Annotated in this window: 57 protein-coding genes, 1 tRNA gene and 5 pseudogenes (1 of these 63 cut by a window edge); 31 read left to right on the top strand and 32 right to left on the bottom strand. The window is 60.5% G+C overall.

Features of this window, described 5'->3' with window-relative positions; all coding sequences use genetic code 11:
* Nucleotides 1–14 precede the first annotated feature (14 nt).
* Nucleotides 15–632, top strand: a complete 618-nt coding sequence (locus NKG60_RS16630) for a hypothetical protein (protein WP_352664569.1) — start codon at nt 15–17, stop codon at nt 630–632.
* A 39-nt stretch (nt 633–671) separates the two neighbouring features.
* Here the strand turns inward: NKG60_RS16630 and NKG60_RS16635 are convergent, their stop codons facing one another.
* Nucleotides 672–1,616 (bottom strand): metallophosphoesterase family protein, encoded by a 945-nt coding sequence (locus NKG60_RS16635; RefSeq protein WP_352664768.1) that lies wholly within the window; start codon nt 1,614–1,616, stop codon nt 672–674.
* Between the two features lie 53 nt (nt 1,617–1,669).
* Here NKG60_RS16635 and NKG60_RS16640 point away from each other — a divergent pair, with 53 nt between their 5' ends.
* Nucleotides 1,670–2,170 (top strand): NUDIX domain-containing protein, encoded by a 501-nt coding sequence (locus NKG60_RS16640; RefSeq protein ID WP_352664567.1) that lies wholly within the window; start codon nt 1,670–1,672, stop codon nt 2,168–2,170.
* A 131-nt stretch (nt 2,171–2,301) separates the two neighbouring features.
* Nucleotides 2,302–2,733, top strand: a complete 432-nt coding sequence (locus NKG60_RS16645; protein ID WP_352975192.1) for an ABZJ_00895 family protein — start codon at nt 2,302–2,304, stop codon at nt 2,731–2,733.
* A 10-nt stretch (nt 2,734–2,743) separates the two neighbouring features.
* On the opposite strand, the gene NKG60_RS16650 is transcribed toward NKG60_RS16645, so the two are convergent.
* Nucleotides 2,744–3,733 carry a glutathione S-transferase family protein gene (locus tag NKG60_RS16650; protein WP_352664565.1) on the bottom strand — a complete coding sequence of 330 codons (990 nt, stop codon included), beginning with the start codon at nt 3,731–3,733 and terminating at the stop codon, nt 2,744–2,746.
* Nucleotides 3,734–4,015: 282 nt separating this feature from the next.
* On the opposite strand from NKG60_RS16650, the gene NKG60_RS16655 reads away from it, so the two are divergent.
* The 4 genes from NKG60_RS16655 (at nt 4,016) to NKG60_RS16670 (ending at nt 6,667) form a co-directional block, all read left to right on the top strand.
* Nucleotides 4,016–4,552: a GNAT family N-acetyltransferase gene (locus NKG60_RS16655; protein WP_352664563.1), complete on the top strand. Its 537-nt coding sequence runs from the start codon at nt 4,016–4,018 to the stop codon at nt 4,550–4,552.
* A 63-nt stretch (nt 4,553–4,615) separates the two neighbouring features.
* Nucleotides 4,616–5,377: an SDR family NAD(P)-dependent oxidoreductase gene (locus tag NKG60_RS16660; protein ID WP_352664561.1), complete on the top strand. Its 762-nt coding sequence runs from the start codon at nt 4,616–4,618 to the stop codon at nt 5,375–5,377.
* A 37-nt stretch (nt 5,378–5,414) separates the two neighbouring features.
* Entirely contained in the window at nt 5,415–6,155 is a 741-nt protein-coding gene (locus NKG60_RS16665) for a HugZ family pyridoxamine 5'-phosphate oxidase (protein WP_502912307.1), read from the top strand.
* Nucleotides 6,156–6,328: 173 nt separating this feature from the next.
* Nucleotides 6,329–6,667: an ArsR/SmtB family transcription factor gene (locus NKG60_RS16670; protein WP_292663671.1), complete on the top strand. Its 339-nt coding sequence runs from the start codon at nt 6,329–6,331 to the stop codon at nt 6,665–6,667.
* 54 nt (nt 6,668–6,721) lie between these two features.
* Here NKG60_RS16670 and NKG60_RS16675 read toward each other — a convergent pair whose 3' ends face one another.
* Nucleotides 6,722–7,726, bottom strand: coding sequence for a L,D-transpeptidase (locus NKG60_RS16675; RefSeq protein ID WP_352664557.1), 1,005 nt, complete (start codon nt 7,724–7,726; stop codon nt 6,722–6,724).
* 313 nt (nt 7,727–8,039) lie between these two features.
* On the opposite strand from NKG60_RS16675, the gene NKG60_RS16680 reads away from it, so the two are divergent.
* A complete protein-coding gene (locus tag NKG60_RS16680; protein ID WP_352664555.1) occupies nt 8,040–8,837 on the top strand; it encodes a TrmH family RNA methyltransferase in 798 nt (265 codons plus the stop codon).
* 40 nt (nt 8,838–8,877) lie between these two features.
* Here the strand turns inward: NKG60_RS16680 and NKG60_RS16685 are convergent, their stop codons facing one another.
* Both NKG60_RS16685 and NKG60_RS16690 read right to left on the bottom strand, forming a co-directional pair.
* Complete coding sequence (locus NKG60_RS16685) at nt 8,878–10,041, bottom strand: coiled-coil domain-containing protein (protein WP_352664553.1); 1,164 nt, start codon at nt 10,039–10,041, stop codon at nt 8,878–8,880.
* Between the two features lie 147 nt (nt 10,042–10,188).
* Nucleotides 10,189–10,770: a DUF1134 domain-containing protein gene (locus NKG60_RS16690; protein ID WP_352664551.1), complete on the bottom strand. Its 582-nt coding sequence runs from the start codon at nt 10,768–10,770 to the stop codon at nt 10,189–10,191.
* Nucleotides 10,771–11,110: 340 nt separating this feature from the next.
* Between NKG60_RS16690 and chpT the strand changes: the two genes are divergently transcribed.
* Complete coding sequence (gene chpT, locus NKG60_RS16695; RefSeq protein WP_292659970.1) at nt 11,111–11,740, top strand: histidine phosphotransferase ChpT; 630 nt, start codon at nt 11,111–11,113, stop codon at nt 11,738–11,740.
* A gap of 239 nt (nt 11,741–11,979) precedes the next feature.
* Complete coding sequence (locus NKG60_RS16700) at nt 11,980–12,348, top strand: response regulator (RefSeq protein WP_292659972.1); 369 nt, start codon at nt 11,980–11,982, stop codon at nt 12,346–12,348.
* Nucleotides 12,349–12,454: 106 nt separating this feature from the next.
* On the opposite strand, the gene ctrA is transcribed toward NKG60_RS16700, so the two are convergent.
* A complete protein-coding gene (ctrA, locus tag NKG60_RS16705; protein WP_352975151.1) occupies nt 12,455–13,150 on the bottom strand; it encodes a response regulator transcription factor CtrA in 696 nt (231 codons plus the stop codon).
* A 449-nt stretch (nt 13,151–13,599) separates the two neighbouring features.
* On the opposite strand from ctrA, the gene NKG60_RS16710 reads away from it, so the two are divergent.
* Entirely contained in the window at nt 13,600–13,977 is a 378-nt protein-coding gene (locus NKG60_RS16710) for a flagellar export protein FliJ (RefSeq protein ID WP_023719275.1), read from the top strand.
* 53 nt (nt 13,978–14,030) lie between these two features.
* Here the strand turns inward: NKG60_RS16710 and NKG60_RS16715 are convergent, their stop codons facing one another.
* Nucleotides 14,031–14,444 carry a winged helix-turn-helix transcriptional regulator gene (locus NKG60_RS16715; RefSeq protein ID WP_502912308.1) on the bottom strand — a complete coding sequence of 138 codons (414 nt, stop codon included), beginning with the start codon at nt 14,442–14,444 and terminating at the stop codon, nt 14,031–14,033.
* A 74-nt stretch (nt 14,445–14,518) separates the two neighbouring features.
* Between NKG60_RS16715 and NKG60_RS16720 the strand changes: the two genes are divergently transcribed.
* A complete protein-coding gene (locus NKG60_RS16720) occupies nt 14,519–15,445 on the top strand; it encodes an NADP-dependent oxidoreductase (RefSeq protein WP_352863442.1) in 927 nt (308 codons plus the stop codon).
* A gap of 57 nt (nt 15,446–15,502) precedes the next feature.
* Here NKG60_RS16720 and sciP read toward each other — a convergent pair whose 3' ends face one another.
* Nucleotides 15,503–15,778 (bottom strand): CtrA inhibitor SciP, encoded by a 276-nt coding sequence (gene sciP, locus NKG60_RS16725; RefSeq protein WP_023679563.1) that lies wholly within the window; start codon nt 15,776–15,778, stop codon nt 15,503–15,505.
* Between the two features lie 261 nt (nt 15,779–16,039).
* Here sciP and mnmA point away from each other — a divergent pair, with 261 nt between their 5' ends.
* Entirely contained in the window at nt 16,040–17,230 is a 1,191-nt protein-coding gene (gene mnmA / locus NKG60_RS16730) for a tRNA 2-thiouridine(34) synthase MnmA (protein ID WP_352863440.1), read from the top strand.
* Nucleotides 17,231–17,242: 12 nt separating this feature from the next.
* Here the strand turns inward: mnmA and NKG60_RS16735 are convergent, their stop codons facing one another.
* Nucleotides 17,243–18,202: a Gfo/Idh/MocA family protein gene (locus tag NKG60_RS16735; protein ID WP_352488920.1), complete on the bottom strand. Its 960-nt coding sequence runs from the start codon at nt 18,200–18,202 to the stop codon at nt 17,243–17,245.
* Between the two features lie 236 nt (nt 18,203–18,438).
* Between NKG60_RS16735 and NKG60_RS16740 the strand changes: the two genes are divergently transcribed.
* Together NKG60_RS16740 and NKG60_RS16745 are read left to right on the top strand one after the other, a co-directional pair.
* Nucleotides 18,439–18,515, top strand: a tRNA-Met gene (locus NKG60_RS16740).
* 40 nt (nt 18,516–18,555) lie between these two features.
* The gene (locus tag NKG60_RS16745) at nt 18,556–18,762 is read left to right on the top strand and encodes a hypothetical protein (RefSeq protein WP_352975152.1); all 207 of its coding nucleotides are present in this window, start codon (nt 18,556–18,558) and stop codon (nt 18,760–18,762) included.
* 393 nt (nt 18,763–19,155) lie between these two features.
* Here the strand turns inward: NKG60_RS16745 and NKG60_RS16750 are convergent.
* The 3 genes and pseudogenes from NKG60_RS16750 to NKG60_RS16760 form a co-directional block, all read right to left on the bottom strand.
* Nucleotides 19,156–20,160: pseudogene (locus tag NKG60_RS16750) on the bottom strand (recombinase family protein); the annotation flags it as partial.
* A 546-nt stretch (nt 20,161–20,706) separates the two neighbouring features.
* On the bottom strand, nt 20,707–22,494 hold the full coding sequence (locus tag NKG60_RS16755) for an ATP-binding protein (protein WP_352975153.1): 1,788 nt from the start codon (nt 22,492–22,494) through the stop codon (nt 20,707–20,709).
* Nucleotides 22,392–23,633, bottom strand: a complete 1,242-nt coding sequence (locus tag NKG60_RS16760) for an ATP-binding protein (protein ID WP_352975154.1) — start codon at nt 23,631–23,633, stop codon at nt 22,392–22,394. The genes NKG60_RS16755 and NKG60_RS16760 overlap by 103 nt, the downstream gene beginning before the upstream one ends.
* 252 nt (nt 23,634–23,885) lie before the next feature.
* Here NKG60_RS16760 and NKG60_RS16765 point away from each other — a divergent pair, with 252 nt between their 5' ends.
* The 6 genes and pseudogenes from NKG60_RS16765 to NKG60_RS16790 all read left to right on the top strand — a co-directional run bounded on the left by NKG60_RS16765 (nt 23,886) and on the right by NKG60_RS16790 (nt 28,564).
* Nucleotides 23,886–25,160, top strand: coding sequence for an epoxide hydrolase family protein (locus NKG60_RS16765; protein WP_352975155.1), 1,275 nt, complete (start codon nt 23,886–23,888; stop codon nt 25,158–25,160).
* 34 nt (nt 25,161–25,194) lie between these two features.
* Nucleotides 25,195–25,611, top strand: a complete 417-nt coding sequence (locus NKG60_RS16770; RefSeq protein ID WP_352975156.1) for an organic hydroperoxide resistance protein — start codon at nt 25,195–25,197, stop codon at nt 25,609–25,611.
* A 59-nt stretch (nt 25,612–25,670) separates the two neighbouring features.
* Nucleotides 25,671–26,729, top strand: a complete 1,059-nt coding sequence (locus NKG60_RS16775; RefSeq protein WP_502912309.1) for an alpha/beta fold hydrolase — start codon at nt 25,671–25,673, stop codon at nt 26,727–26,729.
* Nucleotides 26,730–26,748: 19 nt separating this feature from the next.
* Nucleotides 26,749–27,264 (top strand): cytochrome P460 family protein, encoded by a 516-nt coding sequence (locus NKG60_RS16780; RefSeq protein ID WP_352975157.1) that lies wholly within the window; start codon nt 26,749–26,751, stop codon nt 27,262–27,264.
* Between the two features lie 116 nt (nt 27,265–27,380).
* Nucleotides 27,381–28,156, top strand: a pseudogene (locus tag NKG60_RS16785) (alpha/beta fold hydrolase).
* A gap of 204 nt (nt 28,157–28,360) precedes the next feature.
* The gene (locus NKG60_RS16790) at nt 28,361–28,564 is read left to right on the top strand and encodes a CsbD family protein (protein ID WP_352975194.1); all 204 of its coding nucleotides are present in this window, start codon (nt 28,361–28,363) and stop codon (nt 28,562–28,564) included.
* A gap of 61 nt (nt 28,565–28,625) precedes the next feature.
* On the opposite strand, the gene NKG60_RS16795 is transcribed toward NKG60_RS16790, so the two are convergent.
* From NKG60_RS16795 to NKG60_RS16820, 6 genes are all read right to left on the bottom strand, one after another.
* Nucleotides 28,626–29,042, bottom strand: a complete 417-nt coding sequence (locus NKG60_RS16795; RefSeq protein ID WP_352975158.1) for an SDR family NAD(P)-dependent oxidoreductase — start codon at nt 29,040–29,042, stop codon at nt 28,626–28,628.
* An 899-nt stretch (nt 29,043–29,941) separates the two neighbouring features.
* On the bottom strand, nt 29,942–30,886 hold the full coding sequence (locus tag NKG60_RS16800) for an alpha/beta fold hydrolase (protein ID WP_352975160.1): 945 nt from the start codon (nt 30,884–30,886) through the stop codon (nt 29,942–29,944).
* 189 nt (nt 30,887–31,075) lie between these two features.
* Nucleotides 31,076–31,426 (bottom strand): VOC family protein, encoded by a 351-nt coding sequence (locus NKG60_RS16805; RefSeq protein ID WP_352975161.1) that lies wholly within the window; start codon nt 31,424–31,426, stop codon nt 31,076–31,078.
* 145 nt (nt 31,427–31,571) lie between these two features.
* Nucleotides 31,572–32,552 (bottom strand): Dyp-type peroxidase, encoded by a 981-nt coding sequence (locus NKG60_RS16810; RefSeq protein ID WP_502912313.1) that lies wholly within the window; start codon nt 32,550–32,552, stop codon nt 31,572–31,574.
* A 164-nt stretch (nt 32,553–32,716) separates the two neighbouring features.
* Nucleotides 32,717–33,781 carry an alpha/beta fold hydrolase gene (locus NKG60_RS16815; protein WP_352975163.1) on the bottom strand — a complete coding sequence of 355 codons (1,065 nt, stop codon included), beginning with the start codon at nt 33,779–33,781 and terminating at the stop codon, nt 32,717–32,719.
* A 369-nt stretch (nt 33,782–34,150) separates the two neighbouring features.
* Nucleotides 34,151–34,735 (bottom strand): glutathione binding-like protein, encoded by a 585-nt coding sequence (locus NKG60_RS16820; RefSeq protein WP_352975165.1) that lies wholly within the window; start codon nt 34,733–34,735, stop codon nt 34,151–34,153.
* A 476-nt stretch (nt 34,736–35,211) separates the two neighbouring features.
* Between NKG60_RS16820 and NKG60_RS16825 the strand changes: the two genes are divergently transcribed.
* The 5 genes and pseudogenes from NKG60_RS16825 (at nt 35,212) to NKG60_RS16845 (ending at nt 39,209) form a co-directional block, all read left to right on the top strand.
* A complete protein-coding gene (locus tag NKG60_RS16825) occupies nt 35,212–35,418 on the top strand; it encodes a DUF680 domain-containing protein (RefSeq protein WP_352975166.1) in 207 nt (68 codons plus the stop codon).
* Nucleotides 35,419–35,596: 178 nt separating this feature from the next.
* Nucleotides 35,597–36,782 (top strand): annotated as a pseudogene (locus NKG60_RS16830) (ABC transporter ATP-binding protein/permease); the annotation flags it as partial.
* A gap of 343 nt (nt 36,783–37,125) precedes the next feature.
* Entirely contained in the window at nt 37,126–37,482 is a 357-nt protein-coding gene (locus NKG60_RS16835) for an SPW repeat protein (RefSeq protein ID WP_502912310.1), read from the top strand.
* A gap of 258 nt (nt 37,483–37,740) precedes the next feature.
* On the top strand, nt 37,741–37,878 hold the full coding sequence (locus tag NKG60_RS16840; protein ID WP_352975196.1) for a LuxR C-terminal-related transcriptional regulator: 138 nt from the start codon (nt 37,741–37,743) through the stop codon (nt 37,876–37,878).
* Between the two features lie 296 nt (nt 37,879–38,174).
* Complete coding sequence (locus NKG60_RS16845) at nt 38,175–39,209, top strand: PAS domain-containing protein (RefSeq protein WP_352975197.1); 1,035 nt, start codon at nt 38,175–38,177, stop codon at nt 39,207–39,209.
* A 186-nt stretch (nt 39,210–39,395) separates the two neighbouring features.
* Here NKG60_RS16845 and NKG60_RS16850 read toward each other — a convergent pair.
* The 4 genes and pseudogenes from NKG60_RS16850 to NKG60_RS16865 form a co-directional block, all read right to left on the bottom strand.
* Nucleotides 39,396–39,807, bottom strand: a pseudogene (locus tag NKG60_RS16850) (cupin domain-containing protein).
* 516 nt (nt 39,808–40,323) lie between these two features.
* Entirely contained in the window at nt 40,324–41,082 is a 759-nt protein-coding gene (locus NKG60_RS16855) for an SDR family oxidoreductase (protein ID WP_352975168.1), read from the bottom strand.
* Between the two features lie 594 nt (nt 41,083–41,676).
* Nucleotides 41,677–42,594 (bottom strand): NADP-dependent oxidoreductase, encoded by a 918-nt coding sequence (locus NKG60_RS16860; RefSeq protein ID WP_352975169.1) that lies wholly within the window; start codon nt 42,592–42,594, stop codon nt 41,677–41,679.
* Nucleotides 42,595–42,666: 72 nt separating this feature from the next.
* A pseudogene (locus tag NKG60_RS16865) lies at nt 42,667–43,053 on the bottom strand (DUF3788 domain-containing protein); the annotation flags it as partial.
* Between the two features lie 1,161 nt (nt 43,054–44,214).
* Between NKG60_RS16865 and petA the strand changes: the two are divergent.
* Genes petA through NKG60_RS16885 form a run of 4 tightly spaced genes read left to right on the top strand, consistent with a single transcriptional unit; the run spans nt 44,215 to nt 48,495 of the window.
* Nucleotides 44,215–44,691 (top strand): ubiquinol-cytochrome c reductase iron-sulfur subunit, encoded by a 477-nt coding sequence (petA, locus tag NKG60_RS16870; protein WP_352975170.1) that lies wholly within the window; start codon nt 44,215–44,217, stop codon nt 44,689–44,691.
* An 18-nt stretch (nt 44,692–44,709) separates the two neighbouring features.
* The gene (locus NKG60_RS16875; protein WP_352975172.1) at nt 44,710–45,990 is read left to right on the top strand and encodes a cytochrome b; all 1,281 of its coding nucleotides are present in this window, start codon (nt 44,710–44,712) and stop codon (nt 45,988–45,990) included.
* 52 nt (nt 45,991–46,042) lie between these two features.
* Nucleotides 46,043–47,590, top strand: coding sequence for a mechanosensitive ion channel family protein (locus tag NKG60_RS16880; RefSeq protein ID WP_352975173.1), 1,548 nt, complete (start codon nt 46,043–46,045; stop codon nt 47,588–47,590).
* Nucleotides 47,587–48,495, top strand: a complete 909-nt coding sequence (locus NKG60_RS16885) for a pirin family protein (protein WP_352975174.1) — start codon at nt 47,587–47,589, stop codon at nt 48,493–48,495. Before NKG60_RS16880 ends, NKG60_RS16885 begins: the two co-directional genes overlap by 4 nt.
* A 95-nt stretch (nt 48,496–48,590) precedes the next feature.
* Here the strand turns inward: NKG60_RS16885 and NKG60_RS16890 are convergent, their stop codons facing one another.
* From NKG60_RS16890 to NKG60_RS16925, 8 genes are all read right to left on the bottom strand, one after another.
* Entirely contained in the window at nt 48,591–49,022 is a 432-nt protein-coding gene (locus tag NKG60_RS16890; protein ID WP_352975175.1) for a DUF1810 domain-containing protein, read from the bottom strand.
* Nucleotides 49,023–49,056: 34 nt separating this feature from the next.
* Nucleotides 49,057–49,359 (bottom strand): GNAT family N-acetyltransferase, encoded by a 303-nt coding sequence (locus NKG60_RS16895; RefSeq protein WP_352975176.1) that lies wholly within the window; start codon nt 49,357–49,359, stop codon nt 49,057–49,059.
* A 52-nt stretch (nt 49,360–49,411) separates the two neighbouring features.
* Nucleotides 49,412–50,359 (bottom strand): sensor histidine kinase, encoded by a 948-nt coding sequence (locus tag NKG60_RS16900; RefSeq protein ID WP_352975198.1) that lies wholly within the window; start codon nt 50,357–50,359, stop codon nt 49,412–49,414.
* On the bottom strand, nt 50,359–50,796 hold the full coding sequence (locus tag NKG60_RS16905) for a CBS domain-containing protein (RefSeq protein ID WP_352863399.1): 438 nt from the start codon (nt 50,794–50,796) through the stop codon (nt 50,359–50,361). The genes NKG60_RS16900 and NKG60_RS16905 overlap by 1 nt, the downstream gene beginning before the upstream one ends.
* A gap of 59 nt (nt 50,797–50,855) precedes the next feature.
* Nucleotides 50,856–51,503, bottom strand: a complete 648-nt coding sequence (locus NKG60_RS16910; RefSeq protein WP_352975178.1) for an HD domain-containing protein — start codon at nt 51,501–51,503, stop codon at nt 50,856–50,858.
* A 40-nt stretch (nt 51,504–51,543) separates the two neighbouring features.
* Entirely contained in the window at nt 51,544–51,942 is a 399-nt protein-coding gene (locus NKG60_RS16915; protein WP_352975179.1) for a cupin domain-containing protein, read from the bottom strand.
* An 81-nt stretch (nt 51,943–52,023) separates the two neighbouring features.
* Nucleotides 52,024–52,782: an SDR family oxidoreductase gene (locus NKG60_RS16920; RefSeq protein ID WP_352975181.1), complete on the bottom strand. Its 759-nt coding sequence runs from the start codon at nt 52,780–52,782 to the stop codon at nt 52,024–52,026.
* A gap of 64 nt (nt 52,783–52,846) precedes the next feature.
* Nucleotides 52,847–53,638: an alpha/beta fold hydrolase gene (locus NKG60_RS16925; RefSeq protein ID WP_352975182.1), complete on the bottom strand. Its 792-nt coding sequence runs from the start codon at nt 53,636–53,638 to the stop codon at nt 52,847–52,849.
* 367 nt (nt 53,639–54,005) lie between these two features.
* Between NKG60_RS16925 and NKG60_RS16930 the strand changes: the two genes are divergently transcribed.
* The gene (locus NKG60_RS16930) at nt 54,006–54,230 is read left to right on the top strand and encodes a DUF680 domain-containing protein (RefSeq protein WP_352975183.1); all 225 of its coding nucleotides are present in this window, start codon (nt 54,006–54,008) and stop codon (nt 54,228–54,230) included.
* Nucleotides 54,231–54,518: 288 nt separating this feature from the next.
* On the opposite strand, the gene NKG60_RS16935 is transcribed toward NKG60_RS16930, so the two are convergent.
* Nucleotides 54,519–55,268: an SDR family NAD(P)-dependent oxidoreductase gene (locus NKG60_RS16935; RefSeq protein ID WP_352975184.1), complete on the bottom strand. Its 750-nt coding sequence runs from the start codon at nt 55,266–55,268 to the stop codon at nt 54,519–54,521.
* Nucleotides 55,269–55,408: 140 nt separating this feature from the next.
* Nucleotides 55,409–55,565, bottom strand: partial view of an alpha/beta fold hydrolase gene (locus NKG60_RS16940; RefSeq protein ID WP_502912311.1) — the final stretch only. The gene runs 836 nt beyond the window's last position; the window shows 157 of its 993 coding nt (coding positions 837–993); the start codon falls outside the window, past its right edge; the stop codon is at nt 55,409–55,411.

The raw sequence follows: 55,565 nt of genomic DNA on the forward strand, positions 1-55,565 counted from the left end.
GCGAGGCAACGCCGATGAAGGACGCAGGCGAGAACATCACCCAGATCGATCAGTCGCGAAAACTGTCCGATGCCATTCGCGACGTCAAGAACGCCTTCGCCGACCGCGACGACGTCGTCGTCGACATGCGCGAAGCGCATCGCATGCGGCTGGATATGCTTGCCGCCGAACTCGCGCCGGTCTTTAGCGACGTGCCCACCGACATGGACAGTTTCGACTTCGCCGTCTCGTCCGGCCTGCAGCCACGGCTGTGGATCGACGCCGTCAGCCATGTCGCCATGGGACGCGACCGCCGCACCTACCGCTTTCTCAAGGATACGCGCATCGGCCGCGTCGTGCTCGCCGAATCGACCGACATGAAGGTCGTTGCCGACCAGGTGACGCGCTATGTCGCCGAGCGAGTCGTCGAACGCCAGAGAATGATGGAAGGCGGCATCGAGCAGGCCGTCGCCGGCCTGAAACGCGCCCTGGTGGCGGAGGCCGAGCCGCCGCTGCGGATCGCTGCGCACGCCAACGGCTGGTCGGCGTTCTTCTCGGGCCTCGGCCTGATCGCCGCCGGCGCCCTGGTCGGCCTGGCGATTTCGCTCGTGCTGTTCTGGGACCGCATCGTCGCGATGAAAATCAGTTTCTAAAGCTCTTTGTTTTGACGCAATTCCGGACGGAAAACCGTTTCACACTTTTCCTGGAATTGCTCTAGCCATCGACGCCTCGGCCTCGACGCCAAGCTCCAGCGTCTGCAGGTCGCTGGGCGGCAATGCCGGCCCGGTCAGGCCGCGGCGCGTCAGCCTGATCCGCCAATTGTCCTTTTCACCGTCGATGTCGAGCAGATTGTATTGCGCCGGTGCATGCGAACTGCCGGGGGCCTGCCCGGCGGCAGCGACCCCGACCACCGGGATTTTTGTCTTGCGGGCGCCGATGAAGAACAGCGACGGCACATGCGAATGGCCGTGCAGCACAAGCTCGGCGCCGTGCCGGTGAAGAACCTTGTGGAAGCGCGAGATGCCGAACAGGCGTTTGTTCTGCGAAACGGCACCGCGCAACGGCGGGTGGTGGATCATGATCACCCGGAACAGGCCGCGCTTGCCCGTGGCGTCGAGCATGTCGCGCAGCCGTTCCGCCTGGCCTTCGAGAAAGAAGCCGTTGGCCATGAAGGGAGCCGTGGCGCGCGCCGTCGAGACGCCGATCAACGCAACATCGCCGCGTACCCGCAGATAGGGAAAAGTGTTGCGGTCGACCGGCGTACTGACGCCGTCGCCGGTCATCCACGCCGCCCACGACCGGCAGGTCTTGTCGAAGGCGCCCGGCACATAGGCATCATGGTTTCCCGGCACCACCGATACGTCGTTGGGTGAGCCCAGCGTCTCCAGCCAGTGCTTGGCCATCTCGATCTCACCGTCGAGCGCCAGATTGACCAGGTCGCCGGTGATGGCGAGATGGTCCGGCCCGCTGGCCTTCATGTCGGCGACGATGGTGTCGATGACGGCGTCGTGCATGTGGCGACGGCGGTTGCGCTGCCAGTTGACGTAACCGACCACGCGCTTGGAGGCGAGATCGCGATAGGTTACATCGGGAAGCGGCCCCAGATGGACATCGGAAATATGCGCGAGCCTGAACATCTTTTCTTCATAGGCGAGGCGCGCCTCGCTTTCCACTCACGGTTTCGCGGACGATGACGGCGCCGGATCCGGAGCAAGCCCTGCGCCAGACCGGATGGCCAGGCGTCAGAGCACGGCTGTTTCACCTGTACTTCGTGCTGCGGCGGCCGATGACGCTCGGCGTGCGCGGCTTGATCCACGACCGCGCCTCCAATTCCGTCTTCCTCATCCGCCACACTTATGTTCCTGGCTGGCACCTGCCCGGCGGTGGCGTCGAGTTGGGCGAGACGATGATCGAAGCGCTGACACGCGAAGTCTTCGAGGAAGGCAACATCGCGCTGACTGGACCGCCGGTGCTGAAATCGCTGCATTTCAACCGCCGCGCCAGCCGCCGCGACCATGTCGGCCTCTATCTGGTCGAGGAGTTCAACCAGACAGCACCGAAACTGCCCGATCGCGAGATCGCCGAAGCCGGCTTCTTCCCGCTCGACCGCTTGCCGGAAGGCACGACACCAGCGACTTTGCGGCGGATTGCCGAAGTTTTTGAGGGGAATTCGGTATCGCCTTACTGGTAGACCACCTATCCAACAGCCTTGCTGCTTCGATTCAGGATGACAGCATCCATTGCTCTCCAAGACAGGTATAACTAATCGGTTGGGAAAAATGGAACATAAACAAAAACGATAGATTTAGAATTGTACTATATATCTTACTTTTTACTGGAATTTATGTAATAATATTGTTTTCAACAGGATTAGTGTTGACGATGATGCTTGGGGTAGATCCATCCAGGTTAGAAAGAATTGGAAGAGGCATCCAATTCGTAATACAATTTGTCGCGGCCTTCGGGACATATTTCTTTTTTTTAAAGCGACATGCCCGCCTTTTTACTCGCGCTGAATTCTGGAAAATGGTCGGCTTCTCAACCCTGATAGAAATGGCTTTGGGAATGGCTCTGATTCTGCTGTCGGGATCATTACGCGCAATCCCGCTCCAGATGTCAGTCCAGACCGTCATGATCGGCGGCATCGTGGCGTTCCTGGCAACGTCGCTCGGCTACTCCAATCGATTTGGAAATACCATATTGAAAGCTGAACTCGTTAGAAGGGCAAAGATGGACTCCGAAACCTTCCGCTAGGTCGCCGGTCTCACGCAGCCTTCCTGAATCGCGCCCGATCATGCGGCGCGGAATAGTCGAGCTCTGGCCCGACCGGCACGATGCACGTCGGATTGATCGTCTCGTGGCTGCGGTAATAATGCGACTTGATGTGGTGCAAATTCACCGTGCCGGCGACGCCCGGCATCTGGTAGAGATCGCGCAGGTAATTCGACAGGTTCGGATAGTCGGCGATGCGGCGCAGATTGCACTTGAAATGGCCGACATAGACCGGGTCGAAGCGGACCAGTGTCGTGAACAGCCGCCAATCCGCCTCGGTGATGCGGCCGCCGACGAGATAGCGCTGCTTTGACAGACGGTCCTCCAGCATGTCGAGCGCCGAAAACAATTCACCGAATGCCTCCTCGTAGGCTGCCTGCGTGGTGGCGAAGCCGGCACGGTAAACGCCATTGTTGACCGCGGGATAAACCAGCGCATTGATCGCATCGATCTCGCCGCGCAGCGGTTGCGGATAAAAATCGAGCTTGGCATCGCCCCATTCGTCGAAGGCCGAATTGAGCATGCGGATGATCTCGGAGGATTCGTTGGAAACGATGGTTTGCTCGCGTTTGTCCCACAGCACGGGAACGGTGACCCGGCCCGAATAGCCGGGATCGGCCCTGGTGTAGATCTGGTGCAGGAAATCGAGGCCGTAGAGCGTGTCGCCCGTGGCGCCGTCCTCGGCCAAGAACGTCCAGCCGTCGGCGCCCATGAAATGATGGACGACCGAGATGGAAATCAGGTCCTCGAGTTTTTTGAGCACGCGAAAGATCAGCGTCCGATGCGCCCACGGGCAGGCGAGCGAGACATAGAGGTGGTAGCGGCCGGGCTCGGCTTTGAAACCGCGTTTTCGCCCATCAGCCGGCGTGCCATCGCGGGTCACCCAGTCGCGCCACTGCGACTGCGCCCGCACGAACTTGCCGCCGCTCTCCCCGGTATCGTACCAGTGGTCCTGCCATTGGCCTTCGACTAGCAATCCCATGCAATATCCTTTCGCGTTGCTGCTTGATGTAGGGCACCAAGCGGCGCCGTGGAAATCCCCGACGCTGAACAGATCGTCAACGGCTGCGTCGTCGAGTGCGTGCCGGGTGCGCCTGCCGATTGCGGCGGCTGAAAATTGGTGCTAGCGGACAATCCGCATGTTCGACTTTGCCGTGATCCGGTTCGACCGACGACGAAAGAGCGCCCGCGCTTGATGAAGCGCTGACTGGCGAACGCTGCCGCTTGCAGCAAACCTTTCCTCGTATACCGGAACGCAAAGACCATGAGCCTTGCCGACGTGAAATACCTGCCGGAAACTCCGGCGCATGATCCTGAAATCGAAGCCATCAACGACGAGGCCTTCGGGCCGGGCCGTTTCGTGCTTGCCGCCTACAAGATCCGCCAAGGTGGCCCGCACGAACGCGCTTTGTCCTTCGTGGCCGTCGATGGCGCAATCGTCGTCGCCTCGGTACGGATGACGCGCATCGCCGCCGGTGCCGGCCGCGCGCTGATGCTCGGGCCGCTCGCTGTGCGGCCGGCCTTCAAAAATCTCGGCATCGGCCGCCGGCTGGTGGCAATCGCGCTGGAAGCCGCTGCCAAGGCTGGCGCACTGGCCGTGATGCTGGTCGGCGACGAACCCTACTACGGCCCGCTCGGCTTCAGGAGGCTGCCGCGCGGGCAGATCTCCATGCCGCGTCCGGTCGACCCCGACCGGCTTTTGGCGCACGAGATCGTGCCGGGCGCGGTGGCGAGGCTGGCGGGCGAGGTTTGCCATGCCGACCAGGCAAGGATTGCCGCGCACATCGCCGCGATGGCGTGACCATGCCAGTGCTGTCGCACGGTGGCTTGGCGGCATAGTCTGGGTACGGAGGAGGACGTCGAGATGAACCCGAACGGCCAGATTGCGATCGTCACCGGTGGCGGCTCCGGCCTTGGCGAGGCGACGGCGCGCGCTCTTGCCGCCGGCGGCGCCAGGGTTGCCGTCCTCGATCTTGGTATCGAGCGCGCGGCCAAGGTGGCTGCCGACATCGGCGGCATCGCCGTCCGATGTGATGTGAGCGACGCCGAGAGCGGTGCCGCCGCAGTTGCGGAAGTGGCAGAGACGCTCGGCGCACCGCGCATCCTGGTCAATTGCGCCGGCATCGTTATCGGCATGAGGACGATCGGCAAGGACGGATCTCATCCGCTCGATCAATACCGCAAGGTGATCGAGGTCAATCTGATCGGCACCTTCAACATGATCCGCCTGGTCGCCGACCGGACCGCCAGGCTCGAACCGCTGCAGGGCGGCGAGCGCGGCGTCATCGTCAACACGGCATCGGTCGCGGCCTATGACGGCCAGATCGGCCAGGCGGCCTATTCCGCGTCCAAGGCCGGCGTCGTCGGCATGACGCTGCCGGTGGCGCGCGATCTCGCCCGCTCCGGCATTCGCGTCTGCACCATCGCGCCCGGCATCTTCAGGACGCCGATGATGGCCGGCATGCCGCAGGAGGTGCAGGATTCGCTCGGCGCCGCTGTGCCCTTCCCTTCCCGTTTGGGCGAGCCTTCGGAATATGCCGCACTTGCCTTGCACATCATCGAGAACCAGATGCTCAACGGCGAGACCATTCGCCTCGACGGCGCCATCCGCATGGCGCCGAAATGAAAGCGACGGTGATGCCTTGGACGAACCCAGGAAAGACGTGATCCGCGCGACCGACGCCGAGGCGATCAGGCTGGCAAAGACGCTGATCCGCAGCGCCCGTTTCGGCGCGCTGGGGGTGCTCGAGCCAGGAACCGGTTCGCCGCTGGCCAGCCGGGTCGGCGTCGCCACCGACATCGACGGCACGCCATTGATCCTGGTGTCGATGCTGTCCGCCCATACCGGCGCCATCCTTGCCGACCCGCGCTGCTCGTTGCTCGTCGGCGAACCCGGCAGGGGCGATCCGCTGGCGCATCCGCGATTGACGCTCGTCTGCCGCGCCGTGCGGCTCGAACGCGGATCGAACGAACACGCCTGCGCCGAGCGGCGCTACCTCAACCGCAATCCCAAGGCAAAACTCTATGCCGGGCTCGGCGACTTCTCGATCTTCCGGCTCGAACCGGAGCGCGCTAGCCTGAACGGCGGCTTCGGCAAGGCCTATCTGCTCGACCGCACCGATCTGGTCGCGACGGGAGCGATCGTCGACGAGCTTGCCGCCGGCGAGCAATCGGCACTCGACCACATGAACGCCGACCATCTCGATGCGATTGCCCTCTACGCAAGTCATTTCGGCGGGGCCGAGAGTGACGGCTGGATCGTCACCGGGTTCGACGCCGACGGGATGGATCTCGTATCGGGCGACAATGTCTGTCGGGTTTTCTTCCCCGAGCCGCTGAGAACGGAACGCGACCTCAAGCCTGTCCTGGTCGACATGGCAAAGGCTGCCCGATCGGCAAATTAATCACAGCCGCACAGTTAATCGGCTTGCATGGAAAGCAAGCCTTGAGATTTGAGCGAAATGTTCTACCTTTGCGAGTGACGCTGAATCGCTGGCGTGCATCTATAGGGAAAGTCTATGGAATTCGACGCTATTGCCCCCATAGCGGCGGATGAGCAAGAACGTATGGGGGATCTATGGTCTCGAACAAGCTAGTCGCCAACGCCGGAACCGCGGCTGCGTTTCTGACGCTGATGGGCAACGAAAAACGTTTGTTGATCATGAGCTATCTGGCCGAGGGCGAGATGTCGGTCGGCGCCATAGCCGAGAAGGTGTCGCTCAGCCAATCCGCCCTGTCACAGCATCTGGCCAAGCTCAGGGCTTCCGACCTTGTCGAGACCCGCCGCGATCGGCAAATGATCTATTATTCCTGCAAATCCGAAGCGGTGCGCGAATTGCTGCACATGCTGGACGGCATTTTCGGCGAAGGTGAACTGTCGCAGATGGCTCACCGGCTGCGTCGCGCCGGGACCTGAGCGGCCGGGCGGAGAACGCCCTGCCAAATCCGCATTGCTGTCAAGTCAGCCTTGCTACTGGACGCGCTCGTCGGCGGCCTGCGCAATCTCGTCCTTGAACTCGACCTTGGTGCCTGGCCGCACCATGGAGGCAAGGTCTTCGGCATCCCAATTGGTCAAGCGGATGCAGCCATGCGAAAAGGTCGTGCCGATCTTGCCCGGTTCCGGCGTGCCGTGGATGCCGTAGCTTTCTATAGAGAGATCGATCCAGACCGATCCTACGGGATTGTTCGGCCCGGCAGCGATGGTGAAGGGCCGCTTGGTCTTGACCCCCTTGAAAGCGAAGTCCGGATCGTAGTGGTAGGTAGGCTTGTGCACCACGCGCCTGACCTCTGCCGTGCCGCTTGGCGCCGGCTTCTCCTCGCTCCCAATCGAGGCGGGGTAGACCGCCAGCCATTTGCCGGCACGGTCGAGCACACGCACCAGGCGAGCGCCCTTGTCGACCTCGATGGCGGCAACGCCGGCGGGAGGATCGCCCCTACCGACATCAGGCACCACCAAGGTCCTGCCTGGTTTCCTGAGGCTAGTGCCCGGATTGAGCATTCGCAGCAATTGTTCGCTGACGTGGAAGCGCTCGGCCAACCTCTCCACCGCATTGCGGTAGCCGAGCCGCCGCAAGCGGGCCATCCTCTCCAAGCGAGCCGGAATACGCCTGGTGAAAGGTCCGCGCACATCCTTGCGCATCACCTCATAGGTCACCAGCACCGGCTTGGCAGAGGTTGCGATGAGTTTGCTCCAGGTCAGTGGACTGAGCTTGCCGTCGGGCGGAAGTCCGTTTGCCGCCTGAAACGCAGCAACGGCCTTGGCGAAGTTCTGAGAAAGGCGGCCGTCGATCAGGCCCGGCGAGAAGCGGGCGCGATCCAGAAGGATCTGCGCCTTCAGCAGCGTCGGATCGACACCCTTCGGTTCACCGACAGTGTATCGGGCCTGATTGACGGTGGCCGGATCGAGCTTGGCCGTGCGAGCCACGCCGCATGCAAGGGCAAGCGTGGCGGCGAAGACGAGGAGGAGCCTGATCATCGATGTCCTCCCAGGACCGCAGCAGGAGCCCGCTTCTATGACGCGGCATGGCCCTGTGTGGTTCCTTCGCCCGATCGAAAATTCTACATTGAACGGCTTGGCCGAAGAGCCGCGCCGCGGGAATCAAATATCGCCGTGCAGCCAGGAGGCCAGGCAGGGCGTCCGGGCCCAGCGTCCAGTGATTGGATTTGACCGTTAGAACGGCGTGCATCCATTTGGACGCTGAGATACGGTCAGAGCTTCGGATCCGCCATCATGCCTTCCGAAACCGAATCCCGATTCGCGGCCGACGCCAGGGTCCGCCGAGGAAGCCATGAATCCGATCCGCATAGACGATCCGCACGATCCCCGCGTCGCCGCCTATCTCGACATCCGGGAGCGAGATCTTGCCGGCCGGCAAGGCCGTTTCGTCGCCGAAGGCAAGGTGGTGCTCGACATACTGCTTGCCGCCCGGCGCTTCGAGGCAGAATCGGTGCTGGTACTCGAAAACCGGCTGGCTGGCCTCGATGACGTTCTGCGCAAAGCGCCTGCCGGGCTTCCGATCTATGTCGCATCCGGCGAAATCATCGACAGGATCGCCGGATTCCACATGCATCGCGGCATATTGGCGATCGGCCGCAAAGGTCCGGCCATCTCCGCTGAGGCCTTGCTCGGCGCATTGCCCGCCCGCGCGCTGATCGTGGTGCTGGTCGGCATCGCCAATCATGACAATATGGGCTCGATCTTCCGCAATGCCGCCGCCTTTGGCGCGGATGCCGTGCTTCTCGATCCGACCTGCTGCGATCCGCTGTACCGCAAGGCAATCCGCGTCTCGGTGGGCGCGGCCTTGAAAGTCCCCTTCGCCTGCTTTGCCGACGCCGCCGGCTGCATCGCAATGCTCGACCGGCAAGGCTTCAGCCAATTCGCCTTGTCGCCGCGCGGGCAGATCGACATTCGCGATGCCAAGAGAAACGAGCGGCTGGCGCTCTATCTCGGCACCGAGGGCGAAGGCCTGCCGGAAAGCCTGCTTGCCCGCCTGCAGACGCTGCGGATCGGTATGGCGCAAGGCTTCGACAGCCTGAACGTCGCCGCCGCGTCAGCCGTCGCGCTGCATCATTTTTCCGGAGCGTAAATTTAGAGCCGTCGGGGCCTGCTCTTGGATCTGCGGAATCTCAGTCGGTCGAAGCGGCCTTCTGCAGCGCCCGCACCCGATCGGCAAGGCTGCGTCCGCCGCTCCCCGGCCGCGTATCCTCAGGCGCTGCAAGCGCCCGGGCGATCGGCGAATCCGGCCCGTCGAGCTTTGCCGTCAAGGCCACGACTTGCGCCGCCAGATCATTCATCTCTTCGCGCAATGCGGCGCTGGCGCTGCCGGTATCGTCTCCGGCCTGTGATTTCGACGTTTCGACGGCAGCAAGATCCGTCTTCAGCCGCCTGTTCTCGCGTGCCAGCGACGTCAGCCTGGCCTCCAGCCGCTCGCGGTCGGCATCGAGCTTGGCGGTTGTCTTTTCGATGTCGCCGTTGGCGGCCACATTGACCTGACTGCCTGGCACGCCGGCAAGACCCACCGCAGGCGCCCTTTCACCGCCTTTCGGCTTTTCGCGAAGGCGCACCAGTTCCTTCTCGCGGCGCTCCAGCCTGTCCTCGCGATCGGCCAGCGTGGCGAGCAGGCGTTCGACCTTCTTTTCCAGGTCGCCAGTTCTTTTCTTCTCGGCCTTCAGCGCGTCCCGCAAAGCCTTGCTTTCGGCTGCCAATTCCTGGCTGCGCCTGTCCGCCTCCTTGCGCTGGCCGCGCAGCAGCGAAATGTCGCTTGCCAGCTTCTGCAGCTCGGATTCGCGCGCCACCAGCTCGATCTGCCGGCTGCTGGATGAAAAACTGGCGTCGTCATACATGTGCTCCAGTTTCCGCAGTTCGAGCCCGCGCTTTTCGAGCGCACGCTCGGTCTCCGCAAGCCGCTCCGACAGCTGCTGCAGCTGCTCATCGCGCTTGCGAAGCTCCTCGCCCTTGGTTGTAAGATCGGCGACGACCCGGTTCTTGTCCTGCCGCTCGGCCACCAATTCCTTCAGGGCTTCGCGGTCGCGGCCGATCTCGACCAGCTGCTCGGCGGCCTTCTCGCGCAATGATTTGACGGTCATTTCAAGCCGGCGCACCGAAACCGCGAACTCGGCGCGAATGCGATCCTTGTCCGCCTGGATCTCGGCAAGCGTCAACGGCATCGAGCCCTCGACGCGCTTGCGCGTCAGCGCCACCGCCCGCCGCCACACGGCCGGAGCAATCATCAGCGCCAGAAAGCCCGCGCAGAGAAAGCCGAGGACAAAGAACAGGATCGACTGGACCAAGATGACTATCCGTTGTGCATGGCAACCGCCAAAGGTCGACTTTGCCATCTTCGCATGACGGAAATCCGGCGCCACGGCAAGAGTATGCCGCGGCAAAGCTCGGACCGTGGGATCACAGCTCCAATCGCAGTGGCGCGATCATGCAGGTCAGAACGGATTCCAGGTCGCGCGCTGGGTGAGCTTGAGGTAGCCGAGATTGACGCCGAGACGGGCGCCGACGCCGGTACGGATCGGCACGAGCAGCACATTGTTGTTCTTCAGCACATTGAAGCCGACGCCGGCGATGACATAGGCGGAGCCGGCGACGCCGCCAAAACGATTATAGAGGCTGCTCACATCGTCGAGATTGTAGACCAGCATCATGACGCGCGAACCCTCGCCGCCGAAATCCCAGCCGAGCGACGGGCCTTGCCAGAACACTTTGTGGTCGCCGGCATTCTTGGTGTAGAGCGTGCCTTCGCCATAGGTCAGGCCACCGATCAGCGCCCCGGACCCCTCTTCGCCGAGCAGATAGCCGTTCGGCAGGCCATAGGTGGCGAAAATCTTCTCGACGACGGTGGCGAGCCCGCCCGATGTCGCGCCGAAGAATTTATGACCGGAATCAACGATCTCCTGGGCGGTGTATTCCTGCGCCCGCGCGGCCGATGCCGAAAAGGCGACAAGGCCGATGAGCGCGATCGTCATTGAGATGACACGGAAAAAAGTCCGGTCGTAGAATCGGGAAACCATGCTTCCAATCTCCGTCAGGGAGCACTTTCGCCGACGCCTCGCACCCGTACGGCTCTTTGGCGGCCGTTAAGGATGACTGTTAGGGGCAAACTATGCCGTAATCCTTTTTCAACCATTAAACTCCCACATGAAGATGGCGGTTCGAAGGCTGTTTTCGCATCGCCCGCGCAGCACCCGGCTGCGTGAACACGCCATTTTCGACAACCATGATTTTGGATTTGTTGCTGCACGCACAAGCGCTGTGTATTCAGAATGCTTGGGAGAGAGCGTGATTCGTGTGGACAGGCGTGATCATGATCGCCCGGTCATTGTGTTGTGAAATTTGCAGGGATTTTTGCCGATGGCCGAGCTTTTCACCCTTTCCGCACCCGACCTGGCAGCGCTGCTGTGCAGCCGGGTCTGCCACGACATCATTTCGCCGGTCGGCGCCATAAACAACGGGCTTGAGCTGCTCGACGAAGGCGGCGCCGACGAAGACGCCATGAAGCTGATCCGCCAAAGCGCCAAGAACGCTTCCGCCCGCCTGCAATTCGCCCGCATCGCCTTCGGCGCCGCCGGTTCCGCCGGCATGCTGATCGACACCGGGGACGCCGAGGCCGTGGCCTTCGCCTTCCTGAAGAACGAGAAGCCGGAACTGATCTGGAACGGGACCCGCGCGCTGTTGCCCAAGAACAAGGTCAAGCTGCTGCTCAATCTCATCCTCGTCGCCAACGCCGCCATTCCGCGCGGCGGCAGGCTGGTGGTCACGCTGGAGAACCTCGAGACCGAGCCGCGCTTTGCGCTCGCGGCGAGCGGCCCGATGCTGCGCGTGCCGCCCAAATTCCTGGAATTGCATTCCGGCCACAGGCCGGAAGAGCCGATCGACGCGCATTCGGTGCAGCCCTATTACACCCTGCTCCTGGCCCGCGAAGCCAACATGACGATATCGATCCATGCAACCGCCGACGAGATCGTCCTTTCTGCAGCCTGAAGTTCTCCGGAAGAGCGGGGAAAGTATTTTATCCAAGTCATATTTGCGGCGCTGTCTCAATACCTGTGAGATGGGTTTGCAGTTTTGATCGCATGAAGCATTGCGAAAGAAGATCCCGCTAAAAAAACTTCAGGAAAATTTTACCTAACGGCTTTTCGGCTTCTTTACCAGATCGGCCTATGGTCCCCGGCAGATGCCACGACGCTGCCGGTTCGCCGCATGGCAAAGAGGGTCCGGGAATGAAACGCTGCATGTTCGTCGACAATTCGAGCGTCATCAGGAAGGTTGCAAGGCGTATCCTGGGCGGTTCCGGCATGATGGTAATCGAAGCCGCCAGCGGCCATGAGGCGATCGAGATGTGCGCGGTCGACATGCCTGATATCATCGTCGTCGACGGCGCCTTGCCGGACATGCAGGCGCAGGACCTCATCCGCCGCGTGCGCGCCATGGAAAGCCCGGTGTTGCCGCAAGTCTTGATTTCGCTGGTCGAGGTCGACGTCGGGGCGATCATGCGGGCAAAGCGCGCCGGCGCCCAGGGCTACCTGCTGAAGCCGTTCAACCGGCCGCAATTGCTCGAGTGCTTCCGCGCCTTGAAGATTGCCGCCTGATCAGAGCCTGTTCCATTCCGATGAAAATCGGATGAGCTCTATCTTGTTGTTTTGCCAGGATCTTTCCGAAAACCGGGCGCCCACTTTTTGAGATCACACCCCTGGTTCAGGCGCTGATCCGGATATCTTCAGGCTCACGCAGCACATAGCCGCGGCCCCAGACGGTCTCGATGTAATTCTGCCCGCCCGACGCTGCGTCGAGCTTCTTGCGCAGCTTGCAGATGAAGACGTCGATGATCTTCAGCTCCGGCTCATCCATGCCGCCATAGAGATGGTTGAGGAACATTTCCTTGGTCAGCGTGGTGCCTTTGCGCAGCGAGAGCAGTTCCAGCATCTGATATTCCTTGCCGGTCAGATGCACGCGCTGGCCACCGACTTCAACGGTCTTGGCATCGAGATTGACCACCAGGTCGCCGGTGGTGATGACCGACTGGGCATGGCCCTTGGAACGCCGCACGATGGCATGGATGCGGGCGACCAGTTCGTCCTTGTGGAAGGGCTTGGTCATGTAGTCGTCGGCGCCGAAGCCGAGGCCGCGCACCTTGTCCTCGATACCGGCCATGCCGGAGAGGATGAGGATCGGCGTCTTCACCTTGGAAAGGCGAAGTGTTCTCAAAACTTCATAGCCCGACATGTCGGGGAGATTGAGGTCGAGGAGAATGATGTCGTAATCGTAAAGCTTGCCTAGATCGACACCCTCTTCACCAAGGTCGGTCGTATAGACATTGAAACTTTCCGATTTCAGCATCAGCTCGATGCTTTGTGCGGTTGCACTGTCGTCTTCTATCAGCAGAACGCGCATTTCATTCCCCTTTTCTGCTGCCGGACCATTTCACGACCCGTCCAGGACCGGAGCAGTGATTGCCTGAGCAGAGGCTGCCATCGAATGGTTAATAAAACCTAATTCCCGTCCGTGACGGTATCAGATTTTTTAACCCCTTTCTACACCTTGCTGAATCCAATAACGAATCACAGACCCAAACCGTTAATGCGGCACATTAATAAGCCAGACTAAGTGACTCTTCGGACTCGTTGGCCGGGTTTCGCGACGAGAAGCAGAATTTTTACCCGCCCTTAAGTCCTGAGCCGTATGATTAACAATGCCCGTAAACGAATGGTTACCGCCGGCAAAAAACTTTAGGAGTTTGTTTCCCATAGTTCGGGGAAAGGCGGTGGAAACGGGTCAAGCCTGGGCCTTGCCGGGTGAATTGGACGATATGTGCAGGTGTGCGTTTCCGGGAGTACCGAATCATGAAGTCACGTGAAAACCTCGTTCGGCTGAAGCAATTTCAGGTGAGCGAGAAGCGGCGGCAGCTGCTGCAGCTCGACATGATGATCGCCGAATTCGAGCGCATGGCCGTCGAGCTGGAACTTCAGATCGCTGCCGAAGAGAAGAAGGCCGGCATCACCGACATCAATCACTTTGCCTATCCGACCTTCGCCAAGGCGGCACGCCTGCGCCGCGACAACCTTAGAAATTCGCAAAGCGACCTCGCCCAGCAGCGAAATGTCGCCGAGTCATTGCTGAGCGAAGCCGAAGCCGAACTTTCCAAGGCGGAGATGCTCGAATCGCGCGACACCAAGGCGCGCGACACGGAAGCCGGCGGCCGCAGCGCCATGATCGGCTGAAAACAAGGCTTTAATGCCCGCTGCGCCATTGCTGGGCACCGAACGGTGCCGCCTCAGACACCCAGGTCTTCTTGCTGTTCCGCCGCCCGTGCGCGCGCATTTTTGATGTCGGGCACATGCTGCTCCGACCAGGCTCTGATCTGATTGAGCAGTCCTGCCAGGTTCTGGCCAAGTTCGGTCAGCTCATATTCGACCCGCGGCGGAATGACCGGGAAAACCTCGCGCCGGACCAGGCCGTCGCGTTCCAGGATACGCAGCGTCTGCGTCAGCATTTTCGGCGTGATGCCTTCGAGCTTGCGCGCCAATTCGCCGTTGCGGAGCCGGCCCCGGCGCAGCGCACAGACCACCAGGTAGACCCATTTGCTGGCGAGCGTCTCAAGCACGGCGTGCGACGGGCACGTCCGTCGGAACGCGTCATAGCCAGAAGGGAAACAATCGTCGCTATCCATAAGGTGCGTATATATCATAAAGGTACATACTAGACAAGAGAAAGTAACTATCCAAATGATAGTGGCATATCAAACCAGCAGGAGAGTCTCCCGTGCGTGCCATTATCCAGAATTCCTTCGGCGGACCCGACGTCCTCGTCATCGCCGATCGCCCCGCGCCATCACCCGAGGCCGGCGAAGTGCTTGTCCGCATCGAGGCGGCCGGCATCAACCCGGTCGACGGCGCGGTGCGCGGCGGCCACTATCCGCTGCTTGGCGAGCCGCCTTTTGTCCTTGGCTGGGATGTTTCGGGAATTGTCGATGCGCTGGGCTCCGGCGTCTCCGGCCTCAAGGTCGGCGATGCCGTCTTCGGCATGACGCGCTTTCCCAAACAGGGGGCAGCCTACGCCGAACTCGCCGCAGTCCCGGCTGATGAGCTTGCGCCGAAACCTGAAGGCATAGATCACGCGCAAGCCGCCGCGCTGCCGCTGGCCGGCCTGACGGCCTGGCAAGGCCTTGTCCGCCATGGCCGGCTCGACCCTGGCAAGCGCGTGCTGATCCACGCCGCAGCCGGCGGCGTCGGCCATCTGGCGGTGCAGATCGCCAAGGCGCGCGGCGCTCACGTCGTCGCAACCGCCAGCCCGGAAAAGCTCGATTTCGTCCGCTCGCTCGGCGCCAACGAGGTGATCGACTACACAAGGGATGATTTCACCGGGAAGGCCCGCGACATCGATCTGGTTCTGGACCCGTTCGGCGGCGAGCATGCGGAGCAATCGCTGGAAGTGCTCAAGGCCGGCGGCGTTCTGGTGTCGCTGCTCGATGTCAGCGATGCCACCAAGGCAAAGGCCAGGACGCGAGGCATCCGCGTCGAGCGCATGTCCGTAGTGCCCGACCGTGCCGCTCTGGTGGAACTCGGCAAATTGATCGACGCAAAAAAGCTGGCCGTCCACGTGGCAAAGGCGTTTCCGCTCGAACAGGCCGGTGCCGCCCATGCCTTTCTCGCCACCAGGCCGATCGGCAAGGTGGTGCTGACGGTCTGAAATCGCAGATCGTCGCCCCTCGCAAACGTAAGGGCGCGGATCAGCGCCCTTACCGATCTAATGCCGGTATTGCTGAATGCGCGTGGTGCGCAGGCCGGCAAGGCCATATTCGTCGATCGACGCCTGCCAGGACAGGAATTCCTCGGTGGTGAGCTTGTAGCGCTGGCACGCCTCTTCGAGGCTCAAAAGCCCGCCACGCACCGCCGCCACAACTTCCGCCTTGCGCCGGATAACCCAGCGACGTGTGTTTGTCGGCGGCAGATCGGCGATGGTAAGTGGGCTGCCGTCTGGCCCGATAACATATTTGACTCGCGGTCTAATTAGATCGGTCATCGTACTCTCTACAAAAAACTCAAAGACCCAATCCCCACCACATTACCGCCACAGCTTTAAAATTTGCCTAAGCAGACCCTAATGGTTAGGTAAGGATCATGAACGCGGCGTTAGCCTTTTCATCGGCATTTGAAACATCTGCCGGCAAGCGCGTTGAACCCGGCAGGAAAAATGAGCCGCCCCGGCAAAGCTGGCGCAGCCGAGACGCTTGACCTATATTCCGGCCATTGGCATTGAAGCGCCGCGCAGAACGAAAGAACCATGAACAGCCTCGACCTTCCCCGACGCCCCGAAAACACCCGCGTCGTCGTCGCCATGTCGGGCGGTGTCGATTCGTCGGTCGTTGCCGGTCTCCTGAAGCGCGAGGGCTACGACGTCGTCGGCGTTACGCTGCAGCTTTATGACCACGGCGCGGCAACGCATCGGGCCGGCTCATGCTGCGCCGGCCAGGACATCGACGATGCCCGTCGCGTCTCCGAGACGCTCGGCATCCCGCACTATGTCCTCGATTACGAGGAGCGCTTCCGCAAGGCGGTGATCGACCCGTTCGCCGAGAGCTATGTCGCCGGCGAAACGCCGATCCCTTGCGTTTCCTGCAATCAGACGGTGAAGTTCGCCGACCTGCTTGCGACCGCCAAGGAACTCGGCGCCGACGCGCTGGCCACCGGCCACTACATCCGTTCCGGCGCCAATGGCGCCCACCGCGCGCTTTACCGGCCGGTCGACGCCGACCGCGACCAGAGCTACTTCCTGTTCGCCACCACCCAGGCGCAGATCGACTATCTGCGCTTTCCGCTCGGCGGCCTGTCGAAGCCTGAGGTTCGCGCCATCGCCGAGGAGATGGGACTGACAGTCGCCGCCAAGCAGGACAGCCAGGATATCTGCTTCGTGCCGCAGGGCAAATATTCCGACATCATCGCCAAGCTGAAGCCGGCTGCCGCCAATCCGGGCGACATCGTCCATATAGACGGGCGCGTGCTTGGCCGCCACGAGGGCATTTTGCGCTACACCGTCGGTCAGCGCCGCGGCATCGGCATCGCCTCGGGCGAGCCGCTCTACGTCGTTCATCTCGACGCCGACCGGGCCCGTGTCGTGGTCGGCCCGCGCGAGGCGCTGGAGACCCACAAGATCTTCTTGCGCAACATGAACTGGCTGGGCGATGGCCCGCTGACAGCTATCCCGCCGGCCGGGCTTGAGCTTTTCGCCAAGGTGCGCTCGACGCGGCCGCCGCGCCCAGCCGTGCTGCATCACCGCGCCGGCGTCACTTCGGTGGAGCTGGTCGACGGCGAATCCGGCATCGCGCCCGGTCAGGCTTGCGTGCTCTATTCCGACGATGGCAACGAGGCGCGTGTGTTCGGCGGCGGCTTCATCGAGCGCTCCGAGCGCGGCGCCGAAGCCGAGGCGATGCTGACGCGGCTGGCCGTCCAGCCGGCGCGGGTTCCCGCCGAATAGGCGGCGTTTCGCTTAGGACCTTGTATGGGCGACGGTGCCGGCGGTCAGGATGCGCAGCACGCGGATGGCTTCCTCGCCGCTGGTGCGCGGTTCGGCCCGTGTCTCGATGCAGTGGATGAAATGCTCCAGCTCGCGCGTCAGCGGCATGCCCTCGCCGACCGCGACATAGGACGGCTCGTTGGCGGTGAACGCCCATTGGCCGCTGTCCTGCCAGACCGCGTGGCGGTAGACGGCAAGCTTGCGCTCCCACGGCTCGACGTCGTCAAACACCGCCATCGCCTTGGTGCCGACAACGGTCAGCCGCCGTTCGCGGTAAGGGTTGAGCCGCGAGGCAAACAGATGGCCGCGCAAGCCGTTGGGAAAGCGCATGTGCAGATGCGCAAAATCGCTCAGATTGTCGAGAAGAGCAGCGCCTTCGCCGCGCACCTCGACCGGCTCCGTGCCGGTGATGGCCAGGATCATCGACAGATCATGCGGCGCCAGATCCCACAACGCGTCGTTTTCGGTGTGGAACTTGCCGAGGCCGAGCCGATGCGAGTGGATGTAGCGGACCTCGCCTAGCTCGCCATTGTCGATCAGCGCCTTCAGCGTCTCGAAGGCGGGATGAAAGCGCAGCACGTGGCCGACCATGAAGACACGACCATTGTCGGCGGCCGTCTGCACCGAGCGCTCGGCATCGGCCACCGTCAGCGCGATCGGCTTCTCCACCAGCACGTCCTTGCCGCCGAGCACGGCGCGCACCGCCATGTCGGCATGGAACTGCGGCGGCAGCGCCATGACAATGGCATCGACATCGTCGCGGGCAAACAGCGCCTCTGGCTCGATTGCCAGGCAATCCTGCTCGCTGGCAAAACCCTCCGCACGCGCCGGATTGACGTCCGAAACCGCATGCAGCGCGCCGAGCGCCTTGAGGGTGCGGATGTGGTTGCTGCCCCAGTATCCGCAACCGAGGACTGCAATGCGCGGTTTCATCAATTCATGACCATGGCTTTCGTGGCCGAGACATAGCGACGTGCCTCGCTGAACTCAACCCCGGCCTGTGCGCCCAAATGTCTGCCCGGCAAAGCTTTGGGCGCCAGCAATATGCCGGCGCGGCAGCCACTTCGATGCTTGACAGGCTTGGCCTCGCAACCTTATATCCGCGCGACCTTGGCGAACGCGCCGATATGCCTGCCGATTTAAGCTGGATTTCGGGCCTTCGCCGCCCTGGCGGGGTAGCTCAGTTGGTTAGAGCACGGGAATCATAATCCTGGGGTCGGGGGTTCAAGTCCCTCTCCCGCTACCACCCTAAACCCACTATCGTACGTAATAGTGGGATCTTGCCTGTGGCGCTCCTCGGCCACCGCGCGTTCCCCAGCATAGCGCGCTTGGGGAAATGTGTTGCCGCCGATGAGGGCGGCAAGCTTGCCTTTGACCTCGACCTCGATACCCTGTCGCGCCCCTTTGGGATGAACCGTCACGCTGTGAACGAGCGCTCGGAAGCTCTTCACCAGCGCGCCTTGATCGTCATTCGCATCGGCGTGATGAGCTAAGACCGAAGCGAGCTCATCGACCGTTTCGACATACCTCTCTATCGCCGCTGGATGTACGGCTAGGGTTGATGGCGCCTCTTCAAGATTGGCGAGTTCTGCCTCGGCCTCGATGCGTCGACCTTTCAGTTCGGCAATGCGTTCTCGGGCGTCGTCATCCCCAATGACTCCCTTGACTACTAAGTCAATGTTGCGTTGTCGCTCGGCTTCAATCCGTGCGATCTTTGTCTCAAGGGTGATCCGAGCATTGGTCGCACCGGCCGCCAGCCGTTGACGCTCTTGATTATAATTCCGCACGTAGATCTCAATGAGACGCGGATCCTTCAGCTCATCACGCATTCCATCCAACACAGCATTCTCAACGTTCCGCAGATAGACAATGCGACGATTGGAGCAGCTGCCGCTCTCACGAACTGTCGAGCAGCGGATTCGTGTTTTGCCAGTCTTGTCGCGGTCGTGCACCGACATGCCCGAACCGCAGCCGCCACATCGCAACAGGCCCGAGAGGAGGTGCGGCGGCCGGCGCTTCACACTCGATTTCAGGCGAGATTTTTCTGTCTTCAAGGCCTGCGCGCATCGCCATGTCTCTTCATCAACGATACGCAGCTGCGGGACGTCAATTGTCTGCCACTGGTCGCGGCTATTCGGGCGGGACAGACGCCTGCCGGTATCTGGATCCTTAACCATCCGAACCTTGTTCCAGACGATGCGTCCAAAATAAAGCTCGTTCAAAATCATCCCCGCGCCGCGTTGTGCATTGCCGTTGATGGTCGAGGCGTTCCAGCGACTGCCGCGAGGCGGACAAACGCCTTCGCGATTGAGATCTTGTGCTATTTCGCGTGGTGGCCGGCCGGAGGTATAGGCCGCGAAAATTCGGCGAACAACCTTAGCCTCCTCTTCAACGATCTCCAGTTCACCGGGTCTCCCCGGAACTGCCCTATAGCCGTATGCGCGACCGCCGGCATGGCGACCGTCCCGAACCACTCCGGCCATTCCTCGGCGCACCTTTTTTGCACCGTCCTCGCGCTGCATCTGGCCCACCAGACCTCGAATTCCGATCAAGATTGCGTCAGCCGTACCGTCGTGAACAGCTTGGATCTCGATCCCTTGGAATGACAGTCGTTTGTGAAGCCCAGCGAGATCCTCCATATCGCGCGAAAGGCGATCGAGTGCCTCAACAATGACGACATCAAACTTTCGTTCGCGCGCCGCATCCATCATTCTCATCAGGCCATCGCGGCCAAACATCGAAGCGCCAGAGCGAGCTTTGTCCTCGTAGGCCGCAACCACATCAAGCCGATGCCGCGCAGCATACGCGCGGCAAAGGACTATCTGGTCATCGGTGGATTTCTCGTTCTGCAGCTCGGTCGAGAACCGAGCATAGATGGCTGCGCGTGTCATTCATGAACCTCGCCGTTGCGGCCAATTGCTTCGGCACCCCATTTAGATGTCGAAGCAGATAGCCTCACGGCGAGATGATCGCGCCTAGCATCCGCAATCGCAAGAGCTTCTACGAACCGAATTAGCATAGGATCGAGCGCATGTTGCACCGCCTGACGCGTGCAGGCATTTGGCCCAGCGGCATTCCGCTTGTTCACCGATTGCTTCATCGGAGTGAAGGATGTGGGACCGTGCAGCGTTAAGGAAGCGGGCCAAGCGCATGTTCGTACAGATCGGATACGACGACGTGCGAAAGGGACAGGCGCCAGCGGGATCTTCTCGTGAGTTTGTTGAAACGTCTTTGCGACCTGAATGGGCCAACCCGCTAGTTGTCAATCCGAAGCCCTAGGTCCAAAAATCACTGACTGCATCACCGAACCCGAGATTCGCTGATCGTGCCGATTTGACGATGCTAAGCCGTATCGCTTAGACAATTATGGTAGGCCCGGAGGATGTTTGGAAAACGAGAAAAACAAGCGGTTATCGATCGGTGGGATCGCGCGGCATTTAAATCTGTTCCGATGTTTTCCAATGTTTTTGTCCCACCAAACGCGCCTCGCTCAAAGGCGTCGTAGCGGAACCAAACCAACTCTGCGTTGCGAGCAGACGTGCAGCTGACTTCAGATCAGCAGTATCCAAGCCCTCAACGAAGCGCTCGAACCGCGGCTGGAGATGCGCTCGGGCGGTTTCGTGTTCTCTGCGATCGATCAGAAGGGTAGCCAGGTCGATCGCGGCGCGCAGCTCCCACCCGCACGCGCCCTGACCTTGGCTCATTTCGAGTGACCGCCTGAAGTAGGTTTCAGGCTTGTTGGTGCCAGACCGCAGTGACGCCAAAACAAGGCTGCCCTTCACGCGCAGCAATTCCGGCATATAGCAGAGGTCCCCGTTTGCCTCGACCGACAGGATCGTGTCGTCGAGCAGCGCAAGGGCCTCTGTGAGCCGGCCCGTGGCGGCAAGACCTTGAACGAGCGCGATATTGAGCGGGGTGGTGAGCAGTTCGTAAGGTGCGGCGTGGAGCTCCGCGAGACTGCGTTGCAGGCTCTCGATTCCCTTCTCCGCATCGCCCCGACGAATGGCCAGTTCTCCCTTGAAGCCTCGTCCTAGCGCCAGATACGGTCCGAGCGAGTGGGGTTCCGCACGCAAGAAGAGACGGTCTATATGCTCGTCCGCGCGGTCGAGATCGCCGACCCAAATGAACACCGAAACGGCCCAAACAAGAGCGATCGAAAGCGTCAGCGGATGGTTCAGGATCTCGGCGTCCTTGATCGTCAGCAGCGCGCGTTCCACCGCCCGATCCGGATGGCCTTGCAGCCAAAGCGTTCTTGCCAGGATCGCGCCGGCGAGGATTCTTCCGTCGAAACCGAGATAGTTGGTCGTGGTCCGGCCGGAATTCGGCCCGTATCGCAATGCTGCCGCAAGCGAGGTCTGTGCGCGGCCTAGTTCTCCTTTGAGGTGAAGCGATATTCCCATCAACGAATGCGCCAATGTCGTGGAGACGGAGTCCTCCAGCGCGTCGGCAACGGCGAAACAGCGTTCCGCGTAGGTGAGAGCCGTCCTGAAATCTCCCGTACGCAAATGGAACATCTGCAACGGCCCGAGAACCTGAATCTGATCGAGCGCATCGCCGCGCTCCTCGGCAATGGAGAAGCTTCTGTTCAGCGCCACATGCGCTGCGTCCCTTCCCCCGCGCGTGAACATCAGGGAGACACCGAGGGCCGCCTGAAGGAGCATCTCGTCCCGTCCTCCGCGTGTGGTGTCGTCGAGCGCAAGAACCGCTTGAGCCGTCCACCGATGGCATTCGGTGAGCAAGGACATCGACAGGAAGACTGGAGCGGCGGCGGCGGCAAGGCGAATGCCAAGCCGAGCATCCCCGTTGCGTCCGAAGCACCATTCCAGAGCCGCACGCACATTGGCTAGGCCGGCAAGGTGAAGTGACCGTTGCGCTGCGCTTGACAAGGTTGGCCACTCAGCCCCCGTCTCCTCCAGCCATCGCAGACAATAGGTCGCGTGCCGGGAGGCCAAATCCGTGAGTTCGGCATCCTGGGAATCGAATTGGAGGACATGGGCCCGCGTCGTATCGAGCAGCCGGTAGCGCATTGTAGCCCCGGCCGGCCTTGCTGCGACCATCGACTTCGCCACGAGACTGTCGATGGCGCCAAATACGAGCGCCTCGTCGACGGTGGGGCTCGTTACTATTGCCAACGCCGCCTCAATCGAAAAATGCCCAACGAACACGGCAAGCCGGCGAAGCACCAGGCGCTCGAACTCCGACAGCAGCCCGAAGCTCCAGTCCAAAGTAGCCTGAAGGTTTTCTGACGCGGCGGTGCAGTACGTTGACCCGGCCACATGAGGGCCAGGCGCTCGTCGAGAAGCATCGCAGTCTTCTGCAGGCCATAGCTCGCAACCCGTCCTGCTGCCAGTTCGATGGCAAGCGGTACGCCATCAAGCTTCCGGCAGATGTGCGCCACGACCCCCGCTTCCGAATCGTCGAGGTCAAGACGAGCACCGCTCGCTGCTGCGCGCTCCAAGAACAGCTCGGTCGCAGGGAACGCCTGCGCGACTGCCGCGGTGGGTTCCAGATCGTCCGGCGGGTAAGCAAGCGGCGCGAGCTTATAGACGTGCTCGCCTTCGACCTGGAGAGCCTCCCGGCTCGTCGCCAGGATGTGGGCCTTCTCCGCGGAAGCGAATATGCGGGCGGCCAGGTCTGCCGCCGCGTCTATGACATGCTCGCAGGTGTCCAGGATCAGGAGGATTCTCTTGTCAGCCAGGTATGTGATGAGAGCGGACGTGGCGTCGTCGGACTGAAGTGACAGCCCCAGCATCGAGGCTACAGTCGGCGCAACCAGCTTGGGATCATTCAGCGCCCCAAGATCGACAAAATGCACGGCGCCAGCGAACGCATCGACCACGTGATGCCCGGCCGCCACCGCAACGGTGGTCTTGCCGACCCCACCCGTGCCGACGATCGTGACGAAGCGCGCGGCAGCCAAAGCCGCGGAGAGCGCTGCCGTGTCGTCGGTTCGCCCAACCATGCGGGCCAGTCGGCTCGGGAGGTTGGCCTGCGGGTAGCTGGCGGCGGCCTCGCTTCGCGCGTCGTCGCGACCACCCGATCGCGAGACCGGCGCCACGAAGCAATAGCCCCGGCCCTTCAAGGTAGCGATGTAGCGCGCGCCGTCCTTGCCGTCGCCCAACGCCTTTCTGAGATTAGCCATGTGAAACCGCAGACTGCCCTCCTCGACGGTGACGTCGGGCCAGACGTGCGCCAACAAATCCTTCTTACTGATCACCTCGTTGGCGCGGGCAGCCAACGTCGCCAGGATATCGAAAGCGCGCCCGCCCAGATCGACGGTGGTGCCTTGCCGTAAGAGCAGCCGTTCGCGGACGGCAAGCGTAAAGGGACCAAACGATATCGCGTCGCTTGCAGGCCCTATCATGACACTCCCTTCGCGGCCTTCGGAATTTCGAAACATGCTTGACCGACCACATTGTAGATCTCTGAACAAGCTCTGCTCGTGCAAGCGAACACCACCTGTGAAGGACAAAGCGGGCGCTCCGTTGCAGGACCTGCCTTCGCCGACGAGCGCTAACGTTGCATCATAATGCATAACGGGCGCCTCGGAGGAACTCCTCCTAAGTGTCGAAGGCCACAAAGACCCTCTCTGCCGACAGACCTTAGGAGAACGATCATGCCTGCATCATCGCCACCGCTCACGCGGCGAAGCCTGCTTGCCGCATCAGCGGCCGCGGGCGCCTTGAGCCTGCTTCCCGCGAAGGCGCGCGCGACGGTCGACATTGAAGCCATTCGGCCTTTCCGCGTCGGCATTCCGGAGGAGGCACTCGTCGATCTCCGTCAACGTCTTGCAAAGACGCGCTGGCCCATGCGGGAAACCGTCACGGATCGGTCCCAGGGGGTGCAACTCGCAAAGCTCCAGGATCTCCTTCGCTACTGGATGACTGATTACGACTGGCGGAAGGTCGAGGCGCGCCTGAACGCTCTGCCTATGTTCGTAACCGAAATCGACGGCCTCGCTATCCACTTCATCCACGTCCGTTCGCCTCATGCAAATGCTATGCCGATGATCATGACGCATGGCTGGCCCGGCTCGATCCTGGAATTCATGAAGGTTATCGGTCCGCTGACCGATCCCACAGCTCATGGCAGTGCTGCGGAAGACGCCTTCCATCTCGTCGTGCCATCAATCCCCGGCTTCGGCTTTTCCGGGAAGCCGACTGGGACCGGCTGGGGCTCAGACCATATCGGCCGCGCGTGGGGCGTGCTGATGGGGCGGCTGGGATATGACCGCTACGTCTCGCAAGGCGGCGACTGCGGTTCGGTCATCTCCCATCGCATGGCGCTGCAGAAGGTGCCCGGGCTTATTGGCATACACGTCAACATGCCAGGCACCGTTCCGAAAGAGATCGCGGCGATCCTCACTGCCGGCGGACCAGCGCCAAGTGATCTGACCGAGAAGGAAAGCGCGGCATTCGATGCGCTCGACACCTTCTACAAGGACAGTTCCGGCTATGCCGCCATGATGGTCACACGGCCGCAGACCATCGGCTACTCCCTAGTGGATTCGCCGGTCGGCCTGGCCGCATGGATCTACGAGAAGCTCGCGCAGTGGACCTACAGCGGCGGGGAGCCCGAGCGGGTTCTGAGCAAGGACGAGATGCTCGATGACATCTCGCTCTACTGGTTCACTGAATCCGGAGCGTCGGCGGCGCAGATCTACTGGGAAGACCACTCCAACAATTTCAATGCCGTGGACATTGCCGATCTCCCCGTCGCCGTGACGGTGTTTCCAGGCGAAATCTACTGCGCGCCGCGAAACTGGGCCGAGCGCTGCTACCACAACCTTATCTACTTCCACGAAGCCGACAATGGAGGCCACTTTGCGGCATGGGAGCAGCCCCGGCTCTTCACGGAGGAAGTCCGCGCGGCCTTCAGATCACTGCGCTGATCGAACATCCGATTTCATAACGGGAATGCATGCCATGACCACTCAAGCGAAACGACTCTACACGGGGAAAGTGCGTACTACAGGAGGCCGGGACGGTGCCTCACGCAGCTCCGACGGCCGCTTGGACATCAGGCTCTCGACGCCTGGCGGTGCGGGCAGCGGCACCAATCCCGAGCAGCTTTTTGCTGCAGGTTGGTCGGCATGCTTCGAAGGCGCGATGGCGATCGCCGCGCGCAAGACGAACATCGTGTTGCCTGCGGATCTTGCGATCGATGCGGAGGTCGATCTCAACAGCAACGACGGCGCCTTCTTTCTCAGCGCCCGGCTCAATGTGAGCCTGCCAGGGATGGATCCCAATGACGCCAGAGCGGTCGTCGATGCAGCGCATCAGACATGTCCCTATTCAAAGGCCACGCGTGGCAACATCGAAGTCGAAATCAACCTGATCTAGTCCCTCGGTCGTGGCAATCGCGCTGCCGCGACTGCCCCGCAAGCAAAGGCAATACTCCCATGAACGCAATCAAGATTCCGGAAGTCATAGACCATCACCGCCGGCGCCTGTTCGGCATCGCTGCGGCTACCGTCGCCCTAGCTCAGCTAGGGGCGGTCCGAAGCTCGAATGCTCAGGACGGAGAGCAGACCGCTGTAGTCAGGGCAACGGGATCGCGCACCGCGTTAGCGCCGCTAAAGCAGATCGATGCTGGTCTGCTGAACGTCGGATATGCCGAGGATGGCCCAGCGGATGGGCCTCCCGTCATACTGCTGCATGGCTGGCCATACGACATCTACAGTTATGTCGATGTCGCGCCACTGCTTGCGGGAGCCGGCTATCGGGTAATCATCCCTTATCTGCGCGGCCACGGCACGACGCGGTTCCTGTCAGATGCCACGCTTCGCAACGGGCAGCAGGCCGCGCTGGCGGTCGATATCATCGACCTGATGGATGCCCTGGGCGTCGAAAAGGCGATCGTCGCCGGCTACGACTGGGGCGCACGGACGGCAAATATCCTTGCCGCGCTCTGGCCCGAGCGCTGCACGGCCATGGTGTCGGTCAGCGGCTATCTGATCGGCAGCCAGGCGGCCAACAAGGCGCCGTTGCCGCCGCAGGCCGAACTGCAATGGTGGTATCAATTCTACTTCTCGACAGACCGCGGCCGCGCCGGCTATGCGAAATACACGGATGACTTCGCCAGGCTGATCTGGAAACTCGCCTCGCCGCACTGGAACTTCGATGACGCGACCTTCGCCAGAAGCGCCGCCGCGTTCCGGAATCCCGACCACGTCGATATCGTTGTCCACAACTACCGTTGGCGGCTCGGCCTTGCAGAAGGCGAGCGCCGCTATGACGAGCTAGAGGAAAAGCTCGCCAAGGGCCCGGTGATCGATGTGCCAACGATCACGCTGGAGGGCGACGCGAACGGCGCCCCACATCCCGTTCCCACGGCCTATGCGAAAAAATTCTCCGGCAAATACGAGCATCGGCTGATCACTGGCGGCATCGGGCACGACCTGCCGCAGGAAGCGCCCGAGGCGTTCGCAAAGGCCGTCATCGACGTTGACAAGTTCTGAGTGCGGACGGAGCGAGCGCATGAGACGCAATCTTGTAATTGCAGCCGTCATCACCGTGTCGATCGCTCTCGCTATCGGCTGCGTGGAGATCGACATCGTTCGAGCTCAGAACAACACGGAAGTCTCGCCGATCTATGGCGTGACGATCCCGGACGATTACCGCGGATGGGAGCTCATCGCGCCAGCCCTGGAAGGCGATCCGCTGAACGAGCTTCGCGCTGTCGTGGGAAATACAGTCGCAATGGATGCCTATCGAAATAGCACGCTGCCGTTCCCGGACGGTACCGTCCTGGTCAAGCTCGCTTGGAAGCGCATGCAGTCGGCCGAGTTCGAACCCGCTTCGGTCCCTGGCGCGGCCACAACGGTGCAGGTCATGGTCAAGGATTCGAAGAAATACGCGTCGAGCGGCGGCTGGGGTTTTGGCCGGTTCATTAATGGCAAGCCAGTCGACGAAGCGCAGCACGAAACATGCTTCGCCTGCCACGAGGCGCGTGCCCAGGGACACGACTACGTCTTTACCCGCTACGCGCCGTAACTCGGTTCCCACGCAGAGAAACGCAGGGCGAACACGAGGGCGAGTTTGCGGCATCCCCGCCCCTCACCTGCGCTCGACGCGGTGAAGACCGCACCCCCCAACGAAAGGATGTTCCAATGAAAATCTTGCTCGCAGGCCTCGCAATTATCGCGGCCACGTTCGGTAACGCCCAAGCGCAGCCCGACAAACCCACCATCGTCCTGGTTCACGGCGCCTTCGCCGACTCTTCGAGTTGGAACGGTGTCGTTGAGATTCTTGAAAAGGACGGCTTTTCCGTCGTGGCGGCACCCAATCCGCTGCGAGGCGTCAGAAGCGACGGAGACTATGTCGCCGGCGTGCTTTCCTCGATAAAAAGCCCGGTCGTTCTCGTCGGCCATTCCTATGGCGGGTCGGTGATCAGCGACGCTGCCGATGGTCATGCCAATGTGAAGGCGCTGGTCTATGTCGCCGCATTTGCGCCGGAGGCGGGTGAAACCGCTGCGCAACTTGCAGGAAAGTTTCCAGGCAGCACGCTGGGTCCGACACTCGCTCCTCCTGTCGCGCTGTCAGGCGGTGAAAAGGATCTCTAATTCAGCAGGACAAGTTCCACGATCAGTTTGCCGCCGACGCTCCCGAAGCGCAAGCCAGACTGATGGCCGCAACGCAACGGCCGATCGCGGAAGGCGCCCTCAACGAAGCCCAGGCCAAGGCTGCCTGGAAGAACATCCCAAGCTGGTTCATCTACGGCGACGCGGACAAGAACATCCCGCCGCGAGCATCTGCCTACATGGCTGAACGGGCTCACGCCCGCGAAACGATCGCGATTAAGGGTGCTTCGCATGTTGTGATGGTGTCGAATCCTAGGCCCGTAGCGCGGCTGATCGAGAATGCCGCCAAGGAGATATCGCGATGAAAGCCCTGTTGATCGCAGCAGGACTTCATGGGTGTGGTGAAGCGCGCGGGAGTGTTCGGACCCAGCGGGCCGCTGATGGCGGCTTCGTCGGTCTCGCTGGCTTGCCTGCCTCACGCTCGACGCCGAGCAGGTTCAACTGCTCACTACGGAACCTCGCACCGCAAATGGCGTTTCAATTGCTGTGCAATCAAGGAGGCGAAGGCCATGGACTGGGACCGCGTTGAAGGAAACTGGAAACAGGTGAAGGGTAAGGTCAAGGAACAGTGGGGCAAGCTCACTGACGACGATCTCGATCGCATCGCCGGCAAACGCGATCAGCTCGAAGGCAAGATCCAGGAGCGCTATGGCATCGAGAAGGACCGAGTCCGGAGAGACGTCGACGACTGGTACTCAATGCAAGGTTGGTAGTTTGGTCAATCAGGGGCGCTTCGGCGCCCCTGATTTTGGCGAAACCATCTCGCTATGATTTCTAATCTCGGTCTTCACCACGCCCTTGCCGTAGGGCTGGGAGCACGACCCCAGGCTCTGGTCTGTGCAAGCAGGCCACGCGAACCAGCCCGTCTGCGGTCAGAATATCAAGTCGGCTTCGCCGCTCGCGAAAGGTTGTGGCAAGGGCTTGGGCTGAGACCTGATCGATCAGGTCAACGGGCCAGACCTCTACCCCTTCAATTCCCCTCAAAGCGGCTCGGGCAGGGATTGGGTCAATCGCGGGCACGCAGACGCTGGCGCCGCAGGCCGCAAGCACTCTAACAGTCTCCAAACCCAGCCCGGAAGAACCACCTGTCACCAATGCAACGTGCCCGGTTAGGTCGATGCCACGTGCCACTTCCAACGCCGTCACGGCAGGCCCAAAAGGAGTATGGAGCGGAGTCTGCCGTTCGCGCATTTTGTCCCCTAGCTTAGCCCCATACGAATGCTCGGCACACAAACGCAAATAGCAGTTTTCCTGGATGCTGTCGCCAAGCACGCCTTGGCCAAAGGGAAGGTGGAACAATTCCCTCTGGAAGGTGACGGCTATAATAGGTCTTAGACACCCTCGGGCCCGGTAGCAGACCCGTCCCTGGCGTCATCCGACTCTCACTTCTAGGGCGTGAACGGTGAGGACCCGAGAGAACCAGCCAACGAGATACGTCCGCTTTCAGCAAGTGCTCAAATCTGCTTGAGTGTTCGAGATGCGGCGCAAAGCCGCCTTTCGGTAGAAGATGAATGCGGTCAGCGAGTGGCTGGATCAGCTTCTTGAATCAATTTGGGCGGACCGCTTCGTAACCCATTGACAAATAATGGTTATGTTAGTCTCTGAGGGTCACCGTTTTCTGCAGGAAATCAATACGTTAGCGGATGGTTCGCCAACCCATATCTCTCGTATTCTCTCGTATGGTCTGGCGAACCAAAGGACCAAGAAGGTCAGTCAATACATTTTGACCATAGCGGTATGAGCGCAGCCGCATCTGGCCGGATGCTAATTATCCGCAAACATGAACGAAACCATTGGAAGCCGCCATTCCCCCAGAGCCGCCCCCCGAGGACCTTGCCCATCGAGAAAGGAATGGCGGCCATTGACGTGAGGGTTCTCGCCCCGGAAGCCCCAATCCCTCTCGCTACCGATGTTTTGTGGCCACTGATTGGCCGATTGCGGGCGCGCGCCGCGTCAAGCACCCGTGCGGATCGTGTCGCTCACCGTCCCGGCGCGGCGAGCGTCGCGCTTTCAGGCGCGGAGGCCTGGCGCTGGTCATCGCCATCATCCAGCCTCATCCATGATCTTCGATCCGGGTTGATGAAGGCTGCTCAGGGCTTATTAATGAAGGCCTGGACGAGTTGAACGGTGGCAGTAGGGTTTTCCTGCATGACCCAGTGACCGGAGTTCGGGATCAGCCCGGCGGTTACATCGGAAGCAGCGGCGCGCATGATGTCCGCCATTTGCATGCCGAGACCTTTTTCTGCGCCCAATGCCAGCACGGGCATCGCCAGCTTTCCGTGAGCGACCGCCCATGCCCGGTTATCTTTCGCATCCTGATCGAAGGCACGATATTGCTCGAACACAGAGTGCATTGCACCTGGGAGCGCATAAAGCGCGGCATAATGGCGTCGCGACTGTTCCGTGAAGTGCTCTGGGTCTGCCGAAAATTCGTTCCAGAAGCGATCGAGATAGATGCGCTCCCGCCCCTTCACGAGCCGCTCCATGTCGGGGCCACCAAAACGGAAATGCCAGGTCGCCGGACTCTTTGCGATCTCATCCCATGGGCCAACCCCGGGGATCGGCGCATCAATCACTACAAGCTTGGCTACCCGGTCTGGATATTTCTCCGCAAAGGCAAAAGCAACCATGTTGCCAACATCATGCGCAACGACGTCGGATTGCACGATCTTTAGTGTTTCCATCAACTCCGCGATGTCGGTCGCCTGGCTCATCTTAGAGAAGCCGCCTGCCGGCTTCGACGATCGACCCATGCCCCGAAGATCAGGCACGATGACGGTATGATTTCGGACGAGGCTTGCAGCCAGCGGAGCCCACATATCACCGCTTTCGCCAAAGCCGTGGATCAGGATAGTCGCAGGTCCGCTGCCGCCGATGCGCACGTGGATCGTCACGCCATGCGCCTCGATCTCCTCGGTGCGAAAATCGGCTGGATAGGGCAGCTCCTGTGCCTGAGCGGGTGCGGATACCGCGAGCAAAGCAGCCGCCATGAAGGCGAATGGGAACTTGTTCAAAAGGCGATCGGGCAAGCTCATCTCCTACGGCAAGCCCTTTTATACGGCGCCGGTGCCCTCGAGGCATCTATTCCAAGGCAGTACTTTACCCCCACAATGGTATGTCGCCACCTGGTGAGACGCCCTGGCGACCTGATGCATCGCGTGGCCAAGAGGTGCGGATCCCCGTCTTTTTGCCGGGACGGCTTCACGAGAAAATTACGATCGAGGTCAATTGGCGCTACCGCTGGTGAGGTGGAGGATGTTGCCATCCGGATCCTTGAACCAGATCACGCGAAGCGCGCCCCTTACGTGAACTCCGTCGATTACCCGGTCAAAGCCCTCGGGATATTCGTCGAGCGTCACCCCTTTGGCACGCAGATCCGCGGCGATTGTCTCGACTTCGTCGCCTACCGCCCAGATGACGGCATTTGCTCGATTGGTACTGGCGTAATCGCTGAGATAGACATTGAGCTTCGTTGCACCGGTTCCGTAGACGAAGCCGTTGCCGTGGTCGGCGAGAAGCGGCAAGCCCAGGATACTCTCGTAGAGAAGGCCCTTGCCCGAGCGAGGTTGGCGCACGGCACAATCGCCGACGATGCATGATCCTTGAGCATCTCCGTACCTTTCAAATCAACGGCTATGGGGCACCGGAGGAACGTCGTCTTTCAACAAAACCCAATCGTTTCCTCAAAGGGTCGTTTACCCACCACACCTTCGTATCTTCTCAAATTCGGGCGCCCGACAGCGCCGGACCAGCAGTCGAGGTGACCGTTTCGCTCGTCGCAACGTTTTCGAGGAATGTCGCCGACGGCACGAAGAACAGAGTGCCGGTGACGGCGCGGCTGAAATCCAGCAGTCGGTCGTAGTTGCCTGGCGGCCGGCCAACGAACATGTTCTCCAGCATCTGCTCTATCCTGCGCGGCGAACGGGCGTAGCCGATGAAATACGTGCCGAACTCACCCTTGCCGGCGTCACCGAACGGCATGTTGTCGCGCACAATCTGCAACTGCTCTCCGTCCTCGACGATCGTGGTCAGCGCATTGTGCGCGAAGATCGGTTTCACGGCATCGTCGAGCTCGATGTCAGAGATCTTTTTTCTGCCGACAATTCCCTCCTGCTGCTCGATGGGAAGCGTGTTCCAGGCTTTCAGATCGTGCAGGTATTTCTGCACGATCACGTAGCTTCCCCCCGCAAAGGAGGGGTCCTCCTCGCCGATGATCGCCGCCTTGACGGCGTCCTGATCCACCGGGTTTTCGGTCCCATCAACGAAGCCGATCAGATCGCGGTCATCGAAGTAATTGAAGCCGTGCACCTCATCCGCAACCGAGACCGCGCCATCGAGCCGCGACATGATCTGTGTCGCCAGCTCGAAGCAAAAATCCATCCGGGCGGCACGGATGTGAAACAGGATGTCGCCTGGCGTCGAGACGGCGATATGTTGGCCGTGAATCTCACGAAACGGGTGTAGTTCCGTCGGCCTGGGCGCTCCAAAGAAGCGGTCCCACGCACCGGACCCAAACGCCATGACACATGACAACCGACCCTCGAGGTCACGGAACGCAACGGCGCGTAGAAGCGCGGAAAGATCGCCACACAAGGCGCGCACGGCCGCATCATGTTCAGGCCCGGATTTGACCGTCACGACGAGAAAAATTGCGGACCGCGTCAGTTGCGCGACGACCGGTTGCGAAACAGCAGATGGCACAGTTGAATCCACGATAGATCCTTTCGATACATCACTCGGAACGCCGCTGAGTTGACGGCAAAAGCGCGGAAATGCCGAGTTGCGATTTGCCCAATTCGAGGCAAGCCCCGGATCAGCTCCGCGACCAGCCGATCATCAGCTTGCCTCACCAGTATCTGCCTGCCTCATCGGTATTCGCCGACGTCGATGACCGCTTGGGCGAAGGCCTGCGGGGCTTCCTGCGGCAAGTTATGTCCGATACCGCTAGTGATGATCCGGTGGTCGTATCTGCCTGAAAATTTCTTGGCGTAGGCGCTGCTGTCGGGATGAGGTGCGCCATTGGCATCACCTTCGAGTGTGATGGTGGGCACCGTGATCAGGGGACTTTCGGCCAGCCGTTTTTCCAGGGCGTCAAATTCCGGCTCGCCTTGTGCCAGGCCGAGCCTCCAGCGATAATTGTGGATGACGATGCTGACGTGATCCGGGTTGTCGAGGCACGCTGCACTGCGATCGAACGTGGCGTCATCAAAGTCCCATTTCGGCGAGGCGATCCGCCAGATAAGGTTTGCGAAGTCTCGCCGGTATCGTTCGTAGCCAGCCCGCCCGCGTTCCGTGGCGAAATAGTATTGGTACCACCATTGGAGCTCTGCTTTCGGCGGCAACGGCATTCTGTTTGCCGCGAGACTGCCGATCAAATAGCCGCTGACCGAGACAAGGGCTTTGCAACGCTCAGGCCAGAGCGCAGCGACGATGCAGGCCGTGCGCGCGCCCCAATCATAGCCGGCGATGATCGCATGGCTGATCTTCAGCGCATTCATCAACTCGATGACATCGACAGCCAGCACAGACTGCTGGCCGTTGCGGACTGTCTGACTGGAAAGAAAGTGCGTCGTGCCATGGCCGCGTGCATACGGAATGATCACGCGATAACCCGCCGTCGCCAACAACGGAGCGACTTCGACAAAGCTGTGGATGTCGTACGGCCAGCCATGAAGAAGGATATTAACTGGACCGTCGGGCGGACCCGCCTCAGCGTAACCGACATTCAGGACGCCAGCGTCGGTTTGCCTGAGCACTGCGAAGGAAGCGGCCGTCGGCCGCTCTGTCTTTGTTCCGTCCAGCCCTGAAACAGGTCGTGCCTGAGCTGAGTGAACTGTCGTGAACTGCGTAGCAGCCAGACCCATTGCCGCGGCGCCCACAAAGGCCCTGCGAGATCGATCGATCTCTTTCGGCGATTCTGCATTTTCCATTGTTGCAACCTCTTTCCAGGGCAGGATTGGATGCCGTACTGTTCGACGCAGCTTTGGCATCACCTTCATTCATCGACTTGGCAGTGCCAGACTGCATGCCCTGGCAATCGTTCAAGACGGCCGGGCGTGAGTGACGCCGCCACCTGAAGTGTGACGCCCCTGTCGGGCAACGTAGGAGGCTGCGTCTGTACGTGGGAAGACGATGCGGAGTGGCGCCTCGGCCTCCATCTTTAGAAATTCGGGGCGTAACCCATCGCCGCGCTTGGCAGCGATCGGGTGGAGATTCTGCAGTAACGCAAGCATGAATAGCTCCTCTGTTGTATGCCTTGGCTCAAGGGCGATAGGACGCGCGACCGGCCAGCATCGCAGTTAGACGAGACCCTCACGAACCATCGCGGCGCGAACGGCCGGACGGGCCGCAATTCGGGCGCGGAGCGCATCCAGAGGCGCGGGAACGGGGACTTGGAAGCGGGCGGCCCAGAGCAGCATCACGAAAAGATAGAAATCCGCGACGCTGGGTTTGTCGCCGAACAGATAGTCGGTCTTGAGTTCGTCCGAGAACAGGCCGAGTTGCGTCGTAATCGTCGCGCGCGCCTTGGCCTTTTCAGCATCGCTGCCTTGGTGCCACATGGGCTTGAAGCTTCGGTGTATTTCCGTGGAGACGTAGGTCAGCGCTTCGAGAACGCGCGTACGGCCCATTGGCCCTTCCACTCCCAGTGCCGGGTATTGCGACGCGATCCAATCGAGGACGGCGACGTTTTCTGTCAGCGTTTCCCCGCTATCCAGCACGAGGACTGGAACATACCCCTTGCGCGTCACCGTGGTGAAATCCTCCCCGGAGCCGGTCCGCTTGGTTTTGAGATCGACGGTTTCGCTTTCGAAGGAAGCGCCAGCCTCCTCCAAGGCGATGTGGCCGGCCAGGCTGCAGGCGAGAGGGCTATAGTAGAGTTTCACGGTCTTTTCCTTTTTCTGAACCCGGGCGACGTTCCGAAAAATTGGCCGTCGTCGGGCGGAAGGCTGCTCAGTGCGATGCGCCGGTCGTCCTTGCAGTCGGCATCCACGCCGTCGGCATCCACGACGCTCCAGAGACCTCGCACTTGGCGGCGGGGATGGCTACGACACCGACTGCTAGCTGTGCCTATGCCGAGGTATGGTCGAGCTGAAACAATTGTTCCGTGGTTGCCGCACGCTCAACGGCGAGCGTCTCAGCTCAAATCGGGAATGGGTCAGGAGGAACCAGAGTCCCCGCCCTCCTGGACATGGCGTGCTCGACAGTCCGACCAGTCCTTCGCTCGGGAGACCATAGACGAAGGTATCGGAAGCGCGTGCCCTTGGCACGATGGCTCACATCCTGCCTTGGTTGGCATATTTCAAGCTGACACGCGGCGCGAAGACGGAAGCGTGGATTTGCGTGAAGCGCCGCCGATGCAATGAAGCAGCTTTTTTCCAAAGCCAGGAGTCATCATCATGCCGGAGGTGACCATTATGGGTCCGGCGCCGATCCGCAGTTGCCTGCGACCGACGCCGTGCATACGGCATCGAGCAAAAAAGCAGACAACAATGCCGGCGTACCGCAGACCGTCCGCAGGCCGATCGGTCCCAAGGAAGAATCTGGCCGGGGCAACTGGGGCTATTGAGCCTGAGAGCATTGATTTCAGGACCGGGCGAGGCCTCGGTCCTTCCGCCGTCTCAACCGGCAAACGGCATTCCCAACCCTGGCCAGCACGGTAACCGCGACGAACCCGCTCGCAATCACGAGTTCGCGGCACGGCTCTGGCGCCGATGTGACCCGCCTCGCAAGCATGGACCTCATGTATGGTTGACCAAGCGGACGACAACTCCGGTGTCAAGATCGCCGCCGTCTCGGTCGAGGCCAGCAGCCTCGGCGACCAATTGGCGACGATCCATTTAGGTTTGAAGGCATCGCCGGTCCGCAAGTGGCTGCTCTGGGCGTCGGTTGGAATCGTGGCAGTCATTGGCGCGACATCGATCGGCCAGGTCGTGCTCAACAGCTGGAACCAACCCTTCTACGATGCGCTGGCGCGCCGTGACTTGCCGGTTCTCCTATATCAGCTTGTCATCTTTGCCCTTATTGCCGGCAGCCTTCTGGTGCTCAATATTAGCCAGGCCTGGCTTAACCAGATGATCCGGCTGAAGCTGCGCGAGGCGTTGACGCTCGACCTGATCGACCAATGGATGCACCCGGCGTGGGCGTTGCGATTGACAAACGCCGGTGCTGTCGGCGTCAATCCCGATCAGCGCATGCAGCAGGACGCCGCGCATCTTTCCGATCTGTCGACGGACCTCGGGGTCGGGCTGCTGCAGTCGTTCATCCTGCTGGCATCTTTTGTTGAGGTGCTTTGGCGGGTTTCTTCTGGCTTCGTCTTCCACATTGGCGGTTATCCCTTGGCGATACCAGGTTACATGGTGTGGGCGGCGCTGCTTTATGCCGGCATAGCATCGTGGCTGAGTTGGCTGGTGGGGCGCCCGCTGGTCAACCTCGACGGTGATCGTTACACACGGGAAGCGGAACTGCGCTCCTCCATGGTGCGCATCAACGAAAATGTCGATGCCATCGCGCTCTACCATGGCGAGGCCGACGCTAAGCGACGGCTCGAAATGGACCTCAGTGCGGTGCTGGCAGCGATGCGGCGCATCTACACCGCCCAGATCAACCTGTCATGGGTGGCCAACACTTACGGCTGGATTGGCATCGTGGTCCCAATCCTTATCGCGGCACCTGTGTATTTCTCGGGCCAGATAGGCTTCGGCGGACTGATGATGGCAGTCGGCGCGTTTAACCAGATGAATTCTTCGCTGCGCTGGTTCATCAACAACGTCGGCAGCATCGCCGACTGGCGCGCTACGCTGATGCGTGTTGCGGATTTTCGCATCGCGCTGAATAAAGCCGAGGTGCGGCACGACATGGAAAAGCCCATCGAGGTCGGCGACAATGCCGATGGGCCTGACCCCCGAGAAACTTGAGACCTGCTGTCCCGAATAGAAGAGCAAGCAGCCTCTTCTCGCCGCTGGACACTCCCCTCACGGATTGCTTTGAGAGTAAGGACAGACGTCAACTTACACGGTCTGCTAGATGCTATTGGCCGGGCAACGCCTTTGCTCCTCGGCGCGGAGGAATGCCACTTGGCATGTATGCCGGGGATCGCACATCCCCTGACAAGCTGTGACCGAGCGCCTCGATATCTTCTACAATCATGGCGCCTGGACGCCCTAGACTTTAGCATCGACGAACAGGTGCCTGCGTAGAATTGGCGGGTATCTGGGACTGCCCCATTCTCCGCGTACCGGCCACCTCCGTGGCACGGCTGAAGAAGGAGATGAAAATGAGAAATGATGTGCCAAACAAGGGGTTGGAATGGACCAACCTTATTCTCGGCGCAGGCTTGGCCTGCGCCGCAATCATGTTCGTCGGGCTACCTGCTGCGGCTTGGGACGCTGGGGTCGTGGGCACGCTGATTGTGTGCAGCTCTGCCGTGGCCCTCTACCGCTACGGGGACTGGACGGAATGGTCCAACCTCACCTTGGGGTGCTGGGCGGTGGTCGCTCCATTTCTGCTCGGCTTCGGATCGGCGCAGGGGCCGATGTGGACGCATGTCCTGGTCGGGGGTTGCGTAGCGACAATAGCTGCGGCGCAACTCGTGGCGAGTCGCAGGGCGCAAGCTCATTCGAGTTCCAACTAACTCTGTTGCCCGGAGGGCGCCGCGGCGCGGCAATGGCAGTTTCGGCTTGCCTCCTGCGCCTCGGCGCCTCCAACGCTGCTGCACGGCTGCAGCGCTCAAACCAGATGGAGCCCTATACTCAGGCCTAGCCTGTCCAATCAAACCTCCATGCCTAATCGTGTTGCACTGGCCTCAATGCTTCCGTTGCGTCAGATATTGAGGAGAAGTTGTCGTTTTCCTCAGCCCCCGGATTCGTGGTCTCCGGCGCGATAAAAGGAGATTGCGGTCGATCTTGGTTTTAGCGAAGTGACTGTGAACGTCCATCGGACCAATATGATGAAGAAGAAAAAGGCGCGGTCCGTCTCAGATCCATTCAACGATTGTCAGCCCCCTCCAACCTATTTCAGTGCCAGTTGAAGATGGCTTCGGCTGCCGGGAAAGCAGTCGCATAATCGTTAAAAAACGGGGCGCTTTGCGAACTGAGTAGACGCGGCCACGATGACAGGTCGGCCGGGGGAACCGCATCCAGAAGGTCTCAGATGGAACTAACCTCATCGCGGCAGCGCCGCGCCATGGCCTGCCGCGATTAGCGTTGGATGCGTTTTGGTTACGCTTTTAACCCATGAGCCATCCGACCTGCTGGTCGTGGTCGCAATTGTCTGCGTCTGCATGGGCTGGAAGGCGGGATTGGTGCCGTAGCAGCCGCCAGCTTGGTGTCAGCGGCTATCCTGCCGTCGCCGGAATACGTCACAGAGAACGGGGCGTTTGCACTTTCGCTGGTGGTAAGGATCTTCGGGACCATCAGCTTCTATGGCCGGCTTTACCAGGGCGCCGGGTCGGGCATCGCCGATATTCCGGGCATCGCCTGGTCCGCCTGTCCGGACGGATGCCTTCGGTTTCTCATTCCCGCAGCCTTTGGATACATTGGCGTCACGGTCGAGGAAATGCGCGCGATCATGGATGCCGACGAACTTTTCTTGGTGGCGGAGATCTGTCCATCCCGACGATGTCGAGGTGAGCATGGCGCAATGGCGCCACAGCCTAGACCTATGATCGAAGAAAGGCGTTTGCGCCGGCTCGATGGCACCTATCAGCGGTTTCGCGATACCGGTGTGGCCTCCCGCGATGACCAGGGGCGAATCGTCGGCTGGCATGGCCATACGGAGAACATAGACGACCGGCGCAAAGCGGAGACCGCTACGCAGGAGCGAGAGGAGCTCAGGCTGCTGATCGACACGGTGCCCACGATGATCTGGCTGATGACGCCGGCGGGATTGCGGTACTATTTCAACAAACGGTTCGCAGACTGGGCGGACATCAGTTCAGCCACGGAGGAACCGCGAGGCACGCAGCAGTTCGCCTCGTATGTGGAGTTGTTCCATCCGGATGACCAGGCCGGCGTCAAGGCCGTGCTTCAGAAGTCATTTGCCTGGGGAGAGCCACTCCAGCACAGAGGTCAGCTGTGCCGGAAGGATTGCGAATATCGCTGGGTCGATTCGCGCTTCGAACCGTTGCGCGACGAAGGCGCAACAATCCCTCGTTGGTACGGCGTCAACTTCGACATCGACGACGAGGTCCGCGCGCAGGAATCACTGCGTCTGGGGACGAGCGGCTCGCGGCGCCCTGCGCGCCGCGAGCGAAGATCATCTCCCGGACCGCGACACGACTGGGCTAGTCATGAGGGCGGACGCTGGGGATGCCCGCGATATCGGGCTGGTGAGGTTGCGGATGAGGTCGGATTCGCTTAGCACGCTAGCCGCCGCTCCGTTTTCGCCGCATACAACGACAAGGCCAATGCCAGGCTTCGAAAGCGAAAGCGCCGCGGCTTGCACCGCCGAGTTGGCCTCGATCACCATAAGGCGAGCCTTTGTCAGCGCGTTGAGTTGTTGGATGTGCATCAAAGTCCTCCGAGATCGCCCTACCTTCCGTCGACCTCACTTTTCGAATGTCGTCAGGTTTGTGTCGTTCGTATCGACGACGAACACGGCAAGCAATCGAGCAGGCTCGGTGGTGCTGGCATTTCCGCTGACGCCGTGATGATCACCGGGGAACTCGGACCAACTGTCGCCAGTCCGATAGGTGGTCACTGACCCGTTATTGACCTGACTGCGGATCGCGCCTTCCAGAACCGTTGCGAAGATAAAGGCCGACTTCGCGTGAGTATGTGACGGGGAGCTACCGCCAGGCCCATACTCGACCAGCACGGCACGCATGCTCTTTGCCGGGCACATTCGGGAGTTGGTGGTCGTAGACCATAGTCACCTTTGCGCCTGAAGAATTGTCAGCCTTGGCCCCGGTTGCAAAAACAGCTGCAAGAGCAGCGGTACAGAGGATGGTCTTAATCATAGCTTTGATTCCTTGTTTGCGATGAGGTGAAGAAGGGATCGCCGGCCGATGGGAGGAGCGGCCGGCGATCAGGCTCTTGCCGGGGGGGGAGCGGCGTGAGCCTATGACCTGATGAAGGCGAGCTATGCCGCGCTGGGTCGGCCAAGGCATTGGCTGGAAAGAAGCGGGGGTTGGTCCTCGCGCTGATCGCGCAAAACCAATTTGCCGTTGCTTCTTCGGCCCCGCATTACAGCCGTTCTGTCGGCTTTTGCCATGTAGCGGCCCTCAGTCAATGTTTCGATGAAACGCGACGCCTGCCAGTCTTTTGGCCAGGGGCCGGCGACATATTTCTCGTCTTTGTAGACAAAGAAGACAGAGTAGCCGTTTGCGTCCGCTCCTTTTTTACGCGGTATGTCATTTTACCTGCCTTACACGCTGCTTGAACTTTCGTGGTAAATTGGGAGCAACTTATTTGGTTACTCAACGGAGATCCGATCTTGAGGCAACCGATGCGTCGAGCGGCACGCAAATCACAGATCAGTTCCGCTGGAGCTGAGCGTGGCCGAACCAGTCTTGGAAGTCCGTTGCACCGATGCGCGGATGATCGCCTGGCATGAGGGAGCGATCGTTAAGTTCCGTGCCAAAATAGCGTGCCTGGGGATCCGCTGTTACTTTACGCGGATCGTTCGTTGCCTTCAGAAATCTAGCAACGAGATCGCTCATGCGGATCGGCACTGGGCCTGCAATCTCGATCACGCCATTGACCGGTGGCGAAAGCGCCACATCCGTCATGATGTCCGCGACGTCGTCAGACGCGATTGGTTGAAAATAGGCATTCGGAACTGTCGTGATGTCCCCGATAGTACCCGACTGGGCGATGCCGCTCAGGAATTCGAAAAACTGCGTCGAGTGGACGATCGTGTATGGGATTGCGGAGCCTCGGATCAGTCTTTCCTGGGCCATCTTGGCGCGCATGTAGCCGCTTTCAGGCAGACGCTCGGCGCCCACGATCGAAAGGGCGATGTGGTGCTTCACGCCCGCGGTTTTTTCTGCTGCGAGCAAGTTCCGGCCAGAGGTCTCGAAGAACTCCAGAACGGCCTTGTCCTCGAAAGAGGGCGAATTCGCCAGGTCGATGACGACCTGCGCTCCCGCAAGCGCCTCGGAGAGACCCTCGCCGGTGATCGTGTTGACGCCGCCGTTAGGTGACGCTGCGAGCACGTCATGGCCCTTCCTACGCAGCCTCTCGACTGTCTTCGAGCCGATCAGTCCGGTTCCACCAATAACAACGATCTTCATGACGTACTTCCTCGGTTCGTGATTCAGGTTCGATTTTTCTGATCGGGCGGCCAAGTGGCGGGCGCGTCGCTTGTCTTCGTTCGAGACAGTGCACCGGGGCTGCCGGTCCAGGCTATCGACCGGAAGCATCTGTCATGCGATGCGAAGGTCTAGGACGAATGCATCCGTCGAATGGGGATTCTTGTCAGCAGGGAGACAGCGACTTGAGGTTCTAGCTAAGCCGGCATGCCGCCCGGGAGCGGTCAGGGGCCATCACCATTGAGGTCGGCCGAGAGGCCGCTTCGGCCAGCCGCAAGTTGCTCTTCGACCGCGCTGAGGCGCATTCTGGTCAGGCAGCTTTGGGGCCGTTTGCTGTCCGATCGGTTATTGCCGAGGGACGAGTTAAAGCCGCCGTTCGGCTCACGGCCTTGTTGTCGCCGTTCGGGGCGTTTCGGTGGCCGCCGGAACCCGCCATTGGTTCGGTTTCCGACGGACGGCAGAGCAGGAGCCGAAATCACACTGTCCGCCGTTTGCATCTGGTAACTAAGGAGCGCGCGCGGGAACCTGCCAGTTGCAGGTGCGAGGGCTGCGAATACCTTCATTCTCCTCGAATCCTCACGGACGAACGCGGATAACCGTCTTTCCCGTGCGTCGCTCGGTCGAGTTGAAGGTGGCGACGGCATCGTCCAGGCTCGAGACTTTGCCGATGTTCGTCCGCAGTCGTCCATCCCGGATTCGTTGAACTATCTCAGAAAGCTGGGCTCGATCAGCCTCGACGACAAAGTCAATCGCCAGGCCGTCTGCAGGTCGAATATCCGTTGGTCCGACGGCTGTCACAAGCGTTCCTCCGGCCCGGACCAGCGTTGCGGACCGCTTCTGGATGTCGCCGCCAATGACATCGAACACCAGATCGACACCGCCGACGTCTTCCAGCGTGTCATTTCCGAGGTCGACGAATTCATTTGCACCGAAGTCGAGCGCCTTCTGGCAGTCGGCGGCGCGTCCGGTGCCGATGACATAGGCTCCGGCCTCCCTTGCAAGCTGCGCCACCATCGAACCGACGGCACCGGCAGCGCCATGCGCGAGAACGCTCTGCCCCGCCTGAAGGCGGCCGTGCTGGAACAGCCCCTGCCACGCGGTCAGGCCGGAGATCGGCAGGCTCGCGCCCACCGTGAAGTCAACGTCGCCGGGCAGTGGCGCGAGATTGCGTGCCTCCATGGCGACATACTCGGCGAGCGTGCCGTCGCGATGCCAGTCGGCGAGGCCGAACACTCGCTGACCGATTGAAAGCCCCGTCGTGCCGTAGCCGAGCGCGGTGACCACACCGGCCAGCTCATGGCCGAGGATCGACGGCGTCCGGTCACGGAAGGCTCGATCGGCCCAGGTCGAAGGCCACTCCAGTTCGGTGTTGACGAATCCGGCCGCATAAACCCCTACGACGACATCGTTTATTGCCGCCTGCGGCTGGGGCCGCTCCACCATCTTCATCCCGGCCGTTCCTGCAGCCTCGTCCGTCACTACGATCGCTTTCATGGGAATTGTCTCCTCAGTGATGTGTTGGTCGGGGTAAATTGCAGGCGTGAAGGTCTTAGATCTTTAACGGTTCTACGCCTTCCGCGACGGCCTCGATGTTGAGTTGCCGTGTGATGCCGATGAGACATCTGGCGGGCGCTTCATCGTCAGAAGCTCCGTCACATCATGCAGATCATCTGCCGATGAGATGGCAATCGTCAGCCATTTCCCGTCTAATGTATGTTTTGGCTTCATCGTAGAGCTTGACCAATTGCGCGCGCCAGACATAACGCCGCTCCTCAAACTTCTCTCGTTCTGCTCCCCCTATGACCACGACAGCCGAAAACCGCCGGTATTCCGGCACCAAGGTGCAGAACGCCTGGTCTTCTTGTAGCGCAGGGACCAGCCGCGGTTTTTGCCACCGTAGAGCCAGTCCGGCGCGAAAACTCCAGGGTAGACTTCTTTGATAGCCTTTCGGACGTGCATCTCGGAACGACCGGAACGGGCCGAGAGCTGATCGGCAGCTTGGTCGAAGAGATTGCGCTCGGGAACGCGATTTCCCTGCCGCTATGGAGCGACATCGGCTGCGAGGACTTGCAGCGAAACAAAATACTGCCGATCAGATCATTATGAGCAACTGGGGGCAAATGCCTCTATCCGCTTGGGATTGATACCTACTCGGGTGCACGACTCTAGAAGTGAGCGTTAAGTTTGTTGCGCCATGCGCGTCCCTGGCGCCACAGTTCATGAATCAGCGACCCTAAATACACGAGGCGGCACCTCAGAGGTTGGCCAGCGTAGCCAGCATCGCGATAGTCTGTAATGTAGGTATTGGCACCGCGGGGCGTGGACGCCGCTTCAACCTCGTGGCCCTTGCTTTGTAACTTCTTGACAGTGCTCGCTCTAATGTAATGTGAGCCACCGATGACTACAATCTTCATATCGATTCTCCAAATCTGAGAGCGCTCGCACGACGATGCGCTATCTGCGGACGGCGGCCCCGAAACAACATGAACTTTCACGAGTACACGACCCGATTTGTCTCAACTTCGATAGAATCTGCTACCAAGGTACAGCCAGCGCAGGTGCGCCGAAACTGGCGTCAGCAACTGCCATCGCCGCAGCGCTAACCGTCGTCAATTTCGTCGTGCGTGCAGTTGTTTTCCGAACGCAGATGACATTCCGCTAATTTGTTGTTGTCCGGGCGGAAGCCTGCATGGCCCACGCGCTAGCGATCCTTGCCAGCTACCTCCAAGACGATTGCATCAGGAAACTTGCATCTGCCGGGGAGGGACGGCCACCACACCGACAGCCAGACGTGCCTATGCCGAGGTATGATCGGGCTGAGCGATTGTTCTGTGATTGCGGCGTGAACAATGCCGGATCTGAGGAACGCTAACCGGAGAATTCAGAAACCGGCGACCGTTCATGGCCTCCTCAACGGTCCGGCCAGTCCTTCGCTCAGTAAATCATGACCAAAAGTATTGGACGAACGCGCCCTAGGCACGATGGCTCACGTCCCACCACGGCCGGCATATTTCAACCCGACGCAATGCATTTGAAAAGCCATGCCGTGCCCTGGCTTTGCCCGATGCCGCCGACGCAGTGAAGCAGCTTTTTCCAACACCAGGAGTCCTCGTCATGGCCGACCTTTCCGAACCTCAAGCCGGCGCCGCCGCATTGCCCGCCGAGGCGCCGGCGGCCGTCGAAGTTGACGTCTCCTCGGTTGCGCCGGGAATGTCGCTGGTCGTGCAATGGCGAGGTAAGCCGGTGGTCGTGCGCAACCGCACCGAGCAAGAGATGAAGGACGGCCAGGCGGTCAATCTCACTGCGCTCAAGGATCCAATCGCCCGCAATGCCAATTTGCCCGCCGACGCGCCGGCGAGCGACGCAAACCGCACTGCGCCAGATAAGGAAGCCTGGATAGTGATGGTCCAGGTCTGCACGCATAGCGGCTGCATCCCGGTTGGCCAGCAGGGCGACTTCGGGGGCTGGCTCTGCCCCTGCCACGGTTCCCAGTATGATAGCGCCGGACGCATCCGTAAGGGTCCAGCGCCGGAGAACATGGCGGTGCCGGTTTTCCAGTTCATTTCCGACACCAAGATCCGTATCGGCTGAAGCATGGGGTAGGTTACCGTGAGCGACAAACATTCGACATATGTGCCGAAAACCGGCATCGAACGCTGGTTTGACGCCCGCCTGCCGTTGCCACGGCTGGTGCATGATTCCTTCATCGTCTATCCCGTCCCGCGGAACCTGAATTACGCCGATACGTTCGGCGGCATTCTCACGGTCATGCTGGCTTCGCAGATCATAACAGGTGTCGTGCTGGCGATGCATTACGCTCCCGACACGGGGCTGGCCTTCAATTCGATCGAGAAGATCACGCGCGATGTAAATTCTGGCTGGCTGCTTCGCTCCCTGCATTCGAACGGAGCATCGTTCTTCTTCATCGCCGTCTATCTCCACATCTGCCGCGGGCTCTATTACGGTTCGTACAAGGCCCCGCGCGAGCTTCTCTGGGTGCTCGGCTGCACAAACTTGCTCTTGATGATGGCGACAGCCTTCATCGGTTATGTGCTGCCCTGGGGCCAGATGAGTTTTTGGGGCGCCACCGTCATCACCGGTTTCTTCAGTGCTATTCCGCTGGTCGGCGACTGGATCCAGAAGTTGTTGCTCGGCGGCTTCGCTGTCGGCAATCCGACGCTGAACCGTTTCTATGCACTCCATTATCTGCTGCCATTCATGCTTGCGGGCGTGGTGACCTTGCATATCTGGGCACTTCACGTGGTCGGCCAAAACAATCCGACGGGGATTGAGGTGAAATCCAAAGCCGATGTCGTCGACTTCACGCCCTACGCCACCGTCAAGGATGCGGTCGGCATCATCGTGTTCTTGTTTTTCTTTGCCTATTTCGTCTTTTATCTGCCGAATTTTCTTGGCCATCCGGACAACTACACGGTAGCCAACCCACTGAAGACGCCAGCCCACATCGTGCCGGAATGGTACTTCCTGCCGTTCTACGCGATCCTGCGGGCCATCACCTTCAATGTGGGACCAATCGATTCCAAACTTGGTGGCGTGCTGGCGATGTTCGGCTCAATCGCCGTGTTGTTCCTGGTGCCGTGGCTCGACAGCTCCAAGGTGCGCTCGGCGGTCTATCGGCCCTGGTACAGGCTGTTCTTCTGGATATTCGTGGCCGACGCGCTCTTTCTAGGCTGGCTCGGCTCACAGCCGGCGGAAGGCGCGTACGTGGTCATGTCCCAGCTTGCGACGCTTTATTACTTTGCGTTTTTCATCATCGTCATGCCGCTGCTTGGGCTGATTGAGAAACCACGTCCTTTACCGCATTCGATCACCGAAGCGGTCCTCGAAAAGAACAAGGCCAAGAGGCGGGCGCCCGGTCCGGAGATCTGACATCCGTCGGAAGGGCGCTGAATATTGCGAAAATGCTCGATCTGGATCCGTCATGAACTGGTGGAACTCGCCTCTGGTCTACATCGTGTTGATCGGCCTCGCCGGGATCGTCGTTTGGGCCCTCATCCCCAGACGTTTCGCCAATGCGAGGCTGATCGTCCAGCTTGGCTTTTTCCTTGCCATGTCGATTCTCGTTCTCGACCTGCGCGTTGTCCCGTACGAACCTGCAGGGGCCGAAGAGGCAAGCGGCGGAGCGATCCTGATCGGGTCGGTCAAGCTGCTCTGGTGGGTTCACCTTGCCTGGGCGTTGATCGGATTTGTTCGTATTTATCTTGTCTTCGAGCGAAAGCCGCGCGAGGCACGTCTCCTGCAGGACGTCGTGGTCGGCATCGTCTACACCGGAATGCTGCTGTCGATCCTGGCGTTCGTCTTCTCCGTGCCAGTCGGAACGTTGATCGCCACCTCGGGGGTCTTTGCCGTCATCCTGGGACTGGCGCTCCAGAATACGCTTGGCGACGTATTTTCAGGAATCGCGCTTAACCTCGGTCGCCCTTACGTGCTTGGAAACTGGATCGTCCTGAGTGACGGAACAGAAGGGCGCGTTGTCGAGACCAATTGGCGGTCGACCAACCTGCTTACCCCAGCTCACAATGTCGTCGCGCTGCCCAACAGTTTTCTCGCCAGGATCGGAGTGACGAATGTCAGCGGTCCAGACGAGAGCCATGGACTCGCCGTGACGATCAAAGTGGTACCGACGAAGATGCCGGCGATCATCCTGGATACCATGCGTTCCGTCCTGCTGAGTTGCAATTCGATCATCCAAGATCCTTCGCCTTCGGTTGCCATCAGAAGCCTGGATGCTGCGGCAATCGAAGTCGAGCTCTCATTTCGCGTCGCAAGTCTCGACCAGCGAATTAGCGCTCGGAACGAAGTTTTCGATCTCATCTATCGCCATTCAAAGTCAATCGGCATGCTGCTGGCTGAGCCGCTTTCGGCGTCGATTGCCATGAACAGCCGCCCAACCGACGATACGGCAGCCTCTGACAGCTTCACCCCGATCGAACTGATCAAGTCCATACCGATTTTCTCGGCGCTGACGGATGCCGAGCAGGAGGCGCTTGCCGCGACGACCTCGGTCCGCAGCTACCGCAAGGGCGAAATCATTGCAAGGCAGGGAGAAATGCTGCCGTCCCTCATGATTGTTCGGACCGGCGTCATCGCCCGGCAACGTGGCCAGGACGATGCTCACCCCCAGGAAATCGGCCGGCTCGCACCGGGCGACTTCTTCGGCGAGACAGGCTTGCTCGCCGGGATCGGCGAGGAGTCGACATTGCGGGCAATGACGCATGTCGCGGTTTATGAGATAGACCAGAGAAGCATCGCGCCGCTGCTGCTCGACAGGCCTGAAATGGCCGAAGATCTTGCCGCGATCCTGGCGACGAGGGTGTTGGCCTTCGGCGACAGCGGCATTCCAGGACACCAGCACGCGAGCTCCAAATTCGCGCTCCTTACAGCCATTCAGGCAGCCTTTCGCGCCGCTCCGTTCAAGCATGCTGGAGCGCCTGGCCGACAGGTCAAGCAGAAGGATCAACATCCATGACCATCCGCCAAAGCGATATCGTAGGCATCGAGGCGCTCATCCAGCCGAGCGTCCGTGAGTTCGCGGACGGATTGAAGGTACGGCGTTTGTTGCCCTCCTCGAACCGCCTGATGATCGGGCCCTTCATACTGTTCGATCATTTTGGTCCGGCTGTACTCGACGCGGGTCGCGGTTTCGACATGGGACCGCATCCGCATATCGGCGTTGCGACTTTGACCTACCTGATCGATGGAGAGATCGTTCACCGGGACAATCTCGGCGAAGTGCGGACCATCCGTCCCGGCGAGGTCAACTGGATGACGGCCGGGTCGGGCATCGTCCATTCCGAGCGCACGCCGCCAGAAGTCCGAGCGTCGGGGGGCAATCTCTTCGGCGCTCAGGCATGGCTGGCCCTTCCCTCCCGGTACGAAGAAATTGCACCCAGCCTTGCGCATTACGGCGCTCCCGAAATCCCGAGGATCTGTGCCGACGGGGTCGAGTTCACGTTGATCGCTGGCGCATCCGACGGCCTGGTCTCGCCGGTAAGGACCTTCTCCGACATGGTCTATGCCGAAATTGTCCTGACGAGCGGCGCGCTATACCAGGTGAAACCCAAACATGTCGAGCGCGCGATCTACGTTGCCGCCGGCGAGGTTGGGATTGTCGGCCAGGACGGGACGTTCCATGAGGCCGAATTGATAGCTCTGGCGCCCGGCACCGAGATCGTGCTCCAGGCGCCTGCCTTTCATGCGGCAAGACTGATGTTGATGGGGGGCGAGCCGCTTTCAGAACCACGTCACATCTACTGGAACTTCGTTTCCTCCTCGGCCGAACGGATCGCGCAGGCGAAGATGGATTGGCGCGAAGGCCGCTTCCCCGGCGTGCCGGGCGAGCACGAATTCATACCCCTGCCAGACGACACCTGAGCGTGGGATGAGGTAGTGACGGTTCCACCGGTGCGCAGATTGGCTGCCGCCATTCCCCATCCCAGCGCCGGCAAGAATGTCTCTCGTTGGCGACGCTACGATGTCGGGTAGAGTTCGATCATTGTTCCCTCGTCGAGCAAACCGTCGAACCACAGGTCAAAGATGGTTTCGAGCAGGAACTCGTCGTTGCTCGCTTCGGAAAACAGCGTCAGAGAAGCGTGTAATTTCTTCGCGTCAACATCACCGAAGACAGCGTGAGCGCTTGAGCCGGAGAGCCGTTGCAGTGCCCCGATGCATTCCCGATAACGACCTCCTAGTATCGGAGATGAGAGATAGGCGCCCGCTTCGTCGAGCGATGTGATCGCATATGGCGCAGGCGCGGCGTCGCTTCGGTTGACAGCCAACCTTGGGAAGATGAACTCCATATAGGAAGTGCACATCATTCCTTGGCGCAGAATACCTAGCGCGTCTTCATAGACAGCGTCCTGCGCTCTGACGAATCTCTGCAAATCATATTCGTCGCTCATTTCAGATGATGCCTTTTTCGCAACCAGCCTGTACCTATCCGTCGACGACATCGGCATATTCCGGCTGCTTTGCGAAGAACCGGCTCATGAAGGGGCATTTCAAGATCGCTTTGCGGCCGGTTTTGCGCAGCAGTTCAAACGTACCCTGAGCCAATCGCGTTGCGATCCCCTGTCCGGAAAACTCCGACGGGACTTCGGTGTGTATGAGAACAATCTTCCCGCTCTCGATCCTGTAATAGGCCGCAGCGAACAGTTCATCGGCGATCGACAACTCGAAACGATGCTGTTGAGTGTTCTCGATGACTTCCGTATCCATCTTTAACTCTCGATTGTACACTGGTTGGTCGGTATTGGTGGTTGCCGAGGCAGGTTGGTCGGTCGTTGGCCCTCTATCGTATTGCGGGCAGCCGCAACGTCACGGCAGTGCCCGACCCGAGCTCGCTTTCGATGTCGACACTTCCCCCCGCCTCCTCGGCGAAGCGCTTCACCATTGGCAGCCCAACGCCGCCGAGGCCTCCACGTTTCGTAGTGAAGAAAGGATCGAATGCGCGCACCATAGTCTCGCTGGTCATTCCAATTCCGTTGTCGGCGACACGAACATCTATCCGACCACCCGTGGAACTTTCGGGCGCCAAGGCGGCATCGATCGAGATCAGACCGCCGTCAGGCATTGCATCGCGTGCATTGAACAGAAGATTCAGAACCGCATTTTGAAGTCCAATCGGATCGCACTTTACCTGAGGCAGATCGGAGCCAACTCGAACCTCGAGGCGCAAATTGGCACCCCAAGCGCTTCGAACGACGGATTCGACCTCAGCCAGGCAGGCGCCCACGTCCGCATGCTCGATTTCGGCGTGGATATCTCGGGCTACGCCGATGGTCTGCCTGACAAGGCCGCCAGCTCGTTCCAAGGCCGTTTTGGCGCCGGCAATTACAAGCCCAAGATCTGGAGCCGCCGAGACGTTCGGGTCGCGAGCCAAATGGTTCAACGCCGATGAGGCGACCTGGATGAGATTGCCAAGGTCATGAACAATGCCGGCGGTCGATATCTGCACGGGTAGGCCGCTTCGCGGAACATCGGCAGGCCGGTCGAAGACATCTTCCTTTAGGCGTGACATTCCATTCCCCCGGTTGCTCGGTCGACTCTTGGTTGCTGGAAGAAGCTTAAATGAAGGGCATCTGTGGTCGATTGGGTCGAGGAAGAGGGCGAGCAATACCGCGGTATATGTCTTGCTATCGCGGCGCGGGGCCCAGCGATCATGTTGACGAGCACGAGGAACACAAGGCATCGCCCGGATGGGGCTGCTGTGGCCTTGCCCGGTGCCTTGCTCCTGCATCACTGGTAGCCGATCCCGCCGATGTAGTTGGCCAGGAGTTGCTCCTGGAGCTCCTCTTGATCGAAGAGTGCCTTCATTGCATCACGGATATCAAGCACGCCTATAGGCTTCTGGTCCGCCCCAAGTACCGGCACGTTCTGAAGGCCCCGCGCGGCCATCGTCTGCCAGACTGAATGGACGTCGTCATCGGGACCGCAAGAGACGATGGATCGGCTCATCAACGTCGCAACGGGCGCTTCTGTTGGCCCTGAATTGGCCAGATGGCGGATGATATCGGACTTGCTAAGCACACCTGCGGCCTCCCCGTTGCCGTGGCACACGACGACCAGGCCTGTTGCTGGTTTGGAAAGCGAGAGTGCGGCACCGCGAAGCGGAGCGTCGACATCGATCACTGAGAGGCGGGCCGACGTTATTGGATGCAGACTGTCAATGCGCATGACGCCCTCCTGAAAGCGCCTCGCGGCCACAGCCGGGAGGCTGGGGTTCGATGTTTTCCTCACTCCTGGAAGGGAGCATTCATCACGGAATCAACTGCCGAAGGAGCCCTGTAGCCGGGGACAAAGCGTTCGCCAAAATCCCGGGCAAAGTTGTCGTAGGTGGTTTCGCGACTGACATCCGCGATGTGGCAAAAGCATCTCGTCATCCGCCGCTTCATTCCAAGCCGCGGGAATTCGCCAACTATCCTTGCCATCTCTGCGGAAGAGATAAGCTTGTACTGCAAGCCGACGACGTCGAGGCAGATGCCGGCAGTGCACAGCGCCACCTCGGCTTCCTTGTAGAGGCCGATCGACGGCGTCGAGTTGAGGGCGACGCTATCCCAGATCAGTTGAGCGCGACGTTCGTCGAAGCCCCCGTCCCGGACGAAAGTTCGAGCCAGATCGGCGCCTTCCAGCTCGAAACGGCGAGGTCCGGCGAAGGACCCATTGAGCGTGATGTCATGCAACAGGGTTCCGACAGCGACAACTTCCGCGTCGTGCTCGACATTCTGAAGCTGCCCGATCCTGGCCGCGAAAAGCCAGGATCGGACGACGTGATTGGACAAGTAGGGTTCACATCGCTGACGAGCATATTCGATCGCTCGGCCAACAATCGGCGTGTCGGGGACCGAAACGCCTGCAAGCGTGCGCCTGGCAGTCCCATCCATGTCGGTGACCTTTCCTTTACGGCCGACGATCAGCCCGATTTCATTTCGAGTATGTCGTCAGGTTCTTCTCGTTGGTATCGACAACGAAGATCGCAAGCAGGCGGGCGCGTTCCGTCTTGCTGGCGTTCTCGCTCACCGCATGACGGTCGCCGGGAAATTCCGAGAAACTTTCGCCGGCACGATAGGTCTTCACCGGTCCATCATTGACCTGGCTCCGGATCGCTCCCTCCAGCACGGTGGCATAGATGAACGCGGATTTGGGATGGGTATGGGCGGGCGATGTACCGCCCGGTGCGTACTCGACGAGCACCCCTTTCATGCTCTTGCCTGGCACGTTTGGAAGAGCCTGGTCGTAGACAAGCTTTACGTCCGCGTCATCGGCGGTCGCCGCGGTGACGGAAGCGGCAATGAGCGCTGCGCAGAGAAGTGTCTTGATCATGTCTGGTCTCCTTGTTGGAATATGCATGGCTGGGGAACGCCGATCCGATTGGTCACAAGACCGGCGCTAGCTTTTGTTTGCTTATTTCGGCGGTGTGTACCGGCTGAGCCAGTCATCGAAATGCACGGCGCCGATGCGCGCACTCTCGCCTGGAACAAGCGTTCGATCGTCGATTGCCACTTGACCGTAGTAGAGAGCACCAGGATCAGCGACGACTTTGCGGGGGTCGTTGGTGGCCTTCAAAAAGCGACCGACGAGTTCGCTCATGCGAACGCGCTCCGGGCCGGCAATTTCGGTCGTGCCGTCCAACGGAGTGGCAAGCGCGACGTCCGCCATTGCGTCGGCCACATCATCGGCCGCCATGGGTTGGAAGTACGCCGGTGACATATGGATGGTATCGCCGACGGCGCCGGTGTTTGCGATGGCGGCCGTGAATTCGAAGAATTGTGTGGCGTGGACGATCGTATATGGGATTCCGGATTCCTTGATCAGTTTTTCCTGGAGCAATTTTCCGCGGAAATAGCCCATGCCCTGCAGCCGGTCGGTGCCGACGACTGACAATGCCACGTGATGACGGACGCCGGCGGCGGCTTCCGCTGCAAGAAGATTACGTCCGGACGCCGCGAAGAATTCCAGCGCGGCCTTCTCCTCGAAAGACGGCGAGTTCGCAAGATCGACGACGACCTGCGTCCCGGCGAGCGCGGCGGCCAGCCCTTCTCCCGTGACGGTGTTCACTCCGGAGTTCGGCGACGCCGCAAGCACGTCGTGTCCCTTTTTCCGCAGCCTCTCCACAGTCTTTGAACCGATCAGCCCGGTTCCGCCGATGACGACGATTTTCATTTCCAATCTCCTGGTTGGGCGTCTTGATTTGCGTTGTTGGTCGGATGCTGGCGTTTTCAGCCAGTTACTGACTGGCCGATGCAGCAGCATCCTCGATAAGGGACGTGACCTCGTCGGGATGCGAGACCATGAGGGCGTGGGAGGCACCCTCGACGACGACCGTTTTTACCGCATGCGCGCGCTTCGCCATGAAGCTCATGACGGCTGCCGGGATATTTCGGTCATCCGTGCCGTAGATCACGTAGGACGGCAGCGTCTTCCATGAGGGGACGCCCGAGGCCTCAGCCAGAGCTGCCTGCGCGACGGGACGTTGAGTGGCTGCCATCAGGGACGCCTGCTCTTCCGGGACGTCGGCGGCGAACTGAGCGCGGAACTTGTCGGCCTGGATGAAGAGGTCCTGGCCGCCGGCAGGCAATGCGACCGGAACAATCGCACTGCCCAAAGTGCTGCCGGGGAACATGCCAGAAAGCGTCAGGCTCGATTCACCGGTCTCCGGTGCAAACCCTGCCACATAGACCAGGGCCTTCACATTGGCATTGCCATTGGCGGCCTCGGTGATGACGGGTCCGCCATACGAATGACCCACCAGAACGACCGGCCCGGAAACCGTCCGGACGATGGCCGAAACCGCCGCCGCATCACTGGCGACGCTGCGAAGCGGATTGGCTGCTGCGATCGTTACATAACCGTCGCGTTTGAGCCTCGTGATGACTGCATCCCAGCTCGACGACTCGGCGAAGGCGCCGTGGACCAGCACGACGGTCGGCTTGGCCTTTGGGCCGACCGGCTGCGCCATCGCGGTGCTCGATACGGCAACTGCCGCCGCGAGCGCCAGGATCCTAGTAATGTTCGGCATTTGCTTTCTCCTTTGCGGCCCTTCATGACCTATGCGCAGAAGAATGCGCCGACCCCGCGCGTCGACCTATTGTGCGGAATGGTCAGTCATATGATGCCAAGGTCCAGGGTAGGTCATCGCTGAGACCAGGTGACCGGTGGCACGCTGCAGAGTGCCGGGCGGTGGCTAACAATGATCGATTGCCACGACGAATGTTCAGCGCAGAGGCAAGGCTGCCTCCCGTCAACGACATTGTTCGCTGCCATTGGCTTGCATCGCCCAATGCCAACGTATGGGTCACACAGCCGGATCGTCTAATCGTCTCGTGGGAGCGAGACTTTATATTTGGATGGGTGAAGACCACCAAGCTAACGATGGAGTTACTAAAATGAAAATGACAGCTCTTGCTGCCGCCGCTCTTGTTTTTACAGCAGGAAGCGCAATTGCCGGAAGCGACCACTATGGATCAAACGAGGGCCAGAAGCCTGCAACTGCATCTGACAACACGTATACCTCCTCGACCAGAAAAATGAACAACGATGCCGGCGTGCCCAAAACCGTACGCAAGCCTGTTTTCAACGACGAATATGGCCAAGGCATCTGGGGTCACTGATCCTGACCGACACAAAATTAAGGGGCCGGGGCGCGACCTCGGCCCTTCGTGGTATCTGAGTTACTTCCTTGAGAGGTGAACCGACTTCTCTTGCCGGCCGATCCCTCAGTAAGCGTCCGTGACGGCTTGTATCGGCTTAATTTGTACCACCGCGACGAACGTTCTCGCCTTCGATCCGGTTCCCACAGCGCGACGCGGTCGACGTCACCGCCGATCCTAGCGTTCGGATTCGCACCCCGGTGGGTGGAATAAGGGCGTGGCGACGGCGGACAACGGAGCAAGCGCGACTCAGAGCAACGCCATTCCTCCGTCAACCCGCAGGTTGATACCCGTGACAAAGCTGCTCGCGTCCGAGGCAAGGAACAGGGCGGCCTTTGCCAGCTCCTCCGGCTGTCCCATACGACCCAGGGGTATTGCTTCCGCCATCGCCTTTTCGAACGGCCCCCGCTGTTCAAACGGTAAGCCTAGCTTATCGAGAATAGCCGTATCCACCGGACCTGGGCTGAGCACGTTGACCCGGATGTCACGAAACTTCAGTTCGATCGCCCAGCTGCGCGCGAACGCATTAATCGCTGCCTTCGAGCCAGCATAGACAGCGTGCCCGTCCAGGACTTTCTCGCTGGCCATCGACCCCGTGACAATGATTGCGCCGCCGTTCCGCATGATCGGGCTCAGCTTCTGGACACCGAAGAAGACGCCGCGCGTATTAACGGCAAACTGCCCGTCATATTCTGCCTCGGAGACTTCGGCCGAGTGTGTGATGGTGTTTAAGCCGGCGTTCGCCACATAGATGTCGAGCGCCCCGAACCTCTGCCGGATCTGCTGCGCGACGTCATCATGGTGCGCCACATCGGCCACATCTCCTTGAATGCCCAGCGCGCCTGCCCCGATCTGTGCGACCGCTTCCTCGACCGCCTGCTGCCGGCGGCCGGTGATGACTACTTGCGCTCCCTCCGCAGCAAAGATTTTTGCAGCCGATAGTCCGATTCCACTGTTTCCGCCGGTGACCACAGCGATCTTACCTGACAGTGTGTCCATGTCGTTTCTTGCCTCCGAACGATTGGCGCCGGCCCTGCTGCAGGCGGCGAACGCTTCCGCGGCGTGCAGGCTGCGGCCAGAGGTCTCCAGAACTCGAATGGCCGCAGCTGAACGCAACAACGCGTAGTCATGATCGCCAGCTATCCTTTGATGAAGGCGAGCAGGTCGGCATTGACCTGATCCTGGTGCGTGGCTGTGATCCCGTGGGGCGCACCGGGATAATATACTTCCTTTGCGCCCCTGATCAGCCGCGCCGACTTGACTGACGAATCCTTGACCGGGACGATCTGGTCGTCC

It is taken from the genome of Mesorhizobium sp. M1428 (assembly GCF_040317515.1).
Taxonomy (GTDB): Bacteria; Pseudomonadota; Alphaproteobacteria; order Rhizobiales; family Rhizobiaceae; genus Mesorhizobium.

What these genes read in the sequence shown, in the direction of transcription:
- NKG60_RS16630 (WP_352664569.1), top strand. Translation starts at nt 15, where the DNA reads ATGAAGGACGCAGGCGAGAACATCACCCAGATCGATCAGTCGCGAAAA.
- NKG60_RS16635 (WP_352664768.1), bottom strand. Translation starts at nt 1,616, where the DNA reads ATGTTCAGGCTCGCGCATATTTCCGATGTCCATCTGGGGCCGCTTCCC.
- NKG60_RS16640 (WP_352664567.1), top strand. Translation starts at nt 1,670, where the DNA reads ATGACGGCGCCGGATCCGGAGCAAGCCCTGCGCCAGACCGGATGGCCA.
- NKG60_RS16650 (WP_352664565.1), bottom strand. Translation starts at nt 3,733, where the DNA reads ATGGGATTGCTAGTCGAAGGCCAATGGCAGGACCACTGGTACGATACC.
- NKG60_RS16655 (WP_352664563.1), top strand. Translation starts at nt 4,016, where the DNA reads ATGAGCCTTGCCGACGTGAAATACCTGCCGGAAACTCCGGCGCATGAT.
- NKG60_RS16660 (WP_352664561.1), top strand. Translation starts at nt 4,616, where the DNA reads ATGAACCCGAACGGCCAGATTGCGATCGTCACCGGTGGCGGCTCCGGC.
- NKG60_RS16670 (WP_292663671.1), top strand. Translation starts at nt 6,329, where the DNA reads ATGGTCTCGAACAAGCTAGTCGCCAACGCCGGAACCGCGGCTGCGTTT.
- NKG60_RS16675 (WP_352664557.1), bottom strand. Translation starts at nt 7,726, where the DNA reads ATGATCAGGCTCCTCCTCGTCTTCGCCGCCACGCTTGCCCTTGCATGC.
- NKG60_RS16680 (WP_352664555.1), top strand. Translation starts at nt 8,040, where the DNA reads ATGAATCCGATCCGCATAGACGATCCGCACGATCCCCGCGTCGCCGCC.
- NKG60_RS16690 (WP_352664551.1), bottom strand. Translation starts at nt 10,770, where the DNA reads ATGGTTTCCCGATTCTACGACCGGACTTTTTTCCGTGTCATCTCAATG.
- chpT (WP_292659970.1), top strand. Translation starts at nt 11,111, where the DNA reads ATGGCCGAGCTTTTCACCCTTTCCGCACCCGACCTGGCAGCGCTGCTG.
- NKG60_RS16700 (WP_292659972.1), top strand. Translation starts at nt 11,980, where the DNA reads ATGAAACGCTGCATGTTCGTCGACAATTCGAGCGTCATCAGGAAGGTT.
- ctrA (WP_352975151.1), bottom strand. Translation starts at nt 13,150, where the DNA reads ATGCGCGTTCTGCTGATAGAAGACGACAGTGCAACCGCACAAAGCATC.
- NKG60_RS16710 (WP_023719275.1), top strand. Translation starts at nt 13,600, where the DNA reads ATGAAGTCACGTGAAAACCTCGTTCGGCTGAAGCAATTTCAGGTGAGC.
- NKG60_RS16715 (WP_502912308.1), bottom strand. Translation starts at nt 14,444, where the DNA reads ATGATATATACGCACCTTATGGATAGCGACGATTGTTTCCCTTCTGGC.
- sciP (WP_023679563.1), bottom strand. Translation starts at nt 15,778, where the DNA reads ATGACCGATCTAATTAGACCGCGAGTCAAATATGTTATCGGGCCAGAC.
- mnmA (WP_352863440.1), top strand. Translation starts at nt 16,040, where the DNA reads ATGAACAGCCTCGACCTTCCCCGACGCCCCGAAAACACCCGCGTCGTC.
- NKG60_RS16735 (WP_352488920.1), bottom strand. Translation starts at nt 18,202, where the DNA reads ATGAAACCGCGCATTGCAGTCCTCGGTTGCGGATACTGGGGCAGCAAC.
- NKG60_RS16760 (WP_352975154.1), bottom strand. Translation starts at nt 23,633, where the DNA reads ATGATAGGGCCTGCAAGCGACGCGATATCGTTTGGTCCCTTTACGCTT.
- NKG60_RS16765 (WP_352975155.1), top strand. Translation starts at nt 23,886, where the DNA reads ATGCCTGCATCATCGCCACCGCTCACGCGGCGAAGCCTGCTTGCCGCA.
- NKG60_RS16770 (WP_352975156.1), top strand. Translation starts at nt 25,195, where the DNA reads ATGACCACTCAAGCGAAACGACTCTACACGGGGAAAGTGCGTACTACA.
- NKG60_RS16775 (WP_502912309.1), top strand. Translation starts at nt 25,671, where the DNA reads ATGAACGCAATCAAGATTCCGGAAGTCATAGACCATCACCGCCGGCGC.
- NKG60_RS16780 (WP_352975157.1), top strand. Translation starts at nt 26,749, where the DNA reads ATGAGACGCAATCTTGTAATTGCAGCCGTCATCACCGTGTCGATCGCT.
- NKG60_RS16790 (WP_352975194.1), top strand. Translation starts at nt 28,361, where the DNA reads ATGGACTGGGACCGCGTTGAAGGAAACTGGAAACAGGTGAAGGGTAAG.
- NKG60_RS16795 (WP_352975158.1), bottom strand. Translation starts at nt 29,042, where the DNA reads ATGCGCGAACGGCAGACTCCGCTCCATACTCCTTTTGGGCCTGCCGTG.
- NKG60_RS16800 (WP_352975160.1), bottom strand. Translation starts at nt 30,886, where the DNA reads ATGAGCTTGCCCGATCGCCTTTTGAACAAGTTCCCATTCGCCTTCATG.
- NKG60_RS16815 (WP_352975163.1), bottom strand. Translation starts at nt 33,781, where the DNA reads ATGGAAAATGCAGAATCGCCGAAAGAGATCGATCGATCTCGCAGGGCC.
- NKG60_RS16825 (WP_352975166.1), top strand. Translation starts at nt 35,212, where the DNA reads ATGAAGCAGCTTTTTTCCAAAGCCAGGAGTCATCATCATGCCGGAGGT.
- NKG60_RS16835 (WP_502912310.1), top strand. Translation starts at nt 37,126, where the DNA reads ATGAGAAATGATGTGCCAAACAAGGGGTTGGAATGGACCAACCTTATT.
- NKG60_RS16855 (WP_352975168.1), bottom strand. Translation starts at nt 41,082, where the DNA reads ATGAAGATCGTTGTTATTGGTGGAACCGGACTGATCGGCTCGAAGACA.
- NKG60_RS16860 (WP_352975169.1), bottom strand. Translation starts at nt 42,594, where the DNA reads ATGAAAGCGATCGTAGTGACGGACGAGGCTGCAGGAACGGCCGGGATG.
- petA (WP_352975170.1), top strand. Translation starts at nt 44,215, where the DNA reads ATGGCCGACCTTTCCGAACCTCAAGCCGGCGCCGCCGCATTGCCCGCC.
- NKG60_RS16880 (WP_352975173.1), top strand. Translation starts at nt 46,043, where the DNA reads ATGAACTGGTGGAACTCGCCTCTGGTCTACATCGTGTTGATCGGCCTC.
- NKG60_RS16885 (WP_352975174.1), top strand. Translation starts at nt 47,587, where the DNA reads ATGACCATCCGCCAAAGCGATATCGTAGGCATCGAGGCGCTCATCCAG.
- NKG60_RS16890 (WP_352975175.1), bottom strand. Translation starts at nt 49,022, where the DNA reads ATGAGCGACGAATATGATTTGCAGAGATTCGTCAGAGCGCAGGACGCT.
- NKG60_RS16900 (WP_352975198.1), bottom strand. Translation starts at nt 50,359, where the DNA reads ATGCAGGAGCAAGGCACCGGGCAAGGCCACAGCAGCCCCATCCGGGCG.
- NKG60_RS16905 (WP_352863399.1), bottom strand. Translation starts at nt 50,796, where the DNA reads ATGCGCATTGACAGTCTGCATCCAATAACGTCGGCCCGCCTCTCAGTG.
- NKG60_RS16910 (WP_352975178.1), bottom strand. Translation starts at nt 51,503, where the DNA reads ATGGATGGGACTGCCAGGCGCACGCTTGCAGGCGTTTCGGTCCCCGAC.
- NKG60_RS16915 (WP_352975179.1), bottom strand. Translation starts at nt 51,942, where the DNA reads ATGATCAAGACACTTCTCTGCGCAGCGCTCATTGCCGCTTCCGTCACC.
- NKG60_RS16920 (WP_352975181.1), bottom strand. Translation starts at nt 52,782, where the DNA reads ATGAAAATCGTCGTCATCGGCGGAACCGGGCTGATCGGTTCAAAGACT.
- NKG60_RS16925 (WP_352975182.1), bottom strand. Translation starts at nt 53,638, where the DNA reads ATGCCGAACATTACTAGGATCCTGGCGCTCGCGGCGGCAGTTGCCGTA.
- NKG60_RS16930 (WP_352975183.1), top strand. Translation starts at nt 54,006, where the DNA reads ATGAAAATGACAGCTCTTGCTGCCGCCGCTCTTGTTTTTACAGCAGGA.
- NKG60_RS16935 (WP_352975184.1), bottom strand. Translation starts at nt 55,268, where the DNA reads ATGGACACACTGTCAGGTAAGATCGCTGTGGTCACCGGCGGAAACAGT.